This is a genomic window from Micrococcus sp. iso_26, from assembly GCF_056172975.1.
Genome location: NZ_CM149652.1, coordinates 734,791 through 791,536 on the forward strand (window position 1 = coordinate 734,791; position 56,746 = coordinate 791,536).

The window sequence follows — 56,746 nt, forward strand, 5'->3', positions numbered from 1 at the left end:
GTACTCGAAGAGGTCGGCGGGGCGGTCCGGGTGCTCGGCGGTGGCCGCGTAGGAGCGGGCGGTCTCGAGGTCGCCCTCGAGGGCCCAGGGGTCGCGGGTGCCGAGGTGGATCTGCAGGGCGGTGTGGGGCTGCCAGAGCGGGGCGTAGGCGTCGAGGTCCAGGGCGCCGGCCATGGCGATGCACGCGCGGAAGCCGGGGACCACCTGGGCGGCGCGCCAGGCGGGCATCACGCCCAGGCTGATGCCCGCGACGACGGAGGCCTCCTGGTGCTCGGCACACGACCGCATGCCGCGGCGGCCGATCTCCTCGAAGCCGATCTGTTGGGCGTGGGCGACACCCTCGTCCACGGTGGCGAAGGTGCGGCCGTCGTAGAGGTCAGAGGTGTGGACCGTGTGACCGCCGGCGGCGATCTGGTCGGCGAGCGCGCGCACGCCGTCCGTGAGACCGAGGGCGTGGTGGAAGAGGATGATCTGCGCCATGGGTCAGAGCGTAGACCGCGGTGAGCGGCTGCCCCAGAGGGCGGGTGGGTGATCGGGGGCGAAGAAGAGAGGTGGCTCGCGTGTCTCGCCACGGGTGAGTTGCCGCTCATTGCGTGGAGGGCAAGCGCAGTGTTTCTCCGACCGGTGCCCTGGGTTCTCGTTGCAGCGCTCCTCCCCGGGCGTGCTCTGCTGGGTGGGGGCGAGACTCGGGGACGCATGCTGTCGGTGCGGATGCGGAAAGGAGGCTCCTGCCCACCGGAGACTGCGCGAGCGAGCGGCGAGGAATCTTCTGCATGAGTGCCGAGGCACTCGTGCGAACGGTCACGGGGCTACTCGAGGCAGGACCGGACAGCAGCCTCCTCGCTTCATCCGTCTTGCGACCTTCGGGACGTCTTCGCCGGACGATGCGGCGTCCCCTTTGGACGGACGGCGACGAAGGGGCGCCCTGTCCGACTGCTCCTGGCGACCTCGACCACGGCATCCACGTTCGACGGAGGACGGGAGAACGTCTCGCCGGGTGGACGTCGGAGCTGAGTCCACCGTTCCGCTGCGGTCACACGGGAATCGCCGTCAGTGCGGTCACGCCGGGGCGGGAGACGCGAGCTGGCAGGGCATGCCGGGTTCGGGGACGGCGGGACTGATGTGCACGGCCCGCCCCGGCAGGGGCTCGACCTCGGTCAGCCGTGGCCAGATGAGCCGGTGCTCGGCGTTCGTCCCGGCCGGCACGAAGAAGCGGTGGGGCAGGTGCAGCAGCAGCCGGCCCGTCGCCAGCTCTCGGCCGCCGAACACCGCCAACCGCAGGCCGGCGGCGGTCGGACGGCCGAGCCAGTCGTGCACGTCCTCCTCGACCGTGCGGTAGGTGTCCCCGACGCGCAGGCCGGACCACGCGTTCCAGCCCGTGATCACCGCCGTGCCGCCGGCGGCCGCGAGCTCGCGCAGGCGGGCCAGGGCGGCCTCCCCGGCCCCCTCGACGTCCGGGGTCAGCACCGGCGTCCCGGACCGCGCGGCCGCCGCGGCCTCCCCGGTGCCGTCCAGCACGGCCACCGGCCGGCCGCTGCGCAGCGCCACTTCGACGACGGCGGCCAGCGTCTCCGCGCGACCGCCCGCGGCCTCGACGATCCATGCGGTGCGTCCCTCCGCGCCGGTCGGCCACCGCCAGGGACGGTGCCGGCCGTGGGCCGCGTCGTCGAGCAGGGCCAGGGCCGTGGCCTCCGCCCGGCGAGCGCGGTCCGGCACCCAGCGCTCCGGCAGGGCGGGGGTGACCACGGGCGGGGGTGTCGGCCAGTCACCCGCCGCGTACTTCTCCACCAGGACCGAGACGACGGCCTCCCAGGGGGCGACGGCCGGGGCGGCCGCGGCCTCGCCCAGCCGTCGCCACACGGGCGTGCCGCCGTCGACCGTCCACTGGGACGCGCGGAACGGGACCGTCGGGCGCCCCGCCGTCGAGAGGATCGCGGAGCCGGGGCGACGCGGGTCGAGCCGGGCCGCGGCGGCCGTGCCCACGAGATCCCACGACTCCTGCTCCGTCGCGGTGCGCAGGGCGATCGTGCTGCCCAGGTTCGAGCGCAGGTCCGAGCCCACCGCACCCGTGGCCCGCTGCGTGGCCAGGATGAGGTGGAAGCCCAGGGAACGGCCCGTGGCGGCCAGACGCTGCAGGACGGCGGCCGCGTCCGGGTGGTCGTCCACGAGCACGCGCAGTTCGTCGATCGCCACGACGAGCCGAGGCAGCGCCGCGTCCGGATGGCGGCGACGGAAACCGGGATAGTCGCTGACCCCGGCCTCTGCGAAGAGGGCCTCGCGGCGATGCAGCTCCGCCCGGATGGCGCTCAGCGCCCGCAACGAGGCCGTTCCCACGTGGTTGGTCTCCAGGCTCATCGTGTGGGGGAGCGCGCCCAGCGGACCGAACGACGCGCCGCCCTTGAAGTCCAGCAGCAGGAACGCGACCTCGGCCGGCGGGTGGTGCGCCGCAGCCCCCAGCAGGAGGGACAGCAGGAGATCCGACTTCCCGGATCCCGTGGTGCCCGCGATGAGCAGGTGCGGCCCGTCGGCGGCCAGGTCCATCTCGACGACGCCCGTCTCGTCGCCGCTACGGACGAGGGTCACGGTGAGCCCGTCGACGGCATCGCGGGCGCCCACCTGCCCCGGTGGTGTGAGCGTGCCGTCGCCGTCGTCGGTGGGCAGCAGGCCGAGGTCCACGACGTCGTCGGCCAGCTCGGTCAGCCAGGCGACCAGGGTGCCGTCGGCGAGGCCGTCGGCGGTCACGTCCTCGAAGCGCTGTTGTTCGGCCGGGACCACGACGGTGCGCCCGCGCAGGTCGACGACGGCGTCCCCCGGCGCAGGCGACGGCCCGGTGAAGTCGTACCGCGTCCAGGGCAGATCCGCCCGGGCCGTGGGCGTCGTCCCCGCGTCGCCGCCGATGGCGGCCCGCCACGCTCGCCACGCCGGATCCAGTGCCGCGTCCTCAGGAGCCGACACCAGCAGCCGCGGGCCGGAACCGCCCGACCACCAGGTGCGGCGGACTCCACCGGCCTCCACCACGAACGCGCCGTCGGCGGCCACCGCGTGCCGCAGGAGCTGGAACACCGCCCACCGGCAGGCCCCGGCCACATCGCGCGGCGGCCCGAGCACGACGACGCGCGACTCCGGCGGTGACGTCGTCATCACGGTGCGCCGCGACGTGACGGCCTCCACCCATGCCTCGTCCGGGTCGTCCCGCGACAGGGACAGCGCCCCGACGCCGGAACCCCACGAGACCGCCACGGCCTCGTCGGCCCCCGCCGTCAGCCCGAAGCGGTCCGTCGCGCCGGAGCGGATGGCGCGGGCCACCCCACCGGGGCTCAGTGCCGCCCGAGCCCGCCGGCGGACGACCGCGTCCGCGCGGGCGGCGAGCAGCCGCGCATGCCGCAGCCGGGTGCGGCGCTGCATCGCCAGCATGACCAGCGCCACCGTCACGGACAGCACGCCGAACAGCAGGAACATCGGGTTGCCCATCATCAGGACCAGGGCGACCCCGAGCACCAGCGGGCCCAGGGCGGCCACCAGCGGGATCACGACGGACTGCCGGGCCGGTGGGGATCCGAGGTCGATGGCGGGCGGCTCCGGTGTGATCGGCCGCGGCAGGGCGGACCCGGGCCCGCGGACCAGGCCCAGGGCGGTCCGGCCCACAGGGAGCGGGCTGCGGCCGTCCCACAGGCGTCCGGTGCCCCGAGGGCCGTCGTGGACGTGCAGCCCGGTGGGCGCGAGCCGCAGACGCATCGGCCGCGACGGGGCAGAGGGATCGTCCAGCAACAGCCGCGCCTCGCCGCGTCCCACGCTCAACCCGCCCTCCCCCAGAGGGACGAGGCGGCCGGCGTCGGGTCCGTGCTCGGTGACCACCGCGAGCTCCGGCCCGCGGGTCGGTGCACTCCCGACCCGTTCCGCGTACGTCACGCTGCGCGGCCCGGCAGCGCACCGGCGCAGCGACCGGGCGGGAAAACGTTCCCGCACCGCCCGATCCTGCTCGTCCGCGTCGGCGGGGAAGTGCTCCACCCGCCATGTCTCGGGAGCGGCCCCGCCCAGGATCCGCACGCTCCAGGCCATCCCCGCCCCTCCCTCCTGAGACCGGCGACCGGCCCGTCCGGCCGCCTGGGGACGACCCTGCCACGGCCTGATGGCGGCTCGGGCGGCCTGTGGACAACTCCCCGTCGAACGGGACCGCCGCCACGTTGTCCACAGTCATGGTGTCCTGGACCACACGCATCGACGGAACGGGGTATCTTCCTGATCGAGACATGTGCGGCGCTGGGGATGGCGCCGAATCGGGCACAGGAGGGACACATGGATGCGGTGCGCATTCTCGAGGACGAGATCCGGGAGATCGTCCGGCGGCAGGGCATCGATCCGCAGCGTGAGCACGCCCGGGTCCTGACGCTCATCCAGGACGCGGCGGCGGACTACGAGTCCCGCGCGATGGTCAGCTCGTTGCCGGACCTGGAGGATCCCGTGGCGGCGCGGCAGGACCTGTTCGACCGCATCGCGGGCCTCGGGCCGCTCCAGCGGCTCATGGACGATCCCTCCGTGGAGGAGATCTGGCTGAACGCGCCGGACGCCGTCTACTGCGCGCGGTCGGGCCGCTCCGAGCTGACGGGCATCGTCCTGACCGAGGAGGAGGTGCAGGACCTCGTCGAAGTCATGTTGAAGTCCTCGGGCCGGCGGCTGGACCTGTCGATGCCGTTCGTCGACGCGGCCCTGCCAGACGGTTCGCGCCTGCACGTGGCCATCCCCGACATCACGCGGCGGCACTGGGCCGTGAACATCCGGAAGTTCATCGCCCGGGCGCGCCGGCTGGACGACCTCGTCCGGGGCGGTTCCCTCACTCCGACGGCGGCCCGCTTCCTGGACGCGGCCGTGGACGTGGGCATGAACATCCTCGTCAGCGGGGCCACCCAGGCGGGCAAGACCACCCTGCTCAACTGCCTGGCTTCGGCCATCGGCCCGCGGGAGCGGGTGATCACCGTGGAGGAGATCTTCGAGCTGCAGATCCCGGTGCGCGACGTCGTCGGGCTGCAGTGCCGCCAGCCGAACCTGGAGGGCCACGGCGAGATCCCGCTGCGCCGCCTCGTCAAGGAGGCGCTGCGGATGCGCCCGGACCGCCTGATCGTCGGCGAGGTGCGCGAGGCCGAGGCACTGGACATGCTCGTCGCGCTGAACTCCGGCCTGGCCGGCATGTGCACGATCCACGCGAACTCGGCCGCGGACGCGCTCACGAAGCTCTGCACGCTGCCGCTGCTGGCCGGGGAGAACATCTCCCGGGACTTCGTCGTCCCGACGGTCGCCACGTGCATCGACGTCGTCGTGCACTGCGAGCGCGACCGTCAGGGCCGCCGGCGGGTGCGGGAGATCCTCACCGTCGGCTCACGGGTGGAGGGCGGGGTCATCGAGACGTCGGCGCTCTTCCAGCGTGACGCCGAGGGCGACCTGCGCCTCAACGAGGGTGCAAACCTGGAGTTCGAGGCGCTCGCCCGTCGCGGCGTAGACGTCCACGAGCTGGTGGGGCTGCGCTGATGGCCGCGCTGCTGGGGCTCGCGCTCGGCTGCGGCCTGTTCCTGCTGTGGTGGTCCCTCTGGTCCCCTCCCACGGAGAAACCCGGGGCCGCCCGCACCGACTCCCGCCTGCGTGTGCTGATCGCCCAGTCCGGCATCCAGCGTCTCAGCCCGGCCGGCGTCGTGTCCGCCATGGCCGTCGGCGGTCTCGTGGTCGGGCTGCTCGTCCTGTCGCTGACCAGTACGTGGACCATCGCCGCGTGCTTCGCCGTCTTCGGCGCGGCCGTGCCCTGGCTGCTGTTGTCCTGGCAGGCCCGCCGGCGGTCCACGGCACTGCGCGAGCTGTGGCCGGACGCGATCGACCACGCCCGGTCGGCCATCCGCGCGGGCCTGACTCTCCCGGAGGCGCTCATCCAGCTCGGGGAGACCGGGCCGGAGGGGCTGCGCGAGCCGTTCCAGCAGTTCGCCCGGGACTACCGGGCCGGAGCCCGCTTCGTGGACGCACTGGACCGGCTCAAGGCCCGGATGGCCGACCCCGTCGCGGACCGCCTGGTGGTCTCGCTGCGCTTGACCCGCGAGGTCGGCGGCGCCGACATCGGCCGTCTGCTGCAGACCCTCTCCGAGTTCCTCCGGCAGGACGCCCGCATCCGCGCCGAGCTCGAGGCCCGGCAGTCGTGGACCGTGAACGCGGCCCGGTTGGCGGTGTGCGCCCCGTGGCTCGTGCTCCTGCTGCTGGGGACCCAGCCCGCCGCGGTCGCGGCCTACCGGTCCGCCGCCGGCGGGGCCGTGCTCCTCGCCGGCATGGTCGCCTCCGTCGTCTGCTACCGCGTCATGCTCCGCATCGGCGCGCTGCCCCGGGAGAAGCGGGTGTTCGCATGACGTCCGCGCTGATCTGGGCCGCGCTCCTGGGCCTCACCCTCGGGGCGGGACTGCTCCTCATCCTGGTCACCCAGCCGGTGGGCTGGCGCCCCAGCCTCGAGCAACGGGTCGAACCGCAGCTGCGCCACCACATCCCGGCCTCCCGCCTCCTCGAGGAGGAACGTGCGGGCGCCTCGCCCTGGGGAGCGTGGGGACGCATCCTCGATCCCGTGGTGCAGGCCGGAGTCGGCTGGGTCCAGCGCATCTCCCCGGGCGGGGCGGCGCTCGACCGCAAACTGGCCGCCGCGGGGCTGGCGGTCACGTCGACGGACTTCCGTGCCCAGCAGGTCCTGAGCGCGGCCGCGGGGGCCGCCGTGGCGGCCGTCCTCGCGCTCAGCCTCACCGTCACGGGCCGCGTGCCGGTGATCACGGGGGTCGCCCTCGTGATCGCCGGCGGCATGGCCGGGTTCCTGCTCCGGGAGCAGCTGCTCTCCCTGCGGGTGCGACGGCGGCGCGAGGCCATCCTCTCCGAGTTCCCGTCCGTGGCCGAGCTGTTCGCGCTCTCGGTGGGCGCGGGGGAGAGCGCCGCCGGAGCGCTCGAACGCATCGCGGGGACGGCGCGCGGGGAGCTGGCCGGCGAGTTCCGCACCACGCTCGCCGACATGCGTGCCGGGGCGTCGCTGTCCGCGGCGCTCAAGGCCATGGGACGGCGCGTGCAGCTGGCCCCCGTCGAACGGTTCATCGGGGGCGTGCTCATCGCGCTCGACCGCGGCACGCCCCTCGCCGACGTCCTGCGCGCGCAGGCCCAGGACGTGCGTGAGATGGGTCGCCGCGAGCTCATGGAGGCCGCCGGCCGGAAGGAGATCCAGATGATGGTCCCCCTGGTGTTCGGCATCCTCCCGCTCACGGTGATCTTCGCCGTCTTCCCCGGCATCTCCCTGATGCGCCTGGGGTTCTGAAGACCCACAACTGAATAGTCCATCCATCCACCCACGATCACCATCCACTCCGGCCGCACGGGCGGCCGGCCACCCGAGGAGGGGACCATGCTCCACCACCACGCCATCACCGTCCTGGCCGCCCTGCGCGCCCTCATCCACGACGACGTCCGCGACGAGCGCGGCGACGTCCCCGGCTGGGTGATGATCACCCTCATGTCCGCCGTGCTCGTGGCCGGCCTGCTGGCCCTCGCCCTGCCGGCGCTCCAGGGACTGTTCAACCAGGCCATCTCCCAGGTGTCCCAGGGCGGCTGAGCATGCCCCGGGGTGCTGCCCACGGCGCGCAGGCGCCCCGTGGCGGCCACACGGGTGTCCGCTGGCGGGACGACCGGGGCGCCGCGGTGGCCGAGTCCACCATGGTGATGACCCTGGTCGTCCTGCTCTTCGCGGCGCTGCTCCAGGCCGGCGTCGTGATCCACACGCGCAACGTGATGATCGACGCCGCCTCCGCCGGCGCCCGGTACGGGGCGCTCGCGGACCGGAGCCCCGAGGACGGCGTCCAGCGGGCTCGGGAGCTGCTCTCGGCCGGCGTGCCCGGCCAGTCCGGGGCCGACGTCGCCGCGGAGCTCACCAGCCAGGACGGGGTCCCGGTCCTGCGCGTCACGGTCTCGAGCTCGCTGCCCGGCCTGGGGTTCCTGCCGGGCCCGATCCCCGTGGAGGTGAGCGGTCATGCGTTCCGTCAATGACGTCCGCGACGAGCGGGGAGCGGCCACGGTCGAATTCCTGGGCCTCACCCTCGTCCTGTTGATCCCCGTGGTGTACCTGATGATCTACGTCTCCCAGGTCCAGGCCGCGGCGTTCGCCTCGGTCGCCGCCGCTGACCAGGCCGTCAAGGCCGTGGTCGCCGAGGCTGATCACCCCAGCGCAGGCGCCGCCCACGCCACCGTCGAGCTCACGCTGGCCGACTACGGCGTGGGCGCCGGCCAGTACGACCTGACCGTCGGCTGCGATCAGGGCGGCTGTGGCACGCTCGAACCGGGCGAGGTCGTCGCCGTGCGGGTGGACGTGGGGGTGCCCGTCCCTCTCACGCCGGCAGCGTGGTCGCTGACCCCCGTGACGGTGGGTTCCGACGCCCGGCAGACTGTGCCGAGGTTCTGATGCGCCGCCGCCTCACCGCTCGCCTGGGTCACGACGACGGGCAGACCACCGTCCTCACCGTCGGCCTGTGCGCCGTGCTCGTGGCCCTCATGCTGGTCATGCTCGCGGTCACCACCGTGCAGTTGCAGCACCGCCGCCTGCAGTCGCTCGCGGACTCGGCCGCCATCGCCGGGGCAGAGGAGCTCGGCTTCCGGCTGGGGGAGGACCCGGGCGTCGTGCTCTCCGACGACGACGTCGCCGCCTCCGCCAGCGCACACCTCGCGGCCGTCGGTGCCCAGGAGGCCGTGCCCGGGCTCGGCGGGATGAACGCCCGCGTGGCCGACGACGGCACCACCGTCGTCGTCACCCTCGACGCCCGGGCCGATCTGTTCGCCATGACCGGCCCGTTCGCGGGGACACTGCCCCTGTCGGTCCCCCTCGAGGCGACGGGCAGCAGTCGCACTAGCCTGGCCCGGTGATCCGCTTCCTCCACGGCATCGGTGGCCGGCCCGCCCACTTCGAGCCCCTTACTGACGCCCTCGGCGCCGTGGCCGACCTCGCCGCCTCGCCCGCCCTGCCCGGCCACCCGGGCACGGACGCCGGCGGTCAGGGCCGCCCCCGGGCCGCACGGCCGGCGATCGAGGCGGACCCCGTCCTCGACGCCGCCCGCACCTGGGCGGCGCAGGCCGGCCCCGTGCCGGGGCTGCTGATCGGCCACAGCACGGGCGGGGTCATCGCGCTGCGCGCCGTCGCCGACGGGCTGGTGCGGCCCCGCGCCCTCGTGGTCATCGACTCGAACGTCCCGGTGACGGACACCGCCCTGGCCGCCCGGGCGGCCAAGGCCCGCCTCGCCGCCCGCCCGGACTGGCGGAGCGTGCTCCGCGCCTCGCTCGCGCGGGACCTCCTCGTCCCGGAGCCGTGGCGCGAGCGGATCCTGACCGACCTGGACGCCACGCCGGACCATCCGATGCGCGAGCTCTGGGCCGCCGTCCTCGCCGCGGACACCCGTGCCCTCTGGGCCGGCATCACCGTCCCGACGCTATACGTGCGCAGCACCCGGGACGTCCACCAACGGGACCTGGACGCGGTCACGCAGCACGCCACCGTCGTCGATGTCAGCACGGGCCACTGGCCGCACGTCACGGAGCCCGAGGCCGTCGCGGCGGCGATCCGCCGCTGGCACACGACCGGCGTCCACCCCACGCGGTAGGCTGGCCGAATCATGGCTGACACTGACTTCTCCGCGGAGATCGACTCCCTGCGCCACACCCTGGCCTCCATCGAGCAGGTCTCGGACCTCGACCGCATCAAGGCGGACATCGCCGAACTGGAGCAGCAGGCCTCCGCACCGGACCTCTGGGACGACCCGGAGGAGGCCCAGAAGGTCACCTCCAAGCTCTCCCACCGTCAGACGGACCTCAAGCGCATCACCTCCCTGGAGAGCCGCATCGAGGACCTGGAGACCATGGTCGAGCTCGCCGCGGAGGAGGACGAGCCCTCCCTCCTCGACGACGCGAACCAGGAGCTGACCTCCATCCGCAAGGCCCTGGAGGAACTCGAGGTCGTCACGCTGCTCAGCGGCGAGTACGACCAGCGCGACGCCGTCGTGACCATCCGCGCGGGCGCCGGCGGCGTGGACGCGGCCGACTTCGCCGAGACCCTCATGCGCATGTACCTGCGCTGGGCCGAGCAGCGCGGCTGGTCCACCAAGGTCATGGACACCTCCTACGCGGAGGAGGCCGGCCTGAAGTCCGTCACCTTCGAGGTCAACGCGCCCTACGCGTTCGGCACCCTCTCCGTGGAGGCCGGCACGCACCGCCTCGTGCGCATCAGCCCCTTCGACAACCAGGGCCGCCGCCAGACGTCCTTCGCGGCGGTCGAGGTGGTGCCGCTGATCGAGTCGGACGACTCCATCGAGATCCCCGAGTCCGAGATCAAGGTGGACGTGTTCCGCTCCTCGGGCCCCGGCGGCCAGTCCGTGAACACCACGGACTCCGCCGTCCGCATGACGCACCTGCCCACCGGCATCGTCGTGTCCATGCAGAACGAGAAGTCGCAGATCCAGAACCGTGCCGCCGCCCTGCGCGTGCTCCAGTCCCGTCTGCTGCTGCTGCGCAAGGCCGAGGAGGACGCGAAGAAGAAGGAGATGGCCGGCGACGTCAAGGCGTCCTGGGGCGACCAGATGCGCTCCTACGTGCTGAACCCGTACCAGATGGTCAAGGACCTGCGCACGGGCCACGAGGAGGGCAACCCCTCCTCCGTGTTCGACGGCCACATCGACGATTTCGTGGACGCCGGGATCCGCTGGCGCGCCGAGCAGGTCAAGGCCGCCCAGGAGGACTGAGCCCCACGGCGCGGCCCCGCCGCCCAGGCCACCACGACGCCGGCCCGCACCTCCGCAGTGAGGCGCCGGCCGGCGTCGCCGTTCAAGCCCCCGCAGGGGCCTCGGGCCTGGCCCGGGAGACCGGCCCGGTGGGATGCTCGAAGCACCGGGCAGGCGCCCCCGCGCGCCGGTCCGGCACCAGACTCCATTCCCACCCAGGAGGTCGACCAGCATGACCATGCGCGCCGCCCGTTGGCACGGCAAGAAGGACATCCGCATCGAGGAGATCGACTCGCCCACGGCCGGCCCGGGGCAGGTCCTCGTGGACGTCGCGTGGTGCGGCATCTGCGGCACGGACCTGCACGAGTACCTCGAGGGCCCGATCTTCATCCCGCCGGCCGGGCACCCGCACCCGATCTCCGGCGACGCCGCCCCCGTCACGCTCGGCCACGAGATGTCCGGCACCGTCGCCGCCCTGGGCGAGGGCGTCACGGACCTCGAGGTCGGCCAGAAGGTCGTCGTGGAGCCGTACATCGTGCGCGAGGAGGACCGGGACCGACCGGACTACAACCTCGCGCCGGACATGAACTTCATCGGCCTGGGCGGCGACGGCGGCGGACTGGCCGAGCAGATCGCGGTGCAGCGCCGCTGGGTCCACCCGGTGGCCGACTCCGTGCCTCTCGACCAGGCCGCGCTCATCGAGCCGCTCTCCGTGGCCCACCACGCGTGGGTGCGGGCCGGCTCTCCGACGTCGGGCGTGGCAGTGATCGGTGGCGCCGGCCCCATCGGCGCGCTCACGGCGGCCGTGCTCAAGGGCAAGGGCCTGACGGTGTACGTCTCCGAGCTCTCGGAGCTGCGCCGCCAGAAGGTGCTCGAGGCCGGCGTGGTAGACGAGGCATTCGACCCCCGCGAGGTGGACGTGCCCGCGAAGATCCGCGAGCTGCACGACGGCCAGGGCGCGGACGTGGGCTTCGAGTGCACCTCGGTGGACGTGGTGCTGGACATGCTGCTGGACGCGGTGCGTCCCGGCGGGGTGATCGTCAACGAGTCCATCTGGGGCCACGAGCCCGCCGTGGCCCTGCACAAGCTGGTGATGAAGGAGATCGACCTGCGCGGCACCATCGCGTACGCGAACGACCACGCGGACACCATCCGCATGGTCGAGGACGGCGCCGTGGACCTCGCGCCGTTCATCACCGGCAAGATCGGCCTCGACGACCTGGTCGACCAGGGCTTCGAGACCCTCATCCACCACAACGAGACGGCCGTGAAGATCCTCGTCTCGCCCACCGGCCAGGGCCTCTGAGGCTCCGGCCCGATCCCCGGACGTCCCGACGACGGCCCGCACCCGCGCGCTGCGGGTGCGGGCCGTCGTGGTCCCTGTGCCGCGGCGCGCCGTCACAGACGCGTCGCTCCCTGGCGCGCCTGTGACCGGGGTCATAGACTGCATTTGAGTGAATCGTGATGAACCGAGTTGAACGTCCCAGGAGGACCGCATGACCGCCGAGCTGCCCCAGCCTCAGCCCACCGATGCCGTGATCGTGGGCGGTGCCCGCACGCCCTTCACCCGGCTGCTCTCGCAGCAGGCCGACCTGCGCGCCGTGGACCTGGGCGCCCACGCGATCACGCACGCGCTCGAGCGCGCCGGCGTGGCCCCCGAGGACGTGGACATGGTCTACATGGGCCAGGTCGTGCAGGCCGGCGCGGGCCAGAACCCGGCCCGCCAGTCCGCGCTCGCCGCGGGCATCCCGTTGAACGTCCCGGCCATGACGATCAACAAGGTGTGCCTGTCCGGCCTCACCGCCGTGATCGACGCCGCCCGTCTCATCCGCCTCGGCGAGGCGGACGTGGTGGTGGCCGGCGGTCAGGAGTCCATGACCAACGCCCCGCACCTGCTGCCCGGCGCGCGCAAGGGCTTCAAGTACGGACCGGCCACCATGCTCGACGCCGTCGCGTGGGACGGCCTCACCGACTCCCTGAGCCACGAGGCCATGGGCGAGCTGACCGAGTCCGGCAACGGCGAGCGGAACATCGCCCGCGCCGAGCAGGACGAGGTCGCCGCGGCCTCGCACCAGCGGGCCGCCCGGGCCCAGTCCGAGGGCGTCTTCGAGGGCGAGATCGCCCCGGTGGAGATCCCGCAGCGCAAGGGCGACCCGCTGGTCGTCTCCCAGGACGAAGGGGTCCGCCCGGACACGACCGCCGAGTCGCTGGGCGCCCTGCGCCCGGCGTTCGCGAAGGACGGCACCATCACGGCCGGCAACTCCTCGCCCCTGTCCGACGGCGCCGCCGCCCTCGTGGTGACCTCGCGGGCCTTCGCCGAGGAGAAGGGCCTGACGATCCTCGCCACGGTGGGCGCACCCGGCCAGACCGCCGGCCCGGACAGCTCGCAGCTGCACTCGCAGCCTTCGGACGCGATCGCCGCGGCGGTGCGGAAGCAGGGCTGGGACGTGGCCGACCTTGACTTCATCGAGATCAACGAGGCGTTCGGCGCGGTGGCCGTGCAGTCCCTGCGCGACCTCGGCTACCCGCACGAGAAGACCAACATCCACGGCGGCGCCATCGCCCTGGGCCACCCGATCGGCGCCTCCGGCGCCCGGCTGGCCCTGCACGCCGCCCTCGAGCTCGACCGGCGCGACGGCGGCCGCGCGGCCGTCTCGCTCTGCGGCGGCGGCGGCCAGGGCGAGGCCCTGATCCTCTTCCGCTGACAGACCGCCCCTGACAGAAAGGACCCCGGACATGGCTCTCGACAAGACCGTGGCCACGCCCGCCGAGGCGGTGGCGGACGTGCCGGACGGCGCGTCCCTGGCCGTCGGCGGCTTCGGGCTCTCCGGCAACCCCGTGCAGCTCATCGAGGCCCTGCTCGAGCAGGGCGCCACGGACCTGTCCGTCGTCTCCAACAACTGCGGCGTGGACGGCTGGGGCCTGGGCATCCTGCTCGGCGCGCGCCGGCTGCGGAAGATGACCTCCTCCTATGTGGGGGAGAACAAGGAGTTCGCCCGCCAGTACCTCAAGGGCGAGCTCGAGGTGGAGCTCGTCCCGCAGGGCACCCTCGCGGAGAAGCTCCGCGCCGGCGGCGCCGGCATCCCGGCGTTCTACACCCGCTCCGGCGTCGGCACCCAGGTGGCCGAAGGCGGCCTGCCCATGCGCTACGACGCGGACGGCACCGTGGTGAAGTCCTCGCAGGCCAAGCCCACGGACACGTTCGTGCTCGGCGAGGGCTACCTCAGCCAGACCCCGGACGAGCCCGAGACCTATGTGCTCGAACGCTCCATCGTCACCGACTTCTCCCTCGTGCACGCGTGGAAGGGCGACCGCCACGGCAACCTCGTGTTCCGCAAGGCCACCCGCCAGTTCGGCCCGCCCGCGGCCATGGCCGGCCGCGTGTGCATCGCGCAGGTGGAGGAGCTCGTCGAGCCCGGCGAGATCGACCCGGATGACGTGCACCTGCCCGGTGTCTTCGTGCACCGGATCGTGGAGGTCGGCACGGACATCGAGAAGCGGATCGAGAAGCGCACCGTGCGCGCGTCGGGGGAGGGGCGGGCATGAGCGAGCAGACCACCGGGCGTCCCCAGGGCCTGAGCCGCGACCAGATGGCGGCCCGCGCCGCGCAGGAGCTGCCGGACGGCGCCTACGTCAACCTCGGCATCGGCATGCCCACGCTGATCCCCAACCACATCCCCGCCGGGCGGTCCGTGGTGCTGCAGTCCGAGAACGGCATCCTCGGCACGGGCCCGTACCCCACGGAGGACGCCGTGGACCCGGACCTGATCAACGCGGGCAAGGAGACCGTCACCGTGAACCCGGGGGCGTCCTTCTTCGACTCCGCGCTGAGCTTCGGCATGATCCGCGGCGGCAAGATCGACGTCGCCGTCCTGGGCGGCATGGAGGTCTCCGCCGCGGGCGACCTGGCCAACTGGATGGTGCCCGGCAAGATGGTCAAGGGCATGGGCGGTGCGATGGACCTCGTCCACGGCGCCGGCCGCGTGATCGTCATGATGGACCACGTGTCCAAGGACGGCACCCCCAAGATCGTCGACCAGTGCACCCTGCCGCTGACCGGCCGCGCCGTCGTCGACCGCATCATCACGGACCTGGCCGTGATCGACGTCGTCGGCACCCCGGAACAGCCCCGCCTGGCGCTCGTGGAGACCGCGCCCGGCATCACCGAGGAGCAGGTCCGCGCGCTCACCGGCGCGCCGCTGGACTGAGCCGACGACGCCGCCCCGCGGCCCCGGCGCACCGCCTCGGCGGGCATCGGGCCGGCACGGGATAGACTGGACGGCCGCGCCCTGATCGGGGCGCGGCCGTCGCCGTGGACGCTGGAAGGACGTGAGGCCATGGGCAAGAACAGCAAGGGCAAGGCCGCCAAGCAGCCGGCCCCCGGCGAGCGCCAGGTGATCGCCAACAACAAGAAGGCGCGCCACGACTACACCATCCTCGACACGTACGAGGCCGGCATGGTGCTCACCGGCACCGAGGTGAAGTCGCTGCGCGAGGGCAAGGCCTCGCTCGTGGACGGCTTCGCGGTCTTCTACCGGGACGAGCTGTGGCTCGAGCAGGTCTACATCCCGGAGTACCTCAACGGCTCGTGGACCAACCACGCCGCCCGCCGCCGCCGCAAGCTGCTGCTGCACCGCGCCGAGCTGACGAAGATCTCCCGCCAGATCCAGGATCCGGGCCTGACCATCGTGCCGCTGTCCCTGTACTTCCTGAACGGGCGCGTGAAGGTGGAGATCGGCGTCGCGCGCGGCAACCGCGAATACGACAAGCGGCACAAGCTGCGCGAGCAGCAGGACAACCGCGAGGCCCAGCGGGCCATGCGGATGCGCAACCGGCGCGCCGGCGTGGCCTGAGCGCGGTGGACCCCTTGGGAATGCCTCGGGGGCGTGCTACGTTGTATCTCTCGCAGGGCCGGTTTCAGGACCGGCGGGCCTCGCGCCCTCCGCCTGCAGTGGTGATTGACAACCTCATAGAGGAGTCGCCCCCATGGGGCCGATCGGTTTCGACGGTGTGTGTCGCGTCGGGAGAAGCGGGCCGAGGATGCAGAGTCATCTCGTCAAACGCTCTCTGCAAACCAATAAGTGCCGAATCCAAGCGCACTGACTTCGCTCTCGCTGCCTGATCAGTGATCGAGTCCGTCACCCCGAGGTCGCTGTCGCCTCGGATCGTGGCGTCAGCTAGATAGCCACTGGGCGTCACCCTCGCCGGGGGTCGTGACGCCGACATCAATCCGGCTGGGTCCGGGTTGGCCGCCCGTCTGCGGGACGGCCAGGACCGAGCAACACCCACAGCAGACTGCGCCCGGAGAAGACCTGGCAACACCTCATCGGACGCGGGTTCAATTCCCGCCGGCTCCACTCACCACCACGGGAAGGCCCCGGAATCACCCCGATTCCGGGGCCTTCGTCGTGTCCATGCCGGTGTGCGGCGGCCCGCCCCTCAGCCGGCCAGGACGGCGTGCAGGCCCAGGCCGGCGCCCCAGCCGACGACGACGGCCACCAGCCCCAGCCCCAGATGCGCGGTCCACAGGCGGGCGGCTGTGCCCCATCGACGGGCGAGCGCGGCGTCAGCCGCCTCAGCGGCCACGGTGGACCACGTCCCCAGGGCGAGGCAGAACCCGGACACCACGGCGGACACCGCCGCGACGAGCACGAGCCCCTGCCCGTCGCCCCAGCTCTCGGAGGCGTACACCAGCTCCGGCACGGCCAGGCCGACGGTGACGCCGAGGAGCAGGGCCGCCGTCGTGTTGGCGGTGAGCAGACCCCGGGGGCCGAGCCGGTCGGTCAGGCGCCGGCGCACCAGGGCGCCGAGCGCCCCGCCCGCCGCGAGGCAGGCCAGGAGGGCCACCTGGAGGAGAGCGAAGACCTCGTATCCCGCGCCGCTCATGCGTCCTCCGCCGAACGATCCGTCCCGACCGCGCGCGACCCCGGGGCGCCACCGGCGCGCAGGCCGAGCACGGCCGCCGCCGTCGAGAGTGCAGCCATCAGCGCGAGCACCAGCAGCACCGCTACCGCCGCGGCGAGGACGCCACCCGCCCCGGACGCCGCGGCGCCCAGCCGCACCGGCCACAGCACCAGGGCGACGGCGCTGGAGATGGTGGTGAACGCACCGAGGAAGCCGGTTCCCAGCCCCGCCACCAGGCGTGGACGCCAGTCCGGCCCGCGGCGTCGCGAGGCCGCCCACAGCAGGCCGAGCAGGAACGAGCCGAGCACGTTCACCACGAACAGCGGCAGGGCCTGGACCAGCACGTCGACCGCCCCGAACGCGGCGCCGAACGTGCCGCGGAAGTTGGGCGCCCCGGCCAGCGCGGTCACCGCGTTCATCACCCCCGCACCGCACAGCACGCCCGCGGCACCGCCGAGGGCCACCGCACCCGCAGTGCCGGGCCGGCGATCTGTCCCGCGCCCGCCCCTCCGGTCGGCCGTCGGCTCCCCCCGCGCGGCCATCAGGCGCCGTCCTCGGCCTCGTCACCCGCGCGCAGGCGGGCGAGGACGTCGTCGTGGAGCAGGCCGTTCGTGGCCAGCGCATGCCCGCCGAACGGGCCGTCCTCGCCGTCCAGCGAGGTGAAGCGGCCGCCGGCCTCGCGCACGATCGGCACCAGGGCGGCCATGTCATGCAGCTCGAGCTCGGGCTCGGCCGCGATGTCCACGGCGCCCTCGGCGACGAGCATGTAGGACCAGAAGTCGCCGAAGCCGCGCACGCGCCACACGTCCGAGGTGAGCTGCAGGAACGCGCGGATCGAGCCGCGTTCGCGCCAGCCCTCGATCGAGGAGAAGGACAGCGACGCGTCCTCGACCCGGTCCACGCCGGACACGGTGATCCGCTGAGCACGCGTGAGCGAGGTGCCCGCGAAGGCGCCCTGGCCGGCCGCGGCCCACCAGCGACGGTGCAGGGCGGGGGCGGAGACGACGCCGACGACGGGCTCGCCGTCGATCAGCAGCGCGATGAGGGTGGCCCACACGGGCACGCCGCGCACGAAGTTCTTGGTGCCGTCGATGGGGTCGACCACCCACTGCCGGCCGGAGCGGCTCAGAGATCCGCCGAACTCCTCACCCACGATGCCGTCGCGCGCCCGGGCACGGGACAGGGTCGAGCGGATGGACTCCTCGGCGGCGCGGTCCGCATCCGTGACAGGGGTGAGATCCGGCTTGGTGCTGACCTCGAGGTCCTGGGCCTTGAACCGGGACATCGTGATCGAGTCCACGTTGTCCGCCAGCATGTGGGCCAGCCGCAGGTCCTCCGTGAGGTCGCGGCCGCGGGTCGCAGGGTTCTCAGGTCGCTCCATGCCGCCCACGCTATACCGCGCGGGCCGCCTCAGTCCTCGGACGACGCCGCGTCCTCCGCCCCCGAGGGGGCCAGCCGGTTGCCGAGCAGACGCCGCAGCGAGGCCAGGCGTGCCGCTCCCGAGGGGCCGGCGTGGCCCGCGGCCACCCATGCGTCCAGGCCGCAGCCGGGGGAGTCGGCGGTGTGGGTGCAGCCGCGCGGGCAGTCCGCCAGCCCGCCGGCGAGGTCGTCGAACGCCTCCACCACGCGGTCCGGCTCGACCCAGCCCAGCCCGAAGGACCGGATGCCGGGGGTGTCCACCACCCAGGTGTCCGGCAGGGGGGCGCCGTCGTCGCCCGTCAGCGGCAGTGCGAGCGCGGACGAGGAGGTGTGCCGGCCCCGGCCGGTGACGGCGTTGACGTGGCCGGTGGCCCGTTCCGCGCCGGTGAGCGCGTTCAGCAGCGTGGACTTGCCGACGCCGGAGGGCCCCACGAACGCGCTCGTGTGCCCGATCAGCCGCTCGGCCACCCGGGCCACGAGCGAGGCGTCCAGGGCGGTGTCCCCGGTCTCGGCCTCGAAGGTCGCCGCACCGGAGGTCATCACCTCCAGGTCCAGGGCCTCGTAGTGCGCCACCAGCGCGGCCGGATCACGCAGGTCGGTCTTCGTGATGAGCAGCACCGGGTGGATGCCGGCGTCGTAGCAGGCGACCAGGGCGCGGTCGATGAAGCCGGTCCGGGGCTCCGGATTGGCCGCGGCCACCATGATCACCAGCAGGTCGGCGTTGGCCACCACCACCCGCTCGACCTCGTCCGAGTCGTCCGCCGACCGGCGCAGGACCGTGCTGCGCTCCTCGACACGGACGATGCGTGCGAGCGTGCCCTCGTCCCCGGAGAGGTCCCCGACGACGGCCACCCGGTCGCCCGTGGCGATCGGCGTGCGGCGCAGCTCGCGGGCGCGCATCGCCGTGATCCGCTCGTCCAGGCGATCCGGCAGCACCACGGCGTACCGGCCGCGGTCCACCGTGGTGACCATGCCGACCTGCGCATCCTCGTGCTTGGGCCGCTCCTTGGTGCGCGGGCGGGTGCCGCGTTTGGACGGGCGCACCCGGACATCGGACTCGTCCCACGCGGAGGGATCGAGGCGCCGGGCCATCAGCGGGCCTCCTCGGCCGCATCGCCGGGTGCCACGAGCGCGGTCCACAGTGCGGGGAAGTCCGGCATCGTCTTCGCGGTGGTCGCCACGTCCACGATGCCGGTCCCCGGCACGCGCAGGCCGACGACGGCGGCGAAGGTCGCCATCCGGTGGTCGTGGTAGGTCTCGAGGGCGGCGGGCGACAGCGGCCCCGACGCGTCCGTCCCCGGGAAGCCGAGCGACGTCTCGTCCTCGTCCACGGTGATCCCCAGGCGGGCGGCCTCGGCGGTGAGCGCGGCGAGCCGGTCCGTCTCATGGCCCCGCAGATGGCCGATCCCCGTCAGGCGGGTGGGCCCGGAGGCCAGCAGGGCGAGCGCGGCCGCGGTGGGGGCGAGCTCGGCCGTGTCCGCGATCTCACCGGCGCCGGTGATGCGGGGCGCGCCGTCGTCGTGGACCGCCCCCGTCACCGTGAGCCGGCCGCGGGAGCGGTCCGTGCGGTCGACCGTGAGGGCCACGCTCGCCCCGAACTGCGGCAGGATCCGCCGCCAGCGGTCGCCGATCTGCGTCGTGCGGGTGGGCCAGTCCGGCACCGTCACGGAGCCGCCCGTGGCCACGGCGGCGGCCAGGAAGGGGCCTGCGTTGGACAGGTCCGGCTCGACGGTCGCCTCGTGTGCCGGGATGCGCCCCGGGGCCACGGTCCACGCCCCGGGACCCGTCTCGGCGACGTCCACCTCGAGCGCGCGCAGCACCCCGACGGTCATCGCGACGTGCTCCGGACTCGGCACGGTCTGCCCGGTGTGCCGCAGCCGGAGGCCGCGCGGCATCCCCGCGGCCGCCAGCAGCGCGGCGGACAGGAACTGGGAGGAGCCGGAGGCGTCGACCGCGACCTCCGGCACGTCGCCGTCGGGGGCCACCGTGGCCGCGTCCGCGCGGGTCGTCATCGTGAAGGGCAGGCGACCGGGCTCACCCTCCTCGACGACGGCCACCCCGAGTTGGCGCAGCGCGTCCAGGACCGGGGCCATCGGGCGCAGGCGCGCGCCGGCGTCGCCGTCGAAGCGGACCCGACTGGGCCGCAGCGCGGCGACGAACGGGACGAAGCGCATGACCGTCCCCGCCAGTCCGCAGTCCACGGCGACATCCCCGGCCAGCGGCTCGCCGAGCGGCATCGGGTGCACGCGCAGGCCGCCGTCGGACAGGGCCTCGAACCGGGCCCCGAGCGCTGTGAGCGCCGTGCGCATCAGCGCCGTGTCCCGCGACTCGAGGACGCCGTGCAGGACGCACGGGCCGTCGGCGAGGGCGGCGAGCACGAGGTGCCGGTTCGTCAGCGACTTCGATCCCGGCAGCCGCACCTCTCCGCGCACCGGGCCGTGCGCCACGGGCGCGGGCCAGGTCTCGGCGGCGTCGGGACGGGGGGCGGGGGAGTGCGCGGCGGCACGCGTGGGGCGGGTCACCGGGCCAGCCTATCCGGCGTCTGTCGGCCGGGGTCGGCCTGTCTCGGGGGAATACCTGGAACGCTCCTGGCGCTCCACTGGACGACCCCGTACCCGTGTCGGCGCACCGGTCCCGCTCGCCGAGGACCGCAGCCGGAGAGGAGCCCCGCATGAGCGCCGCCCTGCTGACGCATCCCTCCCGGACCGTAGACTGGCCCGCGATGAGCACTGACAACAGCCGGCCGGAATTCTCCCGGCCCGAGGACGCCCCCGAGCACGACCGCGCCGACATCGACGTCGCCGCCGAGTCCGAGCAGCAGCGCCGTGCCCGGTTCGAGCGTGACGCCCTCGAGTTCGTGGACCAGTTGTACTCCGCTGCGCTGCGCATGACGCGCAACCCGCAGGACGCCGAGGACCTGGTCCAGGAGGCGTACACGAAGGCCTACTCCTCGTTCCACCAGTACCGGCCCGGCACCAACCTCAAGGCCTGGCTCTACCGGATCCTCACGAACACGTACATCAACCTGTACCGCAAGCGGCAGCGCCAGCCCCTCGAGGCGGACAACCCTGAGGTGGAGGACTGGCAGATGGCCCGGGCCGCCGAGCACACCTCCGGTGGCCTGCGCTCGGCCGAGACGGAGGCCCTCGACCGGCTGCCCGACTCCCAGGTGAAGGACGCCCTGCAGGCGATCCCGGAGGAGTTCCGGCTCGCCGTGTACTTCGCGGACGTGGAGGGCTTCGCCTACAAGGAGATCGCCGAGATCCTCGACGTGCCGATCGGCACCGTCATGTCGCGGCTGCACCGCGGCCGCAAGCAGCTGCGCGAGCGCCTCGCGGACTACGCGGCCGCGCGCGGCATCAAGGCCCAGCCGAAGAAGAAGACCGGGCGCGGCGGCACGAAGCAGACCGAGACGAGCACGAAGGAGGCCACGCGATGACCGCGGACCAGCACGGCCATGAGTGCCGCGACGCCCAGGACGCCTCCCTGGAGCGGCTGTACCAGTACCTGGACGGTGCCCTGACGCCCGAGGACATCGAGCAGGTGCGCGCCCACGTGGCGGAGTGTCCGGACTGCCGGCACCAGAAGGAGCTCGAAGAGCTCATCCGCTCGGCGGTGCGTCGGAGCTGCCAGGAGAAGGCGCCCGCGCAGCTGCGGGCCACCATCATGACCCGCATCACCCAGATCTCGACGACGACCGTCACCTGGGGCTGACACCGCGACACGCGGACCCGTGGGCACCCGATCGGGCGCCCCGACGATGACGAAGGGCCGTCCCCTGAGGGGACGGCCCTTCGTGGTCTGCGGTCGCCGGGTGGCACCCGGCCGGTCCGCGACGCCGATCAGCGGATCAGGCGTTGGGACGCTTGCCGTGGTTGGCGCCGTTCTTGCGGCGGTCGCGACGCTTGCGTGCACGCTTGCTCATGACGTCTCCCTTCAACGAGTCGGTCGATGGTTCATTCTGTCACATCAGGCCGTGGGCTCAGGCAGACCGAGCCACTGGTACCAGCCCCGGTGCAGCACGAGCCACGCGATGAGCCCGTGGCCCGCCTGGCCCGGCCGGCCCTGGCCGGAGGCGAGGTCCGCGCGCCACTGCTCGTGTCCCACCAGCGGGGTGAACGTGTCCACATACACGTGGTTGCGCCGGTCGGCCACATCCAGGTAGGCGGCGTTGAGCTCGGCGAGCCGCGCGTTGCGCTGCTCGTCCAGGGTGGGCGTGGGGCCCACCACGAGCACCGGGATGTTCCGCTGCGAGGCGGTGTCCAGGACGTTGGCCAGGTTCAGCCGCGAGCGGGCGGTCGAGGTGGCCTCCAGGTCCAGGTCCGCGTCGGACAGGGCCACGACGAGGCGGTTCTCCGTCTCCTCGGAGAAGCGCCGCGAGGCCTCGCCCCACCAGCGCTCGTTGAGGTCCTCGGTGGTCTCGTGCGGCACGGCCAGCACGTAGTTCTCCAGCTCCACGTCGGGGGCCTGGGTGCGGGCGAGCACGCGGCCCCACCAGCCGATGGCGCGGGCGTCGCCCGCACCGGCCAGCAGCTGGTCGCCGACGGCGGCGATCCGGATCCGGCGGTTGTGCACAGTGTGTCCTTTCGTCGGCCGATCCGCCGCCGCCGCCGCACCGGAGGGTGCGGCGGCGGCGCAGGATCGGTCCGGGTCAGCGGCCGAAGGCGGCGTCCAGCAGCGTGCTGAGCTCCTGGTCGTGGCGGCCCTTGGTGCCCGCGGAGGTCGCGGCCGAGGCCGGGCGGGACACGAGGGTCACGGGGCCGTCGAGCTGCGGCACGAGGTTCAGCGCCATGAACGGCCACGGGCCCTGGTTCGCGGGCTCGTCCTGCACCCACGCGACGTCGGCGTTCGGGTAGGCGCGGAGCGCCTTGCGGATCTCATCGAGGGGCAGCGGGTAGAGCTGCTCCACCCGCACGATCGCGGTGGACGTGTCACCGGACTTCTCGCGGCGGGCGAGCAGGTCGTAGTACAGCCGGCCGGAGACCAGCAGCACGCGCGTGACGTCCTTGGCGTCCACCCCGGCATCCGGGATGACCGGCTGGAAGCGGCCCTCGGTGAAGTCCTCCACCGAGTTCGCGGCGGCCTTGAGGCGCAGCAGCTGCTTCGGGGTGAACACGACGAGGGGCCGACGCGGGCGGGCGTAGGCCTGCTCGCGCAGCAGGTGGAAGTGGTTCGCGCCCGTGGAGGGGTTGACCACGCGCATGTTGTCCTCGGCGCACATCTGCAGGAACCGCTCGATGCGGGCGGAGGAGTGGTCCGGCCCCTGCCCCTCGTAGCCGTGGGGGAGGAGCAGGACCACGGACGAGGTCTGCGACCACTTCTGATCGGCCGAGGAGATGAACTCGTCGATGATCGTCTGCGCGCCGTTCACGAAGTCGCCGAACTGGGCCTCCCACAGCACGAGGGCGTCGGAGCGCTCCACGGAGTAGCCGTACTCGAAGCCGAGGGCGGCGTACTCGGACAGCAGCGAGTTGTAGACCCAGAACTTCGCCTGGTCCTCGGAGAGGTGCTTCAGCGGCGCCCACGTCTCGTCGGTGATCCGGTCGTGGAACACCGAGTGACGCTGCGTGAAGGTGCCGCGCTGGGAGTCCTGCCCCGCCAGGCGGACCGGCACGCCCTCCATCAGCAGCGAGCCGAAGGCCGCCAGCTCGGCGAAGCCCCAGTCGATGCCGCCGTCGACGGCCATCTTGGCGCGGCGCTCGAGCAGGGCCGCGAGCTTGGGGTGGACCGTGAAGCCCTCGGGCACGTCGATGTGCGCCTGCCCGATGGCCCGCAGCGTCTCGGCCGAGATGGCCGTGGACGCCGGCGCCTCCGGGGCCGCGTCCCGGTCCTCGGCCGGGCGGAGGCCCTCTCCGCCGGAGGCGGGCGCGTCCTCGTGGGTCTCCGCGAAGACCCGCTCCAGCTGCTGCTGGTAGTCCTTCAGGGCGCTGTCCGCCTCCTCCTGCGTGATGTCGCCGCGGCCCACGAGGGACTCGACGTACAGCTTGCGGGTGGAGCGCTTCTGCTCGATGAGGTTGTACATGCGCGGCTGCGTCATCGACGGGTCGTCGCCCTCGTTGTGGCCGCGGCGGCGGTAGCAGACGAGGTCGATGACGACGTCCTTGTTGAACCGCTGGCGGTACTCGAAGGCGAGCTGGGCCACGTGCACCACGGACTCCGGCTCGTCGCCGTTGACGTGGAAGATCGGGGCCTGGATGGTCTTGGCCACGTCGGTGGAGTACACCGCGGAGCGCGCCTGGGTCGGCGGCGTGGTGAAGCCCACCTGGTTGTTCACGATCACGTGGATCGTGCCGCCGGTGCGGTAGCCGGGCAGCTGCGAGAGCTGCAGCACCTCCGTCACGACGCCCTGGCCGGCGAAGGCCGCGTCGCCGTGCACCAGGATCGGCAGCACGGAGAAGGAGTCCGGGCGCTGGCCGCCCAGATCGAGGCGGTCCTGCTTGGCGCGCACGACGCCCTCGAGGACCGGATCCACGGCCTCCAGGTGCGAGGGGTTGGCGGCGAGGTACACGCGGGTGCTGTTGCCGGCGTCGGACACGAAGGTGCCCTCGGTGCCCATGTGGTACTTCACGTCGCCCGAGCCCGAGGCGCCGCCCGGGGTGGCCCCCTCGAACTCGCGGAAGACCTGGCTGTAGGTCTTGCCGGCGATGTTCGTCAGCACGTTCAGGCGACCGCGGTGCGCCATGCCGATGGCGACCTCGTCCAGACCGGCGTCGGCGGCGTCTCCGAGGATGCCGTCCAGCAGCGGGATGAGGGACTCGCCGCCCTCGAGGGAGAAGCGCTTCTGGCCGATGTACTTGGTCTGCAGGAACGTCTCGAACGCCTCCGCGGCGTTGAGGCGGCCCAGGATGCGCAGCTGCTCCTCGCGGGTGGGCTTGGCGTACGGCTGCTCGAGCTTCTCCTGGAACCAGGCGCGCTCGGCCGGGTCCTGGATGTGCATGTACTCGACGCCGATGGTGCGGCAGTACGCGTCACGCAGCACGCCGAGGATCTTGCGCAGGGTCAGGCTGCTCGCCCCGCCGAAGCCGCCGGTGGGCCACTGACGGTCCAGGTCCCACAGGGTGAGCCCGTGCTCGCGGATGTCGAGGTCCGGGTGGTAGGCCATCGAGTACTCGAGCGGGTCCACGTTGGCCAGCAGGTGGCCGCGGTCCCGGTACGCGTGGATGAGCTGCTGGATGCGGGCGACCTTGCCGATCTGCTCCTCCGGGTTCACCTGCACGTCCTGGGCCCAGCGGACGGGCTCGTAGGGGATGCGCAGGGAGTGGAAGACCTCGTCGTAGAAGCCGTCCTCGCCCAGCAGGAGGCCGTGCACGATCTTCAGGAACTCGCCCGAGCCGGCACCCTGGATCACGCGGTGGTCGTACGTGGAGGTGAGGGTGATCGTCTTGGAGATCGCCAGGTCGTGCAGCGTGGACTCGGCGGCGCCCTGGAAGGCGGCCGGATAGGTCAGCGCGCCGACGCCGATGATGGCGGCCTGGCCCTGGGACAGGCGGGGCACCGAGTGCACGGTGCCGATGCCGCCCGGGTTGGTCAGGGAGACCGTGGTGCCGGCGTAGTCGTCCATCGTCAGCTTGTTCTTGCGGGCGCGCTGGACGAGGTCGTCGTACGCCTTCCAGAAGCCGCGGAAGTCGAGGGTCTCGGCGGCCTTCACGTTCGGGACCACGAGCGCGCGGGTGCCGTCCGGGCGGGGCAGGTCGATGGCCAGGCCGAAGTTCACGTGGGCCGGCTCCACCATGGTGGGCTTGCCGTCGCGCTCCTCGTAGGTCACGTTCATCGAGGGCATGGCCGCGAGCGCGCGGACCACGGCGTAGCCGATGAGGTGGGTGAAGGAGACCTTGCCGCCGCGGGTGCGGGCCAGGTGGCTGTTGATGACCACGCGGTTGTCGATCAGCACCTTGGCCGGCAGGTCGCGCACGGTGGTGGCGGTGGGCATGGACAGGGAGGCGTCCATGTTCGTGGCCACGGCCTTGGCCATGCCCTTGAGGACGGTGGCCTTCTCCTGCTTCTCGTCCGCGGTGGTGGTGGCGGTGTCGGCGGGCTCGGAGGGCACGGCCTGGGCCGCCGGGGTCTTCTTGGCCTTGGGGCCGGTGCTGACCGAGGTCTCCTTGGGCTGCGCACCGCGGGCCGGGGCGGTCGCCGCCTTCGGCTCGGTCACCTTGGCGGTGGCCTTCGGCTCGGCCCGGGCGGCGGCCTTCGGCTCGGCCTCGGCGGCGGCCTTCGGCTCGGCCTTGGCGGCGGCCTTCGGCTCGGCCTCGGCGGCGGGGGCGCTGGCCTCGAGACGGGCGAAGATCTGTGCCCACTGCCGGTCCACGGAACCGGAGTCCTCGCGGTACTTCCGGTAGATCTCGGCCACCAGCCGTTCGTTCCCCGGGAACTCCTGTGCGAGCCGGTCCGACGTGAGTTCTGGCACTGTGTAACGCCTCTTCCTGAGCCTTGGGATGCGATGTGCTGCGCCGGGCCACCCGCGCGGCGCGCGTGGGGCCGGGAACGCCTCGAGACATCATAGTTCTTCGACGCCCCCGGTCGGAATGCCGCGGCCTCGTCTCGACTCCGCTCCCGGCGGACGCGCGGGGCCCCTCGGCGTCCGCCTCGTCTGGGAGACTGACGCCATGCGCTTCCTCACCGACCCGGCCGTCGACCTGACGTACAACGACGTCTTCCTCGTGCCCTCGCACTCGGACGTCGCCAGTCGCATGGACGTGGACATCGCCCCGGATGACGGCACGGGCGCCACCATCCCCCTGGTCTCCGCCAACATGACCGCCGTCACCGGGCGCCGGATGGTCGAGACCATGGCCCGGCGCGGCGGTCTCGGGATCCTGCCGCAGGACATCCCGGCGGACGTGATCCGGGACGTCGTGCGTCGGGTGAAGGTGGCCCACCCCGTGGCGGACACCGCCCTGACCGTCGGGCCGCAGGACACGGTGCTGGACCTGCTCCACCTCGTGGACCGCCGCAACCACGGGGCCGTCTGCGTGGTGGACGCCCACGGCGGGCTGCTCGGCGTGGTCCGCCCCCAGGACTGCGAGGGCGTGGACCGCTTCGCCTCGGCCGCCTCCGTCATGCACCCTCCGGCGGTGACCCTCACGCTCGCCGAGCTCGGCGGCACGGACGGGGCCCCGAGCAAGGAGGCGCTGCAGGCGGCCTTCGAGCGCCTCCACGCCGCGCGCCAGGAGATGGCCCCCGTCGTGGACCCGGCGGTGGGGACCGCCGCCCCCGTGCTGCGCGGGGTCGTCACCGCGGCGGGCCTGCTGCGCTCGTCCCTGTTCACGCCCGGTCTCGACGACGACGGACGGCTCCGCGTCGGCGCCGCCGTCGGCATCAACGGGGCGGTGGGGGAGAAGGCCGCCGTCCTGGTCGAGGCCGGCGTCGACGTGCTCGTCGTGGACACGGCGCACGGTCATCAGCGGACCATGCTGGACGCGCTCGCTGCGGTGCGGGCCCTCGACCCCGGCGTGCCCGTGGTGGCCGGCAACGTCGTCTCCGGCGACGGCGTCCGGGACCTGGTCGCGGCCGGCGCGGACATCGTGAAGGTGGGCGTGGGCCCGGGCGCGATGTGCACCACGCGCATGCAGACCGCGGTGGGCCGGCCGCAGTTCTCGGCGGTCCTGGAGTGCGCCGCCGCGGCCCGCGAGCTCGGGGCACGCGTGTGGGCGGACGGCGGGGTGAAGCACCCGCGGGACGTGGCGCTCGCGCTGGCCGCCGGAGCCAGCTCGGTGATGATCGGCTCGTGGTTCGCGGGGACGCTCGAGTCTCCGGGCGACCTCGTGCACGGTCCGGACGGTCGGCGGTACAAGGAGAGCTTCGGCATGGCCTCGGCCCGCGCGGTCCAGCACCGCACCCGCCACGAGGACGCCTTCACCAAGGCCCGCAAGGCGATGTTCGAGGAGGGCATCTCCTCCTCGCGCATGTACGTGGACCCGCGCCGCCCCTCGGTGGAGGACCTGCTGGACACCATCACGTCCGGTGTGCGCTCGTCGCTGACCTACGCCGGCGCCCACGACCTGGCGGAGTTCCGTGAGCGCGCCGTCGTCGGCCTGCAGTCCGCGGCGGGCTACGAGGAGGGCCGGCCGGTCGCCTCGTCGTGGTGAGGCGGCCGCATGCCCCTGCTCGTTCCGCCGGGGCCTGACGCCCCTATACTGGGCGGACTATGGATCACCCTGACACCTGTGTGCCAGACCGCTCGTCCGCCCACGCGGACGCGGCCGGATCGGAGCCTTCCAGTCCCGGTGCCCCGCACCGCCGCCCGGCCCGCCGTCGAGGGGGTGAGGTCGGGTGGAGTGGCTCCTGCTGATCCTCGGCCTGGTCCTGATCGTGGGCACCGGGTTCTTCGTGGCCGTCGAGTTCGCCATGATCGCGATCGACGTGCCGACCGTGCAGCGGATGGTGGACGCGGGTGACCGCGGCGCCGAGCCCCTGCTGCGCTGTCTCAAGTCACTCTCGACCCAGCTCTCCGCGTGCCAGCTGGGCATCACCCTGACCACACTGCTCACCGGATACGTGATGGACCCGGCGATCAGCCGGCTCATCGACCCGCTGCTGCTCCAGGTGGGGCTGCCGGCCGGCGTGGTGGGCACCGTCTCGCTCGTCGTCGCGATGGTCGTGGCGACCCTGCTCTCGATGCTCCTCGGCGAGCTGATCCCCAAGAACCTGTCCATCGCCGAGCCCATGGCGATCGGCCGCGCACTCGCCCGGCCCCAGCTCGTGTTCAGCACGGTGTTCAAGCCGGCGATCCTGGTCCTGAACGGGTTCTCCAACGGCGTGCTGGCCCGCGTGGGCATCGAGGCCAAGGAGGAGATCTCCGGCGCCCGCAGCCCCGAGGAGCTCTCCTCGCTGGTCCGCCGCTCGGCCCAGCTGGGCACGCTCGACGCGCAGACCGCCACGTTCCTGGACCGGACGCTGCGCTTCGCGGACCGCACCGCCGCGGACGTGATGACCCCGCGCATCCGCGTGGAGACGGTGAGGGAGGACCAGGCTCTGCCCGAGGTCCTGGACCTGGCCCGCAGCACCGGCTACTCGCGGTTCCCCGTGATCGGCGACTCCTCGGACGACATCCGCGGCGTGGTGCACGTGAAGAAGGTCGTGGCCGTGCCGCGGGAGCGCCGCGCCGACCTCGAGGCCGGTGCACTGATGACGGAGGTCATCCGCGTGCCGGAGACCGTGCACCTGGACCAGCTGCTGGCCGAGCTGCGCGACGCGAACCTGCAGATGGCCGTCGTCGTGGACGAGTACGGGGGCACCGCAGGGGTGGTCACGCTCGAGGACGTGGTGGAGGAGATCGTCGGCGAGGTCGCGGACGAGCACGACCGCGTCACCCCGGGGGTCCTCCAGACGGCCTCCGGCCGCTGGTACTTCCCGGCGGAGCTGCGGCCCGACGAGGTGCGGACCCAGATCCCGGCCCTCGTGGTGCCGGAGGACGGGGCCTACGAGACCGTCGGCGGGTACATCCTGGCCCGACTGGGGCGCCTGGCGGAGGTCGGGGACGTGGTGGACGTGGACGGCGGCACCCTGACGGTCGAGCGGATGGACGGCCGCCGCATCGAGCGCGTGCGCTTCGACCCGGCCGCTGAGGACGAGGAGACGCGCGCATGAACGGGGACGTCGTCGGACTGCTGTGGCTGGTGGTCCTGTTGGCCGCCAACGCCTTCTTCGTGGCGGGCGAGTTCGCCGTCATGGGCGCCCGCCGGGCGCAGATCGAGCCGCGGGCCGAGGCCGGCTCCCGCCAGGCCCAGGTGGCGCTCTACGCGATGGAGCACGTCTCCCAGATGCTGGCCGTCTGCCAGCTCGGCATCACGGTGTGCTCCCTGCTCATCCTCAACGTGTCCGAGCCGGCGCTGCACCACCTGCTCGTCGTCCCGATGGCCGCCCTCGGGGTCCCGTCCGCGGCGGCGGACGTGACCGCCTTCGTGCTCGCGCTGCTGGTGGTCACCTTCCTGCACGTGACCCTGGGCGAGATGGTGCCCAAGAACGCCGCCGTCTCGTTCGCGGACCGCGCCGTGATGCTGCTGGCCCAGCCGCTCGTGTGGCTCTCGAAGCTGCTGCATCCCGTCGTGGCCGCGCTGAACTGGACGGCCAACCTCGTGCTGCACGCCCTGCGCATCGAGCCGAAGGACGAGGTGGCCTCCTCCTACACGCTCGAGGAGGTGCAGTCGATCGTGGCCGAGTCCACCCGCTCGGGCACCCTGGAGGACGAGTCCGGCGTGCTGCACTCGGCCCTCGAGTTCTCGGACCACCGGGCCGGGGACGTGATGGTGCCGCTCGAGCGGGTCGTCACCGTCCCCGAGGGGATCACGCCGCACGACTTCGAGTGGACCGTGGGCCGCGTGGGCTTCTCCCGGTTCGTGGTCGAGGACCCCGACGGCGGCTACACCGGCTACCTGCACCTGAAGGACGTCCTCACCGTGGGCCCGTCGGGACACGACGAGCCGATCCCGCTCACGCGCGTGCGCTCGCTGGCCAACGTGCGGCTCGAGGACGAGGTCGAGGACGCACTCGCGCTCATGCAGCGCACGGGCTCCCACCTCGCCCGGGTCATCACGCCCGAGGGCGAGACCGCGGGCATCCTCTTCCTCGAGGACGTGCTCGAGGAGCTCGTCGGGGAGATCAACGACGTGACGCAGTCGCCACGTCGGTTCCGGCCCGCGTGAGCGTCGCGCGGGCGGCGCGGTGCTACTGTTGAGAACCGATTTCACACATCCTCCCGACACGAACGAGGTCGCCCCATGCTCCGCCGCCGTCGTCTGCCCGCCCTGACCGGGGCCCTCACCGCGCTCACCCTGAGCCTCGCCGCGTGCGGCGGGACCAGCGGCGACTCCGCGGGCGAGCAGGCCGCGGGCGCCTCTGCTGCCGCCGGGTCCGGCTCGGCCGCGGGCGCGCCCGTGGCCGTCGCCACGACGACGCAGCTCGGCTCCGTGCTCGACCGCGTGGTCGCGTGCGCCGACGCCCGCAGCGTCACGGTGATGGGCCCGGGGGATGATCCGCACGACTTCTCCGCCTCGTCCGCGCAGGTGAAGGACATGGTCTCCTCCGGCCTCGTGTTCTCCAACGGCCTCGGCCTCGAGGGCGGCATGGAGTCCGCCCTCGCCAACGCCGAGGCGGACGGCGCGACCGTCGTCGAGGTGGCGCCCCAGCTGGATCCGCTGCCCTTCGGCGGCCATGACCACGCCGAGGAGGGGGCGGGCCACGAGGGCCATGACCACGGGTCCGAGGACCCGCACGTCTGGATGGACGTCGCCCGCATGGCGAGGGCCGCCGAGCTGATGGGCGACACGCTCGCCCAGGAGCGGGGTGACGAGAGGTTCGCCGAGTGCGGCGCGACCGTGCGCGGGGAGCTCGAGCAGACGGACACGCAGGTCCGGGAGATCCTCGCCGGGGTCCCGGAGGACCGCCGCACGCTGGTCACGGACCACGACGCCTACGGCTACTTCAGCGAGGCCTACGACTTCACCGTGTCCGGCGTCGTCGTCCCGGGCGGCTCCACCGACGGCGAGCCCTCCTCCCAGGAGATCGCCGAGCTCGCCCGGTCCATCCGCGACGGCGGCGCAGACGCCGTGATCACGTCCGTGGGCGCGCGCAACAGCCTCGTGGACACCGTGGCCGAGGAGGCCGGCGACCTGCCGGTCATCGAGGTCTACGAGGGCGGCGTCGGCCCGAAGGACACCCCGGAGGCGGACTACGCCGAGGCCATGCTCCTCAACGCCCGCACCCTCGCCGACGCGCTGGAGGGCTGAGGATGGACTGGCTGCTCGAGTCCTTCCAGATGGGATTCCAGCAGCGCGCCCTCGTCGGCGGACTCATCGCCGTGGTGATGTGCTCGGTCGTGGGCACGTGGCTGGTGCTGCGCGGGATGAGCTTCTTCGGGGACGCGTTCGTGCACGGTGTCCTGCCGGGCATCGCCCTGGCGGTCGTCACCGGTGGCAGCCCCCACCTCGGTGCGGCGGTGGCCGCCGTCGTCATGATGGCGGGCATCTCGCTGGTGCACCGGGCCACCACCCTCAAGGAGGACACCGCCATCGGCCTGCTCTTCGTGGGGATGATGGCCCTGGGCGTGGTGATCATCTCCAAGTCGGACTCCTACACGGGATCGCTCACGTCGATCCTGTTCGGCGATGTGCTGGGGGTCAGCGTGGACGGCATCGTGACCCAGGCGGTCATCGCCGTCGTGGTGATCGCCCTGGCCCTGCTGCTCTACCGGCCCCTGCTGGCACTGAGCTTCTCCGAGGTCAAGGCGCGCTCGCTGGGCATGCGACCGGGGCTGACGCACACGCTGCTGCTGGTGATGATCGGCGCGGCCGTGATCGGTTCGTTCCAGGCGGTGGGCACGGTGCTCGTGTTCGGCCTCCTCGTGGGACCGCCCGCGACGGCGGCGCTGCTGACGCGCAGCGTCCCCCAGATGATGCTCGTCTCCGTCGTGATCGGCGCGGCGTGCGTCGTCACCGGGCTCACCCTCAGCTACCGGCTGGGCACGGCGGGTTCGGCCACCATGGCGCTCATGCCGATCCTGCTGTTCTTCGTCGTGCTCGCCGTCCGCGCCGCCGTGCTGGCGCTCCTGGGCCGGCACGTGCGCTCGCGCGCGCAGCGTGAGCAGGAGACGCCGGTCGTGGCCCTGCCCGGAGCGGAGGTCGCCCGATGAACGCGTCCTTCCCCGCGGGCGCCGCGGCGGCCACGCCTCCCCTCGCGGTCGCCCGGGCGCTCGAACTGCGCCACGGCTCGCACGTGGCCGTCCGGCCCTCCGACTTCACCCTGCCGGCCCGGCGGCTGATCGCGGTGATCGGGCCCAACGGCTCCGGCAAGTCCACGCTGCTGACCGCCCTGGCGGGCCTGAGCGACCCGGCCTCCGGTGCGCTGGAGGTGCTCGGCGAGAACCCGCGGCGGCGCTCGCAGCGCACCTCCTTCGTGATGCAGTCCATCGGCGTGCCCCAGGGAGTGCCGGTGACGGTGCGCGACGTCGTCGGGATGGGCCGGTACCCCACGCTCGGGTGGTTCCGCCCGTTCCGGAAGCAGGACCGGGACATCGTGCGGGCCGCCATGGAGCGCATGCAGGTCGCGGACCTGGCGCGGCGGCACCTCGACCAGCTCTCCGGCGGCCAGCGCCAGCGCGCCTACGTGGCCCAGGGCCTCGCCCAGGACCACGACGTGCTGCTGCTCGACGAGCCGATGACGGGCCTCGACATCGTCTCCGCCCGCACGATCGACGACCTCCTCCACGAGGAGCCGACGCGCGGGGTGTCCGTGGTCTACACGACCCACGATCTCGACGAGGCTGCGGAGGCGGACCATGTGGTCCTGATGGGCGGGCGTGTCGTGGCCTCCGGCCCGCCGCGGAACGTGCTCACGGTCGAGAACCTGGACATCGCCTACGGCCGGGGCGCCCTGCACGGGCCCTCCAAGGCAGTCGAGGACCCGGCGGACTTCCTGGACGACCCCGCGGGCGGCATCCGCCACTGACCGGGGCCCGGCCCCGGGGTCAGGCCGCGCGGGTGCGCCCCTCGGCCCGGCAGCGGGCACAGACGCCGGTGATCTCCACCGTGTGGTCCGCGTCCGTGAAGCCGTGCTCCGCGGCGACGGCGGTGGCCCACGCCTCGACGTGGGGGGCGGTGACCTCGACGGTGGTCCAGCAGATCCGGCACACCAGGTGGTGATGGTGGCCCTCGTCCTCGCACCGGCGGTACACGGTCTCGCCGTCGTCGCGGCGGAGCATGTCCACGAGGCCGTCGTCGAGCTGCTGCTGCAGGGTCCGGTACACGGTGGCCAGCGAGACGCGTTCGCCCTGGTCCTGGAGGCGGGCATGGAGCTCCTGCGCGCTCACGAAGTCCGGGATGCGGTCCAGGGCTCGGTCGACGGCGGCCTTCTGCCGGGTCGCCCGGGGACGGGCGGCCCGGGGGCTGGGCTGGGGGGCGCTCACGGTGCTCACGACTCCTTCTGCGGCGGCTGCCGCCTCCTCCGCGCGGTCCGGAACAGGTCCGCGCGGGCCATCCTCCAGGTTATCAGCGGCGCCGAATGGGGCGTGGAGTAGGGTGTCCGGGTGCACAGCGAGAGCCCGGACCCATCCCCTGTCCCGGACCGCGACGGCGCCGCCCCCGATCGACCCGACCCGCTGATCGTCGTCGACGAGGGGCAGGGCCGCGTGGTCCCGGCGCCCACGGCGGCCCCGTCCTCGTCCCATGACGCCGGCGGCGACCCGGACGCGGACATCGACGGCGTCGACCCTGAGGCCGCCGAGCCGCCCACCCTGGTGACGGTGGACGTGCTGGCCGGCTGGCTCGGCCTGGCCCCCGTCGAGGACCTGCCGCCGGTGCCCGGGGGCCCGGCCTACGCCCAGCCGGGCCGATGCCGCCCGAACCGGGTGATCCTGCTCGACGTCCGGTTCCGGGCCACGGGGGGCGGGCCGGACCACGCCGCCTATCTCCAGGGCCATCTGCCCGGCGCCGTCTACGTCTCCCTGCCCAGCCAGCTCGCCGGCCACGCCGGTCCGGCGGCGGGGCGCCACCCCCTGCCGGACGCGCGCCAGTTCGCGGAGACCGTGCGGATGTGGGGGATCGACGAGGGGGACACCATCGTGGTCTACGACGACGACCACGGCCTGTCCGCCGCGCGCGCCTGGTGGCTGCTGCGCCACGCGGGGCTGCGGGACTCCGTGCTCCTGGACGGCGGCCTCGAGGCGTGGCGCGCCGCGGGCCTGCCCCTGCAGCCCGGTGAGGTCATCCCGGTGCCCGGCACCGCCCGGCCGTCGTGGGGCCGCATGCCCGTCGTGGACACGGCCGGCGCCGAGGCGATGGCCTCCGGCGGTCTGCTCCTCGACGCGCGGGCGGCCGAACGCTACCGCGGGGAGGTCGAGCCCTTCGACCCCGTGGCCGGGCACATCCCCGGGGCGCGGAACGTGCCCACGGCGGAGAGCATCGCCGAGGACGGCCGCCTGCGGCCCGCCGCAGAGCTGGCGGAGCGGTTCGACGCCGTCGGCGTGGACGACGCCACTCCCGTGGCCGTGTACTGCGGCTCGGGCATCACCGCGGCGCACGCCGTGCTCACCCTGGCCGTCGCGGGGCGACCCGGAGTGGCGCTCTACCCGGGTTCGTGGTCAGCATGGGTCCAGGACCCGTCCAACGCCGTCGCGGTCGGCCCCGAGCCCTACGGCGCGTCCGGCCGGGACTGACGAGCCCCGGGGCCCCGCCCCGCCGACCCCCAGGAGGACCCCCCATGGCCACCGTCTTCAGCAGGATCATCGCCGGCGAGCTGCCCGCCCGCTTCGTGTGGCAGGACCCGACGTGCGTCGCGTTCCTGTCCGCCGCGCCGCTCCAGCCGGGGCACACGCTCGTGGTGCCCCGTGAGGAGGTGGACGAATGGGTGGAGGTCGACCCGGCGCTGGTCACGCACCTGACGACGGTCGCCCAGCAGATCGGCAAGGCGCAGGTGGCGGCGTTCTCCGCCCGCCGGGCCGGGCTCATGATCGCCGGCTATGAGATCCCGCACCTGCACGTGCATGTGTGGCCCTCCACCTCGCTCGCCGACTTCGACCTGGCTCGCGTGGACAACGCCCCCGATCCGGCGGACCTGGACGACGCCGCCGCCCGCCTCCGCGCGGCCCTGCGGGACCTGGGCCACGGCGAGGTCGTCCCGCAGGACTGACGGCCCGCGCCGCCCGGGCCCGACTCAGGCGCGCGTGGCCCGGGCGAGCGCCTGACGCACCCGCTTCTCGGAGACCGAGACCGCCGTGCCCAGCTCCTGGGCGAAGAACGAGACGCGCAGCTCCTCGATGAGCCAGCGCACCCGCTCCAGCTCCGCGGGCACGGGCGTGCCCGCGAACCGGGCGCGGTGGGCCGCGACGGCGGCGTCGAACTCGTCCTCGAGCCCCTGCACCACCGCCATGTGCTGCCCGTCGCGCTGCAGGTGGCCGCCGGCGTCCAACCGGTCCAGGCGCGTCAGCATGCCCTGCAGGTAGCGCGGCAGGTGCTGCAGCCGCTCCCAGCCCGTGGTGGCCACGAAGCCGGGGAACACGAGCTGCTCGAGGTGTGCCTTCACGTCCGACAGCGCCGGCGCGAGGGCGAGCGAGACCGAGCCCTTGAGCCGGCGTCGCACCTGCGCGGCCCGGGAGAGCACCTGCTCCACCAGGGACGTGACGGCGAAGACCGTGTCGATCAGGTCGGCCCGCACCCGGTCGAACAGGGCGCGGAACGCGGCCTCGTCGAACGGCAGCTCGTCCCCGACGAGACGGTCGACGGCGGCCTGCGTGCAGTCCGCGACGAGGGAGTCCACCGAGCCGTGCGGATTCTGGGTGAAGGTGAGCTTCTCCCTGTTGTCCAGGTGGTCCAGCACGTAGCGCTGGGGGCTGGGCAGGGTGGCCAGCAGCAGCCGGATCACCCCGGCCCGGTGCCAGGCCGCCTGGTCCTCCGCGGACCGGGCCACGGTCAGGCCGGCCGCGGGGCCGCCGTCGGGCGTGGTCTCGGGCACCAGGCTCGGGTAGCCCGTGATGGCGGGGCCGCGCGCCCCGGCCGCGGTGGAGACGGTCTTCGGCACCGTGCCGATGCTCCATGAGGTCAGCCCGTGCCGCTCCTCGAAGGCCGGCGTCGCGCCGGACCGCCCGGGGCCCTCCGGGCGACGGCGTCCCTCGGCCCCGGCCCGCCCGTCGGCCTGGGCCCGGCCGCCGCGGCCCGTGCCGCGCGGCCCCGGCCGGGCCGAGGCGGGGTCGTCGGTGCCGGCGAGCCGGGCGGCGATCGCGGAGCGGTTGGCCTGCGCGAGCCGGGCCTGCAGCGCGGGCAGGTCCTGGCCGGCGCCCATCACGGCGCCGCGGGCGTCCACGACGCGGTAGTCCATCCGCAGGTGCAGGGGCACCGCGTCCGGGGCCCACAGTCCGGGCTCCACCACCACGCCGCGCACCCGGCGCACGGCCGCGGACAGCGCGTCCGGCAGCTCGTCCCGCAGCGGGTCGGCGTGGGCCTCGAGGTCCGCGACGAGCTGCTGGGCCACGTCCGGGGCGGGCACGAGGTTCTTGCGCACGGCCTTGGGCAACGCCTTGATGAGGGCGGTGACGAGCTCGACCCGCAGGCCGGGGACCAGCCACGCGAAGGGGCCGGGGGAGACCTGGTTGAGCAGCAGGATCGGCACGGCCACGGTCACGCCGTCGGTGCCGGCCGCGCCGGTCGGGTCGTACGTGTACTCGAGGTCGAGCTCCACGTCGCCGCCGGGCATCGGATACGTGAACGTGGTGGGGAACGCGTCGGTGTCCAGGTCCTCGGCGTCGGCGGTGAGCAGGGCGGCGACGTCGAGGTCCAGCAGGTCCGGCTGATCCTGGCGCGCCTTCTTCCACCACGCGTCGAAGTGCCGCTCGGAGACGACGTTTCCCGGGATCCGCGCGTCGTAGAAGGCGAACAGGTCCTCGTCCCCGATCCGCAGGTCGCGGCGGCGCAGGCGCGTCTCGAGGGCGTCGACCTCCTCGAGCGCGGCGCGGTTGCGGGCGAAGAACCGGTGGCGCGTGCGCCAGTCGCCCTCCACGAGGGCGTGCCGGATGAACAGCTCGCGGGAGAGCTCCGGGTCGATGCGGCCGTACCGGACCGAGCGGTCCGGGATCAGGGTGACGCCGAACAGCGTCACCTTCTCGCGCGCGACGACGGAGCCCGCCCGCCGCGACCAGTGCGGCTCGTTGTAGGCCCGCTTGACGAGGTGGCCGGCGACCTCCTCGGCCCACTCCGGCTCGATCCGGGCCACCGTGCGCGCCCACAGCCGTGAGGTCTCCACGAGCTCGGCGGCCATGACGAACGGGTGGCGCTTCTTGAACAGGGCGGAGCCGGGGAACACGGCGAAGCGGGTGCCGCGGGCGCCCGCGTACTCGCGACGGCGCTCGTCGTAGGCGCCGATCTGCGAGAGCAGGCCGGTGAGCAGGGACTTGTGCACGGCCTCGTGCCGGCCGACCGGGTCCACGGGTCCGGACTCGACGGTGAGGCCCACGTCCTTGGCGAGCTGGCGCAGCTGGCGCACCAGGTCCTGCCACTCCTGCACGCGCAGCCAGTTGATGTGCTCACGGCGGCACAGCTTCCGGAACTGGGAGCCGGAGAGCTCCTTCTGCCGCTCGTGCAGGTAGGCCCAGAGGTTCAGGATCGCGGAGAAGTCCGAGTTCTCGTCCGCGAACCGGCGGTGCAGCTCGTCCGCGGCCTCGCGCTGCTCCGTGGGGCGCTCGCGGGGGTCCTGGATGGTCAGGGCCGCGGCGATCACCATGACCTCCCGGACGCAGCCGCGTTCACCGGCCTCGAGGATCATGCGGCCCAGCCGCGGGTCAACGGGCAGACGGGCCAGGCGGCGTCCGACCCGGGTGATGGTGCCGGCGCGGGCGCCGCCGGCCTCGAGCGCGCCGAGCTCGGTGAGCGTGGTGGCGCCGTCGGTGACCTGTCGGCCGTCCGGGGGCTGGACGAAGGGGAACTCCTTGACGTCGCCCGGGGTGCGGGCCACACCGAGGGACAGCATCTGCAGGATCACCGAGGCCAGGGAGGTGCGCAGGATCTCCGGGTCCGTGAACTCGGGGCGGGAGAGGTAGTCCTCCTCCGAGTACAGGCGGATCGCGATGCCGTCCGAGGTGCGGCCGGACCGGCCCGCGCGCTGGTTCGCGCTGGCCTGGGAGACACGCTCGATCGGCAGGCGCTGCACCTTGGTGCGGTGCGAGTACCGCGAGATGCGCGCGGTGCCCGTGTCGATCACGTACTTGATGCCCGGCACGGTCAGGGAGGTCTCGGCGACGTTCGTGGCCAGCACGATCCGCCGGCGCACCCCGGCCCCGGCGCGGCCGAACACGCGGTGCTGCTCCGCCATGGACAGGCGGCCGAACAGCGGCAGGATCTCCGTGCCGGCCAGGCGCGTGGTGCCGGCGACGACGCCGGTCAGGTGGTCCGCGGCCTCGCGGATCTCCCGCTCGCCCGGCAGGAACACGAGGATGTCACCCGGCGGCTCGGCGGCCAGCTCGAGGACGGCGTCGCCGATCGCGTCGAGGGGGTCGCGGGTCTCGGCGGCGTCGTCCGCATCGTCCTCGGGGTCGTCGGGGGAGGGCTCGTCGGTCAGCGGCCGGTAGCGGATCTCGACGGGGTAGGTGCGCCCCGAGACCTCGATGATCGGCGCCGGGACCACGCGGCCGCCGTCGTCGGCCTCCACCGCGTCCGCATGGTCCTCGCCCGCGGCCAGCGGCCGGCCGAAGTGCCGGGCGAAGCGCTCCGGGTCGATGGTGGCCGAGGTGATGATCACCTTCAGGTCCGGGCGCTGGGGCAGCAGGTTGCGCAGGTAGCCCAGGAGGAAGTCGATGTTGAGGCTGCGCTCGTGGGCCTCGTCCACGATGATCACGGAGTAGCGGCGCAGCTGCGGGTCGTGGGGGATCTCGGCCAGCAGGATGCCGTCCGTCATGACCTTGACCCGGGTGGCCTTCGAGGTCTGCGTCGTGAAGCGGACCTGGTAGCCGACCGTCTGCCCGATCTCCTCGCCCAGCTCCTGCGCGATGCGCTCGGCCACCGAGCGGGCGGCGATGCGCCGGGGCTGGGTGTGGCCGATCGAGCCGGCCTCCCCGAGCCCGAGGGCCAGGCACATCTTCGGCAGCTGCGTGGTCTTGCCCGAGCCGGTCTCGCCCGCGACGATCACCACCTGGTGGTCGCGGATCGCGGCCATGATCTCCTCACGGCGCTCCGCCACCGGCAGGTGTTCGGGGAACGTGATCGCGACGGCGTCGTGGGGCGTCGCCGACGGCTGCGCGGCGGGCGTGGAGGGCGGGGGAGTCTGCGTCATGACGGCCTCCATCCTAGGCGCGCGGGGGCCCGGGCCGACCCGGACGGGGCGAATCCGGGACGGACCTGGGACTGGGGCTGAGAGTCCGGATGTGATTCTCTGGAGCCCATGGACACGAACACCGTCTTCCTGTTGGCGGCGATCGGCCTCTATTTCCTCGCGATGATCGCGATCGGCCTGTACGCCTCCCGCAAGAACACCGACCTCGACGACTACATGCTCGCAGGACGCGACATGAAGCCGTCCGTCGCGGCGCTCTCCGCGGGTGCGTCCGACATGTCCGGCTGGCTCCTGATGGGCCTGCCCGGCGCGATCTACGCCGCGGGCCTGGTCGAGGGCTGGATGGCGGTCGGCCTGACCGTGGGCGCGTGGGTGAACTGGCGCGTGGTCGCCCCCCGCCTGCGCTCCTACACCGAGGTGGCCGGGAACTCGATCACGATCCCGTCCTTCCTCGAGAACCGATTCAAGGACCGCACGCACATCCTGCGGATCGTGGCCGGCCTGATCATCCTCGTGTTCTTCACCTTCTACGTGTCCTCGGGCATGGTGGCCGGCGGCAAGTTCGTCGAGTCGACCTTCGGCCCCGACTCCTTCTACGCCCAGGGCATCAGCATCAACTACCTCACCGGCATGCTCGTGGTCGCGGGCATCACGGTGCTCTACACCCTGTTCGGCGGCTTCCTCGGCGCCTCGCTGACGGATGTGGCCCAGGGCGTCCTCATGTTCCTCTCGCTGCTGGCCGTGCCCATCGTCGTGATCCTGACCATGGGCGGCTGGGACGCCGTCGTCGAGGGCATCCGCGCCGCCGACGCCGCCGGCGGCGGGGTGAACCACTTCTCGATGTTCGAGAACGCGACGCTGATCGGCGTCCTGTCCTCCCTCGCCTGGGGCCTGGGCTACTTCGGCCAGCCGCACATCATCGTCCGCTTCATGGCCCTGCGCACCCCGCACGACGCGGCCGTCGCCCGGCGCGTCGGCATCGGCTGGATGGCGCTGTCCGTGTTCGGCGCCGTGATGGTCGCCCTCGTGGGCATCGCCTACTTCCAGGCCAACCCCGGCACCACGCTCGAGGACCCGGAGACCGTGTTCCTGGTGCTGGCCTCGATCATGTTCCACCCGTTCGTGGCCGGCCTGGTGCTGGCCGCCGTCCTCGCCGCGATCATGTCCACGCTCTCCTCGCAGCTGATCGTGTGCTCCTCCGCCCTGGTGGAGGACCTCTACATGCTGCGCGGGCGCACCGGTTCCCCGACGTTCACCCTGTGGCTCGGCCGCATCGGCGTGCTGGTGGTGGCGCTCGTGGCGGGGCTGCTCGCCCTCGACCCGGACTCCTCCGTGCTCGAGCTCGTCTCCTTCGCGTGGGCCGGCTTCGGCGCCGCCTTCGGCCCTGTGATCCTGCTCGCCCTGTACTGGCCGCGGTTCACCTCGTGGGGGGCGATGGCCGCCATGGTCACCGGCGCCGCCGTCGCCTGGGCGTGGTCGGAGGCCAGTGCCGAGACGTGGGAGTGGTTCGGCCTGTACGAGCTGCTGCCGGGCTTCGTCGCCGCCCTCGTGGTGGGTGTGGTGGTGTCCCTCGTGACCCAGCGCTCGCGCCGTGTGCAGCGGCGGATCGACGCCGAGTTCACCGGCGCGATCGACATCGTGGCCGGCCGTGAGCCGCACCCGGACGTGGCCCCGGCCGCCATGACGCGGGACGCCGCCGGGGGCTCGACCGCAGCCGCCGCGGATCCGCGCGCGCAGGCGTGAGGCTCTTCCTCGCGATCCGTCCGCCGAGGGCCGTGCTCGACCACCTCGAGCCGGCCTTCGACGGCGTCCGGGACCGGGCCGGACGCGCGCTGTGCTGGACCGAGCCGGAGCAGCGGCACCTGACGCTGGCGTTCCACCCGGAGGTGCCCGCCGGCGCCGTGGACGACGTCGTCGCCGTCGCCGGCCGCATCGCGGCGGGACATGGCCCGCTGGACCTGCACCTGGCCGGAGCGGGGGAGTTCTCGCACCGCACGCTCTGGGTGGGGGTGGGTGGGCAGGTCCGGGAGCTCGGCGCGCTCCTGGCGGAGCCCTGGCTCGCCGACGACGACGGCCGGGACCGCCGGCGCGCCCACCTCACCGTGGCGCCGGTCTCGGGGGCCGCGCTCCGACCTCGGGGTCGGAGGCGGGGCGAGCCCCGTCCGCCGGCGCCGGCCACCGTCCTGCTGGCCGAGGCCGTGCGCGCGCTCGCCGTGTACCGCGGGCCGGAGTGGACCGCCGACGAGGTCGAGGTCGTGGCGTCCCGGCTCGGCGAGGGCCGGTCCGGCGGGCCGCTGCACGAGGTGCTGGCGACCGTCCCGCTGCGCGGCTGAGGGGCCGACGGGGCGGCCGGAGCGGGAGACCCGCCCGGCCGACCCGGCCCCGGGTCAGCCCTCCAGGGGGCCCTGCACCGCGTACAGGCGCTTGTTGGCGAACTCGTCCACGGCCATGGGGCCGAGCTCGCGGCCGAAGCCCGAGCGCTTCACGCCGCCGAAGGGCAGGTTCGCGCCGGCGGCGGAGGCGAGGTTCACGTTCGCCATCCCCACCTCGAGCTGGTCGGCCACGCGCTTGGCCTCGTCCAGGTCCGTGGAGAACACGGCGCCGCCGAGACCGTACTGGGAGTCGTTGGCCAGCGCCACGGCCTCCTCGGCCGAGGACACCTTGTAGACCACGGCGGCCATGCCGAACAGCTCCTGCGTGTAGGCGGGGTTCTCCTGGTCCACGTCCGTGATCACGGCCGGGGAGACGTAGAAGCCCTCGCCCTCCGGGCCGGAGACGCGCTCGCCGCCCACGTGGACGGTGGCGCCGGCCTCCTTGGCCGCGGCGATCTGCTCGGTGAGCCCGTCGGCCGCGGACTCGGAGGACAGCGGGCCGTAGACGTCGGCGTCGCGCGAGGTCGGGTCGCCGGGCTTCATCGCCGAGGAGCGCTGGACCAGCTCATCCACGAAGTCGTCGTAGAGGTCCTCCATGACGATCATGCGCTTGTTCGAGTTGCAGGCCTGGCCCCAGTTGCCCATCCGGGTGGCCAGTGCGTCGCGGGCGGCCGCGCGGGCGTCCGGCGCGGAGAGCACGATGTACGGATCGGAGCCGCCGAGCTCGAGGACGACCTTCTTGAGGTGCCGGCCGGCCTGCTCGGCGACGGCGGCGCCGGCCCGCTCCGAACCGGTGAGGGACACGCCCTGCACGCGCGGATCGGCGATGATCGTGGAGATCTGGTCGTGGGTGGCGAACACGTTCTGGTACACGCCCTCCGGCAGTCCGGCCTCGGTGAAGAGCTCTTCCAGCAGCTGCGCCACCTGGGGGTTGATCTCGGCGTGCTTGAGCAGGATGGTGTTGCCGAGCATGAGGTTCGGCGCCACGAAACGGGCCACCTGGTACACCGGGAAGTTCCACGGCATGATCCCCAGCAGCGGGCCGATCGGCAGCCGCTGGACGAACGCCTCCTGCCCGGAGAACTGCTTGATCGGCTGGTCCGCGAGCAGCTCCTCGGCCTCGTCCGCGTAGTACCCGAAGATCTGGGCGCTGTAGCGCACCTCGCCGACCGCCGCGCCGAGGGACTTGCCCATCTCCGTGGTGATCACCGCGGCGATGTCCTTGGACCGCTCGGCCAGCAGCTCGGAGATCCGCTTCACGACGGCGGCGCGCTCGGCCACCGACTTCCGGGACCACTGCTCGTAGGCGGCCTGCGAGGCGTCGAGGGCGTCGGCGATCTGCTGATCCGTGGCGTTGTCGAAGGACTTCAGCAGCTCCCCGGTGGCCGGGTTGATTGTGCGGTAGCCCTGAGAGGCGGAGGTGGTGGTCATCAGTCGTCACCCTTTCGTGTGGACGTCCTGCGTTGAGTTCCCCATCCTGCCGGAGGCCCCCGCTCACTCCCAGATCCCGGACGCCCCTCTTCGCCACGAGCCGAGAAGGTGGGTGTCCACGATCCCGGCGGCCTCCAGCAGGGCGAAGCAAGTGGTCGGCCCCACGAATCGGCAGCCATGCGCCTTCAGCGCCCTCGCGAGCGCGCGCGACTCGTCCGAGGTCGAGGGGACCTGCGCCACCGTCTCCGGCCGTGGGGTCGCGGCAGGCTGGTGAGCCCAGACCAGCCCCGGCAGGCCGGTGGCGGGACGGTCGCCGTCGCCGTGCCAGGCGGGGCCCGCGCCGGGGGAGCCCGGGTGCAGCGGGGCGAACCGCTCGCCGCGCATCCCGACGACGGCTTGTGCGTTCGCGACCGCGGCCTCGATCTTGCGCCGGTTCCGGATGATGCCGGGGTCCGCCAGCAGTGCCTCGACCTCCGCGTCCCCGAACGCCGCGACGGCGTCCGGGTCGAAGCCCGCGAACACCTCCCGGAACCGCGGCCGCTTGGCCAGGACGGTCCGCCAGCTCAGGCCCGACTGGAACGCCTCGAGCACGAGGCGCTCGAACAGGCCCCGCTCGTCCGTGACGGGCAGGCCCCACTCCGTGTCGTAGTACTCCCGCAGCAGCGGATCCCGTGCCGCCCACGGCGGGCGGGCCCGCCCGTCCTCACCCACGACGACGCCACTCGGCGGCGCCTGTCGCCCGTCGGCCGGTGGATCCTCGGCGAGGGTGGAGACGGGGGCGGGGAGGCCGTCGTCGGCGTGGTGCGCGCTCATGCACCCGAGCCTAAGAGCGGCCCCGGACATCCGGAGCCGGAACGCGACGCCCGGGGACGCAACGCCGTCTGCGGACACCTGTGCAGGAGGCGCGGCCGGACCTCGTCACTCGAGCCGCCCGGCCCGCAGCGGCACGTGCGGCGAGGGGGGGAGATGCTGGGGGCGACCGCGGTCGGGGCCACGCCAGCCGGGAGCGCGCCCAGGGCAGGCCGACCGGCGAGGGCAGGCTCGCGCCGCGCGCGGGGGAGGTGCTCAAGGCCGGCACCCTGGCCCCCGCGCCGCGGCACGGGCCGCTCAGTCCCTCGCGAGCACCGCGTCCCCCTCGGGCCGGCGCAGACTCGGCTCGGGCAGGTACACGGACCCGCCGGCGGCCCGGAACTCCGCGGACTTGGCGGCCATGCCGGCCTCGGCGATCCGCGCCTGCTCGGACGCGCCGCCGAATTCGCTGCGGATGTCCTGGCTGATGCGCATGGAGCAGAACTTCGGCCCGCACATCGAGCAGAAGTGGGCGGTCTTGGCGGGCTCGGCCGGCAGCGTCTCGTCGTGGTACTCCTCGGCGAGCTGCGGGTCCAGGCCGAGGCCGAACTGGTCGCGCCAGCGGAACTCGAAGCGCGCCTTGGACAGGGCGTCGTCGCGGTCGCGGGCGCCGGGGTGGCCCTTGGCGACGTCGGCGGCGTGCGCGGCGATCTTGTAGGTGATCACGCCCGTCTTCACGTCGTCCCGGTCCGGCAGGCCCAGGTGCTCCTTGGGCGTGACGTAGCAGAGCATCGCGGTGCCGTAGCGGGCGATCTCGGTGGCGCCGATGGCCGAGGTGATGTGGTCGTACGCCGGGGCGATGTCCGTGACGAGGGGGCCGAGCGTGTAGAACGGGGCGCCCTTGCACAGCTCCTGCTGGCGCTCCACGTTCTCCCGCACCAGGTGCAGCGGGATGTGGCCGGGGCCCTCCACCATGACCTGGACGTCGTACGCCCACGCCCGCTCCGTCAGCTCGGCGAGCGTGTCGAGCTCGGCGAACTGGGCGGCGTCGTTGGCGTCCGCCACGGAGCCCGGCCGCAGGCCGTCGCCCAGGGAGAACGCGACGTCGTAGCGCGCGAAGATCTCGCAGAGCTCGTCGTAGTTCTCGTAGAGGAAGTTCTCCTTGTGGTGGCCCAGGCACCAGCCGGCCATGATCGAGCCGCCGCGGGAGACGATGCCGGTCACGCGGTCCGCGGACAGCGGCACGTGGCGCAGCAGCACGCCGGCGTGCACGGTCATGTAGTCCACGCCCTGCTCGCACTGCTCGATCACGGTGTCGCGGAAGATCTCCCAGGTCAGGGCCTGGTGGTCGCCGCCGACCTTCTCGAGGGCCTGGTAGATCGGCACGGTGCCGATCGGCACCGGGGAGTTGCGCAGGATCCACTCGCGGGTGGTGTGGATGTCGTCGCCCGTGGACAGGTCCATCACGGTGTCCGCGCCCCAGCGGGTGGCCCACTGCAGCTTCGAGACCTCCTCGGCGATCGACGACGTCACCGCCGAGTTGCCGATGTTCGCGTTGACCTTCACGGCGAACGCCTTGCCGATGATCATCGGCTCCGACTCGGGGTGGTTCACGTTCGCCGGGATGATGGCGCGGCCGGCCGCGACCTCGGAGCGCACCAGCTCCACGTCCACGCCCTCGCGCAGGGCGACGTAGCGCATCTCCGGGGTGATCTCGCCGCGCCGGGCGTAGTGCATCTGGGTGACGCGCGCGCCCTCCTTGGCGCGCAGCGGGGGGCGGCGCTCGCCGGCCCACTCCTGTGAGGCGGCGCCGCGGCGCACGGCCGAGCGGCCGTCGTCGAGCAGGTCGCGCTCGCGGCCCTCGTACTCCTCGACGTCGCCGCGGGCGCGGATCCACTCGGCGCGCTGGGCCGGCAGGCCGCGCTCGGGCACGGAGCCCGGGCCCATGGTGCGGTAGACGGTCAGGGGCGCGTTGGGCGTGCCGTCGGGGGAGTCGTCCTGGTGGACCTCGGTGACGGGCACGCGGATGCCGTGCTCGGCGTCCTCGAGCCATCCCAGACGGTGCGTGGGGTAGTTCTCCTCGGCGACGACCTCGGCCGTCGACTCGGCTGCGGGCAGGGGGGTGCGCTCGGAAACGGACATGGCCGCTGCTCCTTCTTCCTTCGCCGGAATGACCCGGACAGGTTCAGACGGTCTCCGGGCGGCGTCAGCCCGGTCTCAGCCCCGTGCCGTGGGGCTCCCGTGGGATGCGAGCGACCCTAGCACGTCCCCCGCGGCGCCTCACCGTCCGCCGTCCGGCCATGCGGCCGGGCGCTCAGGCGCGCGCCGCGCGGGCCGCCCGGCGGCGTACCGTGGAGCGCTCGACGATCCACGTCACGACCAGCATCACGATGATGACGAGGCCGGCGTAGCCGAGGACGGGGTAGACGGTGCCCACGAGGTCGGAGAAGCCGACGCTCGAGAGCAGGGTGGCGGCCAGGGCCGTGACGACGGCGATGACCCAGCCCGGCACGCGGCGCATCGAGGACAGCAGGGCGATGCGCTCCACCCCGCCGTACAGGCACGAGACCGCCGTCGTGAACTGCGCCAGCAGCAGGACGACCGTGTACAGCAGGGCGGCCCAGCCGCCGATCATCGCGGCCAGCTCGACCATGGGCAGCTCGGCGCGGCCGATCAGCTGGGCGTGGGCGGTCATCGCGGCCATCACCGCGCCGGCCATCACCACGAGGCCCAGGGCCCCGAGCCCGGCCCCGGCGACGAGGGAGCGGCCCGACGAGGAGCTCTCCTCGCCGATCGGGGCGAGCACCGCGTAGGCCAGCTGGATGTTGAAGGCCACGTACAGCACGCCCGAGAGCCACCACTGGTTGATCAGCGGGGACGAGGTCACGAGCGCGGCGACGTCGTCCACCGCGGCCCCCGGGTTCGCCAACCCCCACACCGCGACGCCGACGGCGACCACGATGATCAGGGGGACCACCACGGCCTGGACGCGCACGAGGCCCGTGATGCCGGCCAGCACCGAGACCACGCAGACGGTGGCCATCACCAGCGAGCCCACGAGCGAGGGCAGCCCGAACGCGGTGTGCACCGCCGCCCCGGCCCCGGCCAGCATGATCACCAGCGTCCCCAGCAGGGACGTGGTGATGGACAGGTCCGCGAACCAGGTGGGCACGCGCGACGTCGTGGGGTTCACGATCCGGTGGATGTCCGTGGTCCGCAGCTTCTGCGCCAGCCGCAGCACGATCACCGCGAGCAGGAAGAACAGCGCGCCGGCGATCACGAGCGCCCCCGTGCCGCCCCAGAGGCCGAAGCTCACGAAGTACTGCAGGATCTCGTTGCCCGAGGCGTACCCGGCGCCGATGGTGGTGCCGATGAACGTGGCGGCGATCCCGAGCGGGGAGGTCGGCCGCAGCGGCGCCGACTCCTCGGCTCGGCCGGGGTGCGCGGGAGAGCTCTCTGTGACGTGGGACATGCGACTACATTCTCATGGGCGGGATCGGCCCGGCCCGGGCGGCCGATCCGCCCCGACCCGAAGGAGCCCCCGCATGACCTCCGCCGTCCCCCGTGTGCTCAGCATCGCCGGCTCCGACTCCGGCGGCGGCGCCGGTGTCCAGGCCGACCTGAAGACCATCGCCGCGTGGGGCGGCTACGGGATGACCGCGATCACCGCGATCACCGCCCAGAACACGCAGGGCGTGCAGGCCGTCCACCCGCTGCCGGTGGACGTGGTGCGCGCCCAGCTCGACTCGGTCGCCGCCGACATCGCCGTGGACGCCGTGAAGATCGGCATGCTCGGCACGGTGGAGCTCATGCGGGCCGTCGCCGGCTGGCTCGAGGAGACCCGGCCCGCCGTCGTCGTGCTGGACCCGGTCATGGTGGCCTCGAGCGGGGACGCCCTCACCGCGGTCGGCGACGACGACGGGCGCGCCGCGTGGGCCCGGCTGCTGCGGGTGGCGCACCTGGTGACACCCAACCTGCCCGAGCTGGCCCGGCTGACCGGGCGGGACGCGACGGGCTGGGACGCCGCCCTCGACGCGGCGCGGGGCCTGGCCGCCGAGCACGGGGTGACGGTGCTGCTCAAGGGCGGGCACCTGGACGAGACCGAGGCGCCCGAGGCCGCAGCGGCGGAGGTGCCGGACGCCGTCGTGCGCGTGGGCGGGGCCGTGCACGAGGTGCGCGGCCCGCGCGTGACGACCCGCGCCTCGCACGGCACCGGCTGCACCCTCTCCTCGGCCCTGGCCACGCTGGCCGGGGCGGGCCTGAGCTGGGACGACGCACTCGAGCGGGCCAAGCCGTGGCTGGCCGACGCGATGCGGGCGGGGGAGGCGCTCGCGGTCGGGGACGCCTCGCGGCCGACGTGGCACGGGCCCGTCGACCACGGTCATGCGCAGCGGGGCTGAGGGCGGGACCTCCGGGCTTCGACACGTTCGAGGCGGGAAATCCGGCGAATACGCACCTCGGGACGTCCTATGAGGTCGATTTCCCGCCTCGAATGCCGGTGACCCGGACCTCCCGCTCCGCTCGAGCGTCCGGGTCCGCAGAACGCAGAAGAGCCGGACCACCGTGTCGCCACGGGGGTCCGGCTCTGTTCGCTCGTGCCCCCGGCAGGATTCGAACCTGCGGCCTTCTGCTCCGGAGGCAGACGCTCTATCCCCTGAGCTACGGAGGCGGGGGTCGCGACGCGTCGAGCGCGTTGCGGACTCGTCGACTCTACACCATCAGGACGGCCCGTCCGTGACCTCCCCGCGGGGCGCGTCAGCCGGGCAGGCCCGCGCGCAGGGTCCGGGCCGCGGCCTCGGGGTCCTCGGCCTGCGTCACGGCGCGGACCACCACGATCCGTTCCGCCCCGGCCGCGCGGACCTCGGGCAGCCGGTCCGCGTCGACGCCGCCGATGGCGAACCACGGCCGCGCCCCCGCCGGGTCCTCCGCGTCCAGGCGTGCGGCGAGGGTCGGCAGTTCCAGTCCGACGGCGGCCCGGCCCGGCTTCGTGGGCGTCGCCCACACCGGCCCCGTGCAGAAGTAGTCCAGGCCGTCCTCCGCGCGGGCGCCGCGCACCTGCGCCTCGGTGTGGCACGAGCGGCCGAGCACCACGTCCGGGCCCAGCAGGGCGCGGCACTGCGCGGTGGTCAGGTCGGTCTGGCCCGTGTGGAACACGTCCACCCCGGCCAGGGCGGCGACGTCGGCGCGGTCGTTGGCGGCCGAGAGCGCCCCGTGCTCCCGGGCCAGCGGGACGAGCGTGGCGAACGCGGCCAGCTCGACCGCCACGTCCACGGCCTTGTCCCGCACCTGGATCACGTCTACTCCGCCGCGGAACGCCGCCGCGCAGAAGTCGGCGAACGCGGCCGTGTCGAGCGTGCCGTCCGGGCGCAGGAACCGCTGCAGGTCGGTGCAGACGTACAGCCGGGAGGCGGCGAGGCGGGCGCGGCGGCGCGCGCCGGGGCCGGTGCCGCCGTCGTCGCGGCCGGCCGCGGTCATCAGGAGCGGATCGGGGGAGTGCATGCGCCCACTGTGGCAGACTGGCCGCTGTTCCATGGGAGCCCGGGCCGCACACGCCGGGCTGAGAGGGCCGCAGGGGCGCACCGCGCCGGCGCGGCCGACCATCACCACTCGATGCGGGTCATGCCGCCGTGAGGAGGACCGGTCCGTGCACGTGGCCGTCGTCGGGGCCGGGATCATCGGCCTCACCGCCGCCGTGCGTCTGCGTGCCGCAGGCCACGCCGTCACCCTGATCGCCCCCGAGCTGGACGCCGCCGGGCGCCCGCACGCCGTGGCCGGGGCCACCCACGCCGCGGCGGGGATGCTCGCGCCGCTCGCCGAGACCCAGTTCAGCCAGGACGACCTCGCCCCGCTGCTGCAGGCCGGCTGGGAGGCCTACCCGGCCCTCGTGGACCTGCTCGCCGCCTTCACCGATGTGGAGACGGGCTTCCTCGCACAGGGCGCCTGGATCGTGGCCGCGGACCCCTCGGACGCCCGCGCCTGGGACCACGTGCTCGAGCACGCCTCGATCCTCGGTCGCCGGGTCGAGCCCGTCTCCGTCCGCGCGCTGCGCCGCGCCGAGCCCGCCCTGGCCCCGGGCCTGGCCGCCGGCTTCGACGCCCCGGACGACCATCAGGTGGACCCGCGACGGCTCGCCGCCGCCTGCGTCGCCGCCCTGCGCGCCGAGACCGGACCCGACGGCGGCCCGCTCCCGGTCGGCGCCGGACCCGCCGCCCGGTTCGTGGCCGGACGCGTCACCGCCGCCGGCCCGGAGGGCGAGGGGGTGCGCCTCACGCTGGCCGACGGGGGCGTCCTCACCGCCGACGGCGCGGTCCTCGCCGCGGGCCTGGGCCACCGCGGGATCGGCGGCGCGGCCACCGCCGTCGAGGTCCCGCTGCGCCCCGTCCACGGCGACGTGCTGCGTCTGCGGGTGCGCCCCGAGCAGCTGCTGCCGGGGGAGTCGCACCTGATCACCCGCACCGTCCGCGGCCTCGTCCACGGGCGCCAGGTCTACCTCGTGCCCCGCGCGGACGGCACCCTCGTGGTCGGCGCCTCGGCCCGCGAGGACGGCCTGGCCGGCACCTCCGCCGGGGCCGTGCTGGACCTGCTCGCCGACGCCGCCGCGATCCTGCCCGCCGTCCGCGAGTGCGAGCTGGTCGAGATCACCACCGCCGCCCGCCCCGGCACCCCCGACGACGCCCCGCGCGTGCTTACCGTGCCCGAGGCCCCGGGCGCCGTCGTCGCCACCGGCTTCCACCGTCACGGGATCCTGCTCGCCCCCTGGGCGGCCGGGCGGATCCTCGAGCTGCTGCACGCCCGCCTGAAGGAGATCGCATGAGCACCCTCACCCTGACCCTCAACGGAGAGCCCGCCGAGCTGGCCGTGGCCACCGTCCGCGACGTCGTCGCGCACGTCACCGGGCGCGCGATCGGCGAGGACGGCGCCGCCGCGGATGGGCGGCGGCTCGGCGTGGCCGTGGCGGTCGGCGGCGAGGTCGTGCCCCGGTCGGCCTGGGCCACCCGGGCGCTGGCCGCCGGGGACGAGGTCGACGTCGTCACCGCGGTGCAGGGGGGCTGAGCGATGGCCGAGCACCGCACCCCGCCCGCCGCCCCCGCGATCCCGCCGCTGCGGATCGGCGGCTACGACCTGGCCTCCCGGCTCATCATGGGCACGGGCGGCATCACCGACCTCACCGCCCTGGAGGGCGCCCTCGTCGCCTCCGGCACCACGCTCACCACCGTGGCGCTGCGCCGCTGGTCCGCGGACACCCGTGACGGCCTGGTCGCGCTGCTGGACCGCCTCGGTATCGACGTGCTGCCCAACACCGCCGGGTGCTACACCGCCCGGGACGCCGTGCTCACCGCCCGGCTCGGCCGGGAGGCGCTCGAGACCGACCTCGTGAAGGTCGAGGTCATCGCCGACGAGCGCACCCTGCTGCCCGACGTCGTCGAGACCCTCGAGGCCACCGAGCGGCTCGCCGCCGACGGCTTCACCGTCCTGGCCTACACCTCGGACGACCCCGCCATGGCGCTGCGCCTCGAGCAGGCCGGCGCCGCCGCCGTCATGCCGCTGGGCTCGCCGATCGGCTCGGGGCTGGGCATCCTCAACCGCGCACACCTGGAGCTGATCGTCTCCCGCGCCTCCGTGCCGATCGTGCTCGACGCCGGCGTGGGCACCGCCTCGGACGTCGCCCTGGCGATGGAGGCCGGCTGCGACGCCGTGCTCGCCGCCTCGGCGATCACGCGCGCCGCCGAGCCCGCCCGCATGGCCCACGCGTGCCGGCTCGCGCTCGAGGCGGGCTTCCACGCCCGCCGTGCCGGGCGCATCCCGCGCCGCGAGCACGCCCTGGCCTCCTCGCCGATGGCCGGGCGGGTCACGGCCGAGGAGGACGAGCGGTGACCGCCGCCCTGGACCCCGCCGCCCGCGAGCCCCGCGACCTCACCGCGCTGTCCGACACCCAGCTGGAGCGCTTCGCCCGCCACCTGAGCCTGGACGGCTTCGGCCCAGAGGCCCAGCTGGCGCTGCTGCGCTCCCGCGTCCTCGTGGTCGGCGCCGGCGGCCTCGGGGCGCCCGTGCTGACCTACCTCGCCGCCGCGGGCGTGGGGGAGGTCCACGTGATCGACGACGACGTGGTGGACCGTTCCAACCTGCACCGCCAGGTGATCCACGCCGAGGCGGACCTCGGCCGCCCCAAGACCGCCTCCGCCGCCGCGACGATGCGCGGCCTGCACCCCGAGGTGCGCGTGGTCGAGCACCGCGAACGCCTGACCGCGGCCAACGCGCTCGAGCGGGTCGGCGCCGTGGACCTCGTGCTCGACGGCACGGACAACTACGCGACCCGCTACCTCGTGGCCGACGCGTGCGAGATCGCCGGCGTGCCCGTGGTGTGGGGCGCGATCCTGCGGTTCGCGGGGCAGGTGAGCGTGTTCGCCCCGGGCGGGCCGCTGTACCGGGACGTGTTCCCGGAGCGTCCCGAACCCGGCGAGGTGCCCTCGTGCGCGCAGGCCGGGGTGCTCGGGGTGCTGCCCGGGATCATCGGCTCCCTCATGGCGGCCGAGGCGATCAAGCTGCTCTCCGGGGTGGGCGAGCCCCTGGTCGGGCGGCTGCTCTCCGTGGACGCCCTGACGATGCGCTTCCGTGAGCTGCGGCTCGTGCCCGACCCCGAGCGGACCCCCGTGACGGACCTGTCCGCCCACGCGGACCAGGCCCCCCGCCCGGACGACGCCGGCGCCCCCGGCTCGGCGGAGGCGTGCGGCGCCGCGGGCGGGGAGATCGCCCCCGCCGCGCTGGCCGCCCTGCTCGCCGACCCCGCCCGGGCCGCGTCCCTCACCCTGCTCGACGTCCGCGAGGACTGGGAGCGCCGCCTGCGCCGCGTCGAGGCCCCCGCGGCGGTGGCCGATCGACACGTCCCGCTCGAGGCCGTCCTCGCGGAGCCGGCGGCCCACGCGCCCGGGCAGGACCGCGTCCTGGTGGTCTACTGCGCCGCCGGAGCCCGCTCGGCCCGGGCGCGGGACGCCGTCGTCGGGGCCGACCCGAGCGCCGGCGGGCGCGTCCTGTCCCTCGCCGGCGGCCTCGCCGCCTGGCCCGCCTGACCCCCCCACCCCGACGAACCCTGCGAGATGGCCCCCACCGCGGGCCGGAGGGGCCATCTCGCAGGGTTCGTTCGCACGCGCACGGGCGCGGCGGCCCTTCCGTAGACTTGCGCGGGTGAAGCCCGAAGACCTCTCCGCCCTGCTGTCCGCTGTCCTCACCGACGCCGTCGATGCCGGTGACCTCCCCGCCGCGCTGCGGGAGGAGATCACCCCCGCGCGCGTGAAGGTGGAGCGACCCCGCAGCCGCGAGCACGGCGACTGGGCCACCAACGTCGCCCTCCAGCTGGGCAAGAAGGCCGGGATGGCCCCGCGCGACCTCGCCGGGCTCGTAGCCGAGCGCCTGACCGACAAGCCGGGCATCGCCGCCGTCGACGTCGCCGGCCCCGGCTTTCTCAACGTCACCCTGGACGCGGCCTCGGCCGGCGCCCTGGCCCGCGAGATCGTCGAGGCCGGCCCGGAGTACGGCCGCAACGACGCCCTGGCCGGGCACACCGTGAACATGGAGTTCGTCTCCGCCAACCCCACCGGCCCGCTGCACATCGGACACACCCGCTGGGCCGCGCTGGGCGACGCGATCGCCCGCCTCCTGCGCGCCTCCGGCGCGGACGTCACCGCCGAGTACTACGTCAACGACGCCGGCAACCAGATGAACGTGTTCGCCGACTCGGTCCTCGCCCGCCTGCACGGCCGCGACGTCCCCGCGGGCGGCTACCCGGGCGCGTACGTGCAGGAGCTGGCCGACGCCGTCGCCCTCGAGCACCCGGACGTGCGCGAGCTGACGGACGAGGCCGCCCGCCCGGTGGTCCGCGAGGCCGCGTACCGGCTCCAGATGCAGGACATTAAAAACACGCTCGCCGCCTTCGACGTGCACTTCGACGTGTTCACCTCGGAGCAGACGCTCCACGACTCCGGCGCGATCGAGCAGGCCGTGCAGCGGCTGCGCGCGCAGGGCCACGTCGAGGACCGCGAGGGCGCGGTGTGGCTCAAGACCACGGACTTCGGCGACGACAAGGACCGCGTGCTCATCCGCGCCAACGGCGAGCCCACCTACTTCGCCGCCGACGCCGCGTACTACCTCCACAAGCGCGACCGCGGCTTCGAGGAGAAGGTGTACCTGCTCGGCGCCGACCACCACGGCTACGTGAACCGCCTCAAGGCGATCGCCGCCGCCGCCGGCGACGACCCGGCGACGAACATCGAGATCCTCATCGGCCAGCTCATCTCGGTCAACGGCGCGAAGCTCTCCAAGCGCGCCGGCAACATCATCGAGCTCAAGGACCTCGTGGAGTGGCTCGGCCGCGACGCCCTGCGCTACGACCTGGCCCGCTACCCCGCGGACTCGCCCCTGACGATCGACCCCGAGCTGCTGCGCTCCACCACGAACGACAACCCCGTCTACTACGTGCAGTACGCCCACGCCCGCGCCTCCGGCGCGGCGCGCACCGCGCAGGCCCACGGCGTGGACCGCTCCGAGTTCGACGCCGCCCTGCTCACCCACGCCACCGAGTCGGAGCTGCTGGCCCAGCTGGCGGAGTTCCCGGCCGTCGTCGGCGCGGCGGCGCGCCTGCGCGAGCCCCACCGCGTGGCCCGCCACCTCGAGGTGATCGCCGGGGCCTACCACTCGTGGTACGCAGCCTGCCGAATCGTGCCCATGCCCACCGACGACGGGACGCCGCGTCCCGTCGAGACCCTCAACCGCACCCGCCTGTGGCTCAACGACGCCACCGCCCAGGTGCTGGCCAACGGCCTCGGCCTGCTCGGCGTGACCGCCCCGGAGAAGATGTGAGCGCCCGGATGACGACGCCGCAGCCCGCCCCCGCCTCCCCGCTCGCCCCCGCCTGGCTCCCCGCGCCGGGGGACCCGGACGCGCTCGTGCCCGGCCTGTGGGCCGCCGGCGTGGACCGCGCCGCCGACGGCGAGCTCACCGTCCAGGGCCTGCGCGCGAGCGCGCTCGCCGCGGAGTTCGGCACGCCGCTGCTCGTGGTGGACGAGGACGACTTCCGCGCCCGCGCCCGCGCGTTCCGCGAGGGCTTCGACGCCGCGTTCGCCGACCTGTGCGGGGGAGCGGACGTCTACTACGCCGGCAAGTCCATGCTCACCCTCTCCACCGCCCGCTGGGCGGCCGAGGAGGGCCTGCGCGTGGACACCGCCTCCGGCGGCGAGCTGGCGATCGCGCTGGCCGCCGGCGTCGACCCCGCCCACATCGGCCTGCACGGCAACAACAAGTCGGACGCCGAGCTGCGCACCGCCCTCGAGGCGGGCGTGGGCCGGATCATCGTGGACTCGCTCGACGAGCTCACCCACCTGGCCGCGCTCGCGGCCGAGGCCGGCCGCCGCGCCCCCGTGATGCTCCGGCTGACCCCGGGCGTGCACGCGCACACCCACGACTTCATCGCCACCGCGCACGAGGACCAGAAGTTCGGGCTCTCCCTGGCCCCGGCGTCCACCGACCGGGACGGCAACGTGGCCGGCCGCTCGCCGGCCGCCGTCGCCGTGGCCGCGGCCCTGGCGGCCGAGTCGATCGACCTGCTGGGCGTGCACTGCCACATCGGGTCCCAGATCTTCGAGGCCGAGGGCTTCGGGCTGGCGGCCGGACGCGTGCTCGAGTTCCTCGCCGAGATCAAGGCCGAGCACGGAGTGGAGCTGGCCGAGCTCGACCTCGGCGGCGGCCACGGCATCGCCTACACGGCCGTGGACGAGCCGCGCCCGGCCGCGGAGATCGCCGACGCCCTCGCCGACGACGTCCAGAAGACCGTCGAGCGCCTCGGCCTGAGGTGCCCGCGGGTCTCGCTCGAGCCGGGGCGGGCCATCTCGGGCCCCGCGGGGCTGACCCTCTACACGGTCGGGGTGACCAAGACCGTGGACGCGGACGCCCCCGACGGCGGCACCGCGGCCCGCCGCTACGTCGCCGTGGACGGCGGCATGTCCGACAACCCGCGTCCCGTGCTCTACGACGCCGACTACACCGCCGTCTCCGCGCGCCGCACCTCGGAGGCCGAGCCGGCGCTCTCCCGTGTGGTGGGCAAGCACTGTGAGTCCGGCGACATCCTGGTCCGCGACGTGTACCTGCCGGCCGACCTGGGCCGCGGCGACCTGCTGGCCGTGCCGGCCACGGGCGCGTACACGCACGTGATGTCCTCGAACTACAACGCGCTGGCCCGCCCGGCCGTCGTCGCGGTCTCCGGCGGGCAGGCGCGGGTGATCATCCGTCGCGAGACGCAGGAGGACCTGTTCGCCCGCGAGGCCGATCCGCGCC

Annotated in this window: 50 protein-coding genes, 1 tRNA gene and 1 other RNA gene (2 of these 52 running past the window's edge); 34 read left to right on the forward strand and 18 right to left on the reverse strand. The window is 73.8% G+C overall.

Going from position 1 to position 56,746, the window contains the following annotated elements:
- Together AC0VX0_RS03405 and AC0VX0_RS03410 are read right to left on the reverse strand one after the other, a co-directional pair.
- Positions 1–480: the 5' portion of a dienelactone hydrolase family protein gene (locus tag AC0VX0_RS03405; RefSeq protein WP_257746702.1), read on the reverse strand. 99 nt of this gene lie to the left of the window's left edge; the window shows 480 of its 579 coding nt (coding positions 1–480); it begins with the start codon at positions 478–480; the stop codon falls past the left edge of the window.
- A gap of 579 nt (positions 481–1,059) precedes the next feature.
- Positions 1,060–4,059 carry an FtsK/SpoIIIE domain-containing protein gene (locus AC0VX0_RS03410; RefSeq protein WP_355504408.1) on the reverse strand — a complete coding sequence of 1,000 codons (3,000 nt, stop codon included), beginning with the start codon at positions 4,057–4,059 and terminating at the stop codon, positions 1,060–1,062.
- A 237-nt stretch (positions 4,060–4,296) separates the two neighbouring features.
- Between AC0VX0_RS03410 and AC0VX0_RS03415 the strand changes: the two genes are divergently transcribed.
- The 15 genes from AC0VX0_RS03415 to ssrA all read left to right on the forward strand — a co-directional run bounded on the left by AC0VX0_RS03415 (position 4,297) and on the right by ssrA (position 16,117).
- Positions 4,297–5,523, forward strand: a complete 1,227-nt coding sequence (locus AC0VX0_RS03415; protein WP_041104284.1) for a TadA family conjugal transfer-associated ATPase — start codon at positions 4,297–4,299, stop codon at positions 5,521–5,523.
- Entirely contained in the window at positions 5,523–6,380 is an 858-nt protein-coding gene (locus AC0VX0_RS03420) for a type II secretion system F family protein (RefSeq protein WP_060974324.1), read from the forward strand. The genes AC0VX0_RS03415 and AC0VX0_RS03420 overlap by 1 nt, the downstream gene beginning before the upstream one ends.
- Positions 6,377–7,318: a type II secretion system F family protein gene (locus AC0VX0_RS03425; RefSeq protein WP_060974325.1), complete on the forward strand. Its 942-nt coding sequence runs from the start codon at positions 6,377–6,379 to the stop codon at positions 7,316–7,318. Before AC0VX0_RS03420 ends, AC0VX0_RS03425 begins: the two co-directional genes overlap by 4 nt.
- Before the next feature lie 87 nt (positions 7,319–7,405).
- Positions 7,406–7,612, forward strand: coding sequence for a hypothetical protein (locus AC0VX0_RS03430; RefSeq protein ID WP_010079078.1), 207 nt, complete (start codon positions 7,406–7,408; stop codon positions 7,610–7,612).
- A gap of 2 nt (positions 7,613–7,614) precedes the next feature.
- Positions 7,615–8,043 carry a TadE/TadG family type IV pilus assembly protein gene (locus AC0VX0_RS03435; protein ID WP_036381779.1) on the forward strand — a complete coding sequence of 143 codons (429 nt, stop codon included), beginning with the start codon at positions 7,615–7,617 and terminating at the stop codon, positions 8,041–8,043.
- Positions 8,027–8,455: a hypothetical protein gene (locus tag AC0VX0_RS03440; RefSeq protein ID WP_036313982.1), complete on the forward strand. Its 429-nt coding sequence runs from the start codon at positions 8,027–8,029 to the stop codon at positions 8,453–8,455. Before AC0VX0_RS03435 ends, AC0VX0_RS03440 begins: the two co-directional genes overlap by 17 nt.
- Entirely contained in the window at positions 8,455–8,913 is a 459-nt protein-coding gene (locus tag AC0VX0_RS03445) for a Tad domain-containing protein (RefSeq protein ID WP_036381775.1), read from the forward strand. Before AC0VX0_RS03440 ends, AC0VX0_RS03445 begins: the two co-directional genes overlap by 1 nt.
- Positions 8,910–9,644: an alpha/beta fold hydrolase gene (locus tag AC0VX0_RS03450; protein WP_095353822.1), complete on the forward strand. Its 735-nt coding sequence runs from the start codon at positions 8,910–8,912 to the stop codon at positions 9,642–9,644. The genes AC0VX0_RS03445 and AC0VX0_RS03450 overlap by 4 nt, the downstream gene beginning before the upstream one ends.
- Before the next feature lie 12 nt (positions 9,645–9,656).
- A complete protein-coding gene (prfB, locus tag AC0VX0_RS03455) occupies positions 9,657–10,778 on the forward strand; it encodes a peptide chain release factor 2 (protein WP_049147200.1) in 1,122 nt (373 codons plus the stop codon).
- 217 nt (positions 10,779–10,995) lie between these two features.
- Positions 10,996–12,063, forward strand: a complete 1,068-nt coding sequence (locus AC0VX0_RS03460; protein WP_041104337.1) for a 2,3-butanediol dehydrogenase — start codon at positions 10,996–10,998, stop codon at positions 12,061–12,063.
- Positions 12,064–12,253: 190 nt separating this feature from the next.
- On the forward strand, positions 12,254–13,462 hold the full coding sequence (locus AC0VX0_RS03465; RefSeq protein ID WP_041104293.1) for an acetyl-CoA C-acetyltransferase: 1,209 nt from the start codon (positions 12,254–12,256) through the stop codon (positions 13,460–13,462).
- A gap of 31 nt (positions 13,463–13,493) precedes the next feature.
- Positions 13,494–14,303 (forward strand): CoA transferase subunit A, encoded by an 810-nt coding sequence (locus tag AC0VX0_RS03470; protein WP_041104295.1) that lies wholly within the window; start codon positions 13,494–13,496, stop codon positions 14,301–14,303.
- Positions 14,300–14,965 carry a CoA transferase subunit B gene (locus AC0VX0_RS03475; RefSeq protein ID WP_044659239.1) on the forward strand — a complete coding sequence of 222 codons (666 nt, stop codon included), beginning with the start codon at positions 14,300–14,302 and terminating at the stop codon, positions 14,963–14,965. The genes AC0VX0_RS03470 and AC0VX0_RS03475 overlap by 4 nt, the downstream gene beginning before the upstream one ends.
- 129 nt (positions 14,966–15,094) lie before the next feature.
- Complete coding sequence (gene smpB, locus AC0VX0_RS03480; RefSeq protein ID WP_044659238.1) at positions 15,095–15,610, forward strand: SsrA-binding protein SmpB; 516 nt, start codon at positions 15,095–15,097, stop codon at positions 15,608–15,610.
- Positions 15,611–15,745: 135 nt separating this feature from the next.
- Positions 15,746–16,117, forward strand: a transfer-messenger RNA (tmRNA) gene (gene ssrA, locus AC0VX0_RS03485).
- A 79-nt stretch (positions 16,118–16,196) separates the two neighbouring features.
- Here ssrA and AC0VX0_RS03490 read toward each other — a convergent pair.
- The 5 genes from AC0VX0_RS03490 to aroA are packed head-to-tail and all read right to left on the reverse strand — an operon-like array spanning position 16,197 to position 20,602.
- Positions 16,197–16,643 (reverse strand): CrcB family protein, encoded by a 447-nt coding sequence (locus tag AC0VX0_RS03490; protein ID WP_041104299.1) that lies wholly within the window; start codon positions 16,641–16,643, stop codon positions 16,197–16,199.
- Complete coding sequence (locus tag AC0VX0_RS03495) at positions 16,640–17,203, reverse strand: FluC/FEX family fluoride channel (protein ID WP_336633743.1); 564 nt, start codon at positions 17,201–17,203, stop codon at positions 16,640–16,642. Before AC0VX0_RS03495 ends, AC0VX0_RS03490 begins: the two co-directional genes overlap by 4 nt.
- Positions 17,203–18,042 carry a histidinol-phosphatase gene (gene hisN, locus AC0VX0_RS03500; RefSeq protein ID WP_036337745.1) on the reverse strand — a complete coding sequence of 280 codons (840 nt, stop codon included), beginning with the start codon at positions 18,040–18,042 and terminating at the stop codon, positions 17,203–17,205. The genes AC0VX0_RS03495 and hisN overlap by 1 nt, the downstream gene beginning before the upstream one ends.
- A 29-nt stretch (positions 18,043–18,071) precedes the next feature.
- Complete coding sequence (gene rsgA / locus AC0VX0_RS03505) at positions 18,072–19,172, reverse strand: ribosome small subunit-dependent GTPase A (RefSeq protein WP_044659234.1); 1,101 nt, start codon at positions 19,170–19,172, stop codon at positions 18,072–18,074.
- On the reverse strand, positions 19,172–20,602 hold the full coding sequence (aroA, locus tag AC0VX0_RS03510) for a 3-phosphoshikimate 1-carboxyvinyltransferase (RefSeq protein ID WP_101965580.1): 1,431 nt from the start codon (positions 20,600–20,602) through the stop codon (positions 19,172–19,174). The genes rsgA and aroA overlap by 1 nt, the downstream gene beginning before the upstream one ends.
- A gap of 200 nt (positions 20,603–20,802) precedes the next feature.
- On the opposite strand from aroA, the gene AC0VX0_RS03515 reads away from it, so the two are divergent.
- Both AC0VX0_RS03515 and rsrA read left to right on the forward strand, forming a co-directional pair.
- On the forward strand, positions 20,803–21,519 hold the full coding sequence (locus AC0VX0_RS03515; RefSeq protein WP_101965614.1) for a sigma-70 family RNA polymerase sigma factor: 717 nt from the start codon (positions 20,803–20,805) through the stop codon (positions 21,517–21,519).
- Entirely contained in the window at positions 21,516–21,794 is a 279-nt protein-coding gene (gene rsrA, locus AC0VX0_RS03520) for a mycothiol system anti-sigma-R factor (protein ID WP_073115764.1), read from the forward strand. The genes AC0VX0_RS03515 and rsrA overlap by 4 nt, the downstream gene beginning before the upstream one ends.
- 136 nt (positions 21,795–21,930) lie before the next feature.
- Here the strand turns inward: rsrA and AC0VX0_RS03525 are convergent, their stop codons facing one another.
- From AC0VX0_RS03525 to AC0VX0_RS03535, 3 genes are all read right to left on the reverse strand, one after another.
- Positions 21,931–22,005 (reverse strand): 50S ribosomal protein bL37, encoded by a 75-nt coding sequence (locus AC0VX0_RS03525; RefSeq protein WP_370426847.1) that lies wholly within the window; start codon positions 22,003–22,005, stop codon positions 21,931–21,933.
- 44 nt (positions 22,006–22,049) lie between these two features.
- Entirely contained in the window at positions 22,050–22,655 is a 606-nt protein-coding gene (locus tag AC0VX0_RS03530; protein ID WP_041104309.1) for a GDSL-type esterase/lipase family protein, read from the reverse strand.
- A 76-nt stretch (positions 22,656–22,731) separates the two neighbouring features.
- Positions 22,732–26,487 (reverse strand): multifunctional oxoglutarate decarboxylase/oxoglutarate dehydrogenase thiamine pyrophosphate-binding subunit/dihydrolipoyllysine-residue succinyltransferase subunit, encoded by a 3,756-nt coding sequence (locus tag AC0VX0_RS03535; RefSeq protein WP_101965579.1) that lies wholly within the window; start codon positions 26,485–26,487, stop codon positions 22,732–22,734.
- A gap of 199 nt (positions 26,488–26,686) precedes the next feature.
- On the opposite strand from AC0VX0_RS03535, the gene guaB1 reads away from it, so the two are divergent.
- From guaB1 to AC0VX0_RS03565, 6 genes are all read left to right on the forward strand, one after another.
- A complete protein-coding gene (gene guaB1, locus AC0VX0_RS03540; protein ID WP_101965578.1) occupies positions 26,687–28,168 on the forward strand; it encodes a GMP reductase in 1,482 nt (493 codons plus the stop codon).
- A gap of 184 nt (positions 28,169–28,352) precedes the next feature.
- The gene (locus AC0VX0_RS03545; RefSeq protein ID WP_101965577.1) at positions 28,353–29,669 is read left to right on the forward strand and encodes a hemolysin family protein; all 1,317 of its coding nucleotides are present in this window, start codon (positions 28,353–28,355) and stop codon (positions 29,667–29,669) included.
- Entirely contained in the window at positions 29,666–30,724 is a 1,059-nt protein-coding gene (locus AC0VX0_RS03550) for a hemolysin family protein (RefSeq protein ID WP_041104317.1), read from the forward strand. The genes AC0VX0_RS03545 and AC0VX0_RS03550 overlap by 4 nt, the downstream gene beginning before the upstream one ends.
- 75 nt (positions 30,725–30,799) lie before the next feature.
- Positions 30,800–31,807 carry a metal ABC transporter substrate-binding protein gene (locus AC0VX0_RS03555; protein WP_041104319.1) on the forward strand — a complete coding sequence of 336 codons (1,008 nt, stop codon included), beginning with the start codon at positions 30,800–30,802 and terminating at the stop codon, positions 31,805–31,807.
- A gap of 2 nt (positions 31,808–31,809) precedes the next feature.
- The gene (locus tag AC0VX0_RS03560) at positions 31,810–32,709 is read left to right on the forward strand and encodes a metal ABC transporter permease (RefSeq protein ID WP_044659229.1); all 900 of its coding nucleotides are present in this window, start codon (positions 31,810–31,812) and stop codon (positions 32,707–32,709) included.
- Entirely contained in the window at positions 32,706–33,524 is an 819-nt protein-coding gene (locus tag AC0VX0_RS03565) for a metal ABC transporter ATP-binding protein (RefSeq protein WP_044659228.1), read from the forward strand. The genes AC0VX0_RS03560 and AC0VX0_RS03565 overlap by 4 nt, the downstream gene beginning before the upstream one ends.
- A 19-nt stretch (positions 33,525–33,543) precedes the next feature.
- Here AC0VX0_RS03565 and AC0VX0_RS03570 read toward each other — a convergent pair whose 3' ends face one another.
- Complete coding sequence (locus AC0VX0_RS03570) at positions 33,544–33,990, reverse strand: Fur family transcriptional regulator (RefSeq protein WP_036337773.1); 447 nt, start codon at positions 33,988–33,990, stop codon at positions 33,544–33,546.
- Positions 33,991–34,101: 111 nt separating this feature from the next.
- Here AC0VX0_RS03570 and AC0VX0_RS03575 point away from each other — a divergent pair, with 111 nt between their 5' ends.
- Complete coding sequence (locus tag AC0VX0_RS03575) at positions 34,102–35,229, forward strand: sulfurtransferase (RefSeq protein WP_044659227.1); 1,128 nt, start codon at positions 34,102–34,104, stop codon at positions 35,227–35,229.
- A gap of 44 nt (positions 35,230–35,273) precedes the next feature.
- Positions 35,274–35,702 (forward strand): HIT family protein, encoded by a 429-nt coding sequence (locus AC0VX0_RS03580; RefSeq protein WP_044659226.1) that lies wholly within the window; start codon positions 35,274–35,276, stop codon positions 35,700–35,702.
- A 24-nt stretch (positions 35,703–35,726) separates the two neighbouring features.
- Here the strand turns inward: AC0VX0_RS03580 and hrpA are convergent, their stop codons facing one another.
- Positions 35,727–39,830: an ATP-dependent RNA helicase HrpA gene (gene hrpA, locus AC0VX0_RS03585; protein WP_377636160.1), complete on the reverse strand. Its 4,104-nt coding sequence runs from the start codon at positions 39,828–39,830 to the stop codon at positions 35,727–35,729.
- Positions 39,831–39,938: 108 nt separating this feature from the next.
- Between hrpA and putP the strand changes: the two genes are divergently transcribed.
- Both putP and AC0VX0_RS03595 read left to right on the forward strand, forming a co-directional pair.
- Positions 39,939–41,573, forward strand: a complete 1,635-nt coding sequence (gene putP, locus AC0VX0_RS03590) for a sodium/proline symporter PutP (protein ID WP_247298062.1) — start codon at positions 39,939–39,941, stop codon at positions 41,571–41,573.
- 32 nt (positions 41,574–41,605) lie between these two features.
- The gene (locus AC0VX0_RS03595; protein WP_233490693.1) at positions 41,606–42,163 is read left to right on the forward strand and encodes a 2'-5' RNA ligase family protein; all 558 of its coding nucleotides are present in this window, start codon (positions 41,606–41,608) and stop codon (positions 42,161–42,163) included.
- A 54-nt stretch (positions 42,164–42,217) separates the two neighbouring features.
- Here the strand turns inward: AC0VX0_RS03595 and AC0VX0_RS03600 are convergent, their stop codons facing one another.
- The 4 genes from AC0VX0_RS03600 to AC0VX0_RS03615 form a co-directional block, all read right to left on the reverse strand.
- A complete protein-coding gene (locus AC0VX0_RS03600; protein ID WP_336638589.1) occupies positions 42,218–43,633 on the reverse strand; it encodes an NAD-dependent succinate-semialdehyde dehydrogenase in 1,416 nt (471 codons plus the stop codon).
- A 63-nt stretch (positions 43,634–43,696) separates the two neighbouring features.
- Entirely contained in the window at positions 43,697–44,446 is a 750-nt protein-coding gene (locus tag AC0VX0_RS03605; RefSeq protein WP_063190326.1) for a DNA-3-methyladenine glycosylase I, read from the reverse strand.
- Positions 44,447–44,740: 294 nt separating this feature from the next.
- Complete coding sequence (thiC, locus tag AC0VX0_RS03610) at positions 44,741–46,564, reverse strand: phosphomethylpyrimidine synthase ThiC (RefSeq protein WP_144879087.1); 1,824 nt, start codon at positions 46,562–46,564, stop codon at positions 44,741–44,743.
- Positions 46,565–46,736: 172 nt separating this feature from the next.
- Entirely contained in the window at positions 46,737–47,894 is a 1,158-nt protein-coding gene (locus tag AC0VX0_RS03615; protein ID WP_044659217.1) for a YkvI family membrane protein, read from the reverse strand.
- A gap of 73 nt (positions 47,895–47,967) precedes the next feature.
- Between AC0VX0_RS03615 and thiD the strand changes: the two genes are divergently transcribed.
- Complete coding sequence (gene thiD / locus AC0VX0_RS03620) at positions 47,968–48,822, forward strand: bifunctional hydroxymethylpyrimidine kinase/phosphomethylpyrimidine kinase (RefSeq protein ID WP_336638590.1); 855 nt, start codon at positions 47,968–47,970, stop codon at positions 48,820–48,822.
- A gap of 196 nt (positions 48,823–49,018) precedes the next feature.
- On the opposite strand, the gene AC0VX0_RS03625 is transcribed toward thiD, so the two are convergent.
- Positions 49,019–49,091 (reverse strand) — tRNA-Arg (locus AC0VX0_RS03625).
- A gap of 86 nt (positions 49,092–49,177) precedes the next feature.
- Positions 49,178–49,921 (reverse strand): thiamine phosphate synthase, encoded by a 744-nt coding sequence (gene thiE, locus AC0VX0_RS03630; protein ID WP_036316591.1) that lies wholly within the window; start codon positions 49,919–49,921, stop codon positions 49,178–49,180.
- Between the two features lie 145 nt (positions 49,922–50,066).
- Here thiE and AC0VX0_RS03635 point away from each other — a divergent pair, with 145 nt between their 5' ends.
- The 6 genes from AC0VX0_RS03635 to lysA all read left to right on the forward strand — a co-directional run.
- Entirely contained in the window at positions 50,067–51,236 is a 1,170-nt protein-coding gene (locus tag AC0VX0_RS03635; protein WP_073115808.1) for an FAD-dependent oxidoreductase, read from the forward strand.
- The gene (gene thiS / locus AC0VX0_RS03640; protein WP_036381688.1) at positions 51,233–51,475 is read left to right on the forward strand and encodes a sulfur carrier protein ThiS; all 243 of its coding nucleotides are present in this window, start codon (positions 51,233–51,235) and stop codon (positions 51,473–51,475) included. The genes AC0VX0_RS03635 and thiS overlap by 4 nt, the downstream gene beginning before the upstream one ends.
- A gap of 3 nt (positions 51,476–51,478) precedes the next feature.
- The gene (locus tag AC0VX0_RS03645) at positions 51,479–52,297 is read left to right on the forward strand and encodes a thiazole synthase (RefSeq protein ID WP_036316581.1); all 819 of its coding nucleotides are present in this window, start codon (positions 51,479–51,481) and stop codon (positions 52,295–52,297) included.
- The gene (gene moeB, locus AC0VX0_RS03650) at positions 52,294–53,490 is read left to right on the forward strand and encodes a molybdopterin-synthase adenylyltransferase MoeB (RefSeq protein WP_073115749.1); all 1,197 of its coding nucleotides are present in this window, start codon (positions 52,294–52,296) and stop codon (positions 53,488–53,490) included. The genes AC0VX0_RS03645 and moeB overlap by 4 nt, the downstream gene beginning before the upstream one ends.
- A 115-nt stretch (positions 53,491–53,605) precedes the next feature.
- On the forward strand, positions 53,606–55,276 hold the full coding sequence (argS, locus tag AC0VX0_RS03655; RefSeq protein ID WP_069942038.1) for an arginine--tRNA ligase: 1,671 nt from the start codon (positions 53,606–53,608) through the stop codon (positions 55,274–55,276).
- An 8-nt stretch (positions 55,277–55,284) separates the two neighbouring features.
- On the forward strand, positions 55,285–56,746 hold the 5' portion of the coding sequence (lysA, locus tag AC0VX0_RS03660) for a diaminopimelate decarboxylase (protein WP_221848106.1). 11 nt of this gene lie beyond the right edge of the window; only the first 1,462 of its 1,473 coding nucleotides appear in the window; it begins with the start codon at positions 55,285–55,287; its stop codon lies off the right edge, out of view.

Coding starts and splice junctions, on each gene's coding strand:
- AC0VX0_RS03550 (WP_041104317.1), top strand. CDS start 29,666: ATGAACGGGGACGTCGTCGGACTGCTGTGGCTGGTGGTCCTGTTGGCC.
- rsgA (WP_044659234.1), bottom strand. CDS start 19,172: ATGGCCCGGCGCCTCGATCCCTCCGCGTGGGACGAGTCCGATGTCCGG.
- AC0VX0_RS03495 (WP_336633743.1), bottom strand. CDS start 17,203: ATGGCCGCGCGGGGGGAGCCGACGGCCGACCGGAGGGGCGGGCGCGGG.
- thiS (WP_036381688.1), top strand. CDS start 51,233: ATGAGCACCCTCACCCTGACCCTCAACGGAGAGCCCGCCGAGCTGGCC.
- AC0VX0_RS03430 (WP_010079078.1), top strand. CDS start 7,406: ATGCTCCACCACCACGCCATCACCGTCCTGGCCGCCCTGCGCGCCCTC.
- AC0VX0_RS03460 (WP_041104337.1), top strand. CDS start 10,996: ATGCGCGCCGCCCGTTGGCACGGCAAGAAGGACATCCGCATCGAGGAG.
- thiD (WP_336638590.1), top strand. CDS start 47,968: ATGACCTCCGCCGTCCCCCGTGTGCTCAGCATCGCCGGCTCCGACTCC.
- AC0VX0_RS03615 (WP_044659217.1), bottom strand. CDS start 47,894: ATGTCCCACGTCACAGAGAGCTCTCCCGCGCACCCCGGCCGAGCCGAG.
- AC0VX0_RS03600 (WP_336638589.1), bottom strand. CDS start 43,633: ATGACCACCACCTCCGCCTCTCAGGGCTACCGCACAATCAACCCGGCC.
- AC0VX0_RS03490 (WP_041104299.1), bottom strand. CDS start 16,643: ATGAGCGGCGCGGGATACGAGGTCTTCGCTCTCCTCCAGGTGGCCCTC.
- AC0VX0_RS03515 (WP_101965614.1), top strand. CDS start 20,803: ATGAGCACTGACAACAGCCGGCCGGAATTCTCCCGGCCCGAGGACGCC.
- AC0VX0_RS03565 (WP_044659228.1), top strand. CDS start 32,706: ATGAACGCGTCCTTCCCCGCGGGCGCCGCGGCGGCCACGCCTCCCCTC.
- AC0VX0_RS03425 (WP_060974325.1), top strand. CDS start 6,377: ATGACGTCCGCGCTGATCTGGGCCGCGCTCCTGGGCCTCACCCTCGGG.
- AC0VX0_RS03440 (WP_036313982.1), top strand. CDS start 8,027: ATGCGTTCCGTCAATGACGTCCGCGACGAGCGGGGAGCGGCCACGGTC.
- AC0VX0_RS03435 (WP_036381779.1), top strand. CDS start 7,615: ATGCCCCGGGGTGCTGCCCACGGCGCGCAGGCGCCCCGTGGCGGCCAC.
- hrpA (WP_377636160.1), bottom strand. CDS start 39,830: ATGACGCAGACTCCCCCGCCCTCCACGCCCGCCGCGCAGCCGTCGGCG.
- thiE (WP_036316591.1), bottom strand. CDS start 49,921: ATGCACTCCCCCGATCCGCTCCTGATGACCGCGGCCGGCCGCGACGAC.
- AC0VX0_RS03580 (WP_044659226.1), top strand. CDS start 35,274: ATGGCCACCGTCTTCAGCAGGATCATCGCCGGCGAGCTGCCCGCCCGC.
- AC0VX0_RS03410 (WP_355504408.1), bottom strand. CDS start 4,059: ATGGCCTGGAGCGTGCGGATCCTGGGCGGGGCCGCTCCCGAGACATGG.
- rsrA (WP_073115764.1), top strand. CDS start 21,516: ATGACCGCGGACCAGCACGGCCATGAGTGCCGCGACGCCCAGGACGCC.
- AC0VX0_RS03645 (WP_036316581.1), top strand. CDS start 51,479: ATGGCCGAGCACCGCACCCCGCCCGCCGCCCCCGCGATCCCGCCGCTG.
- AC0VX0_RS03605 (WP_063190326.1), bottom strand. CDS start 44,446: ATGAGCGCGCACCACGCCGACGACGGCCTCCCCGCCCCCGTCTCCACC.
- putP (WP_247298062.1), top strand. CDS start 39,939: ATGGACACGAACACCGTCTTCCTGTTGGCGGCGATCGGCCTCTATTTC.
- smpB (WP_044659238.1), top strand. CDS start 15,095: ATGGGCAAGAACAGCAAGGGCAAGGCCGCCAAGCAGCCGGCCCCCGGC.
- AC0VX0_RS03465 (WP_041104293.1), top strand. CDS start 12,254: ATGACCGCCGAGCTGCCCCAGCCTCAGCCCACCGATGCCGTGATCGTG.
- AC0VX0_RS03475 (WP_044659239.1), top strand. CDS start 14,300: ATGAGCGAGCAGACCACCGGGCGTCCCCAGGGCCTGAGCCGCGACCAG.
- AC0VX0_RS03470 (WP_041104295.1), top strand. CDS start 13,494: ATGGCTCTCGACAAGACCGTGGCCACGCCCGCCGAGGCGGTGGCGGAC.
- AC0VX0_RS03560 (WP_044659229.1), top strand. CDS start 31,810: ATGGACTGGCTGCTCGAGTCCTTCCAGATGGGATTCCAGCAGCGCGCC.
- AC0VX0_RS03420 (WP_060974324.1), top strand. CDS start 5,523: ATGGCCGCGCTGCTGGGGCTCGCGCTCGGCTGCGGCCTGTTCCTGCTG.
- AC0VX0_RS03555 (WP_041104319.1), top strand. CDS start 30,800: ATGCTCCGCCGCCGTCGTCTGCCCGCCCTGACCGGGGCCCTCACCGCG.
- thiC (WP_144879087.1), bottom strand. CDS start 46,564: ATGTCCGTTTCCGAGCGCACCCCCCTGCCCGCAGCCGAGTCGACGGCC.
- AC0VX0_RS03445 (WP_036381775.1), top strand. CDS start 8,455: ATGCGCCGCCGCCTCACCGCTCGCCTGGGTCACGACGACGGGCAGACC.
- guaB1 (WP_101965578.1), top strand. CDS start 26,687: ATGCGCTTCCTCACCGACCCGGCCGTCGACCTGACGTACAACGACGTC.
- hisN (WP_036337745.1), bottom strand. CDS start 18,042: ATGGAGCGACCTGAGAACCCTGCGACCCGCGGCCGCGACCTCACGGAG.
- AC0VX0_RS03415 (WP_041104284.1), top strand. CDS start 4,297: ATGGATGCGGTGCGCATTCTCGAGGACGAGATCCGGGAGATCGTCCGG.
- prfB (WP_049147200.1), top strand. CDS start 9,657: ATGGCTGACACTGACTTCTCCGCGGAGATCGACTCCCTGCGCCACACC.